The organism is Microbacterium esteraromaticum (assembly GCF_017303215.1).
Classification (GTDB): Bacteria; Actinomycetota; Actinomycetes; order Actinomycetales; family Microbacteriaceae; genus Microbacterium; species Microbacterium esteraromaticum_C.
Genome location: NZ_JAEMWU010000003.1, coordinates 114,578 through 170,923 on the forward strand (window position 1 = coordinate 114,578; position 56,346 = coordinate 170,923).

At 68.5% G+C, this 56,346-nt stretch carries 55 protein-coding genes (2 of these 55 only partly in view); 23 read left to right on the forward strand and 32 right to left on the reverse strand.

Annotated elements, in window-relative coordinates; translation table 11 throughout:
- Both gndA and JF543_RS14560 read right to left on the reverse strand, forming a co-directional pair.
- On the reverse strand, window positions 1–1,296 hold the 5' portion of the coding sequence (gene gndA, locus JF543_RS13335; RefSeq protein ID WP_179410332.1) for an NADP-dependent phosphogluconate dehydrogenase. 159 nt of this gene lie to the left of the window's left edge; 1,296 of the gene's 1,455 nt are visible here — the first part of the coding sequence; the start codon lies at window positions 1,294–1,296; the stop codon falls past the left edge of the window.
- 99 nt (window positions 1,297–1,395) lie between these two features.
- On the reverse strand, window positions 1,396–1,521 hold the full coding sequence (locus tag JF543_RS14560; protein WP_274367323.1) for a hypothetical protein: 126 nt from the start codon (window positions 1,519–1,521) through the stop codon (window positions 1,396–1,398).
- Between the two features lie 200 nt (window positions 1,522–1,721).
- On the opposite strand from JF543_RS14560, the gene JF543_RS13340 reads away from it, so the two are divergent.
- A complete protein-coding gene (locus JF543_RS13340) occupies window positions 1,722–2,321 on the forward strand; it encodes a 50S ribosomal protein L25/general stress protein Ctc (RefSeq protein WP_206824759.1) in 600 nt (199 codons plus the stop codon).
- A gap of 85 nt (window positions 2,322–2,406) precedes the next feature.
- Complete coding sequence (gene pth, locus JF543_RS13345) at window positions 2,407–2,988, forward strand: aminoacyl-tRNA hydrolase (RefSeq protein ID WP_179410334.1); 582 nt, start codon at window positions 2,407–2,409, stop codon at window positions 2,986–2,988.
- Between the two features lie 40 nt (window positions 2,989–3,028).
- On the opposite strand, the gene JF543_RS13350 is transcribed toward pth, so the two are convergent.
- Genes JF543_RS13350 through sdhC form a run of 8 tightly spaced genes read right to left on the reverse strand, consistent with a single transcriptional unit; the run spans window position 3,029 to window position 10,202 of the window.
- A complete protein-coding gene (locus JF543_RS13350) occupies window positions 3,029–3,526 on the reverse strand; it encodes a hypothetical protein (protein WP_206551715.1) in 498 nt (165 codons plus the stop codon).
- Between the two features lie 30 nt (window positions 3,527–3,556).
- Window positions 3,557–4,561 (reverse strand): tryptophan--tRNA ligase, encoded by a 1,005-nt coding sequence (gene trpS, locus JF543_RS13355; protein WP_179410336.1) that lies wholly within the window; start codon window positions 4,559–4,561, stop codon window positions 3,557–3,559.
- Window positions 4,562–4,571: 10 nt separating this feature from the next.
- Window positions 4,572–5,414, reverse strand: a complete 843-nt coding sequence (locus JF543_RS13360) for an exodeoxyribonuclease III (protein WP_206822163.1) — start codon at window positions 5,412–5,414, stop codon at window positions 4,572–4,574.
- Window positions 5,415–5,423: 9 nt separating this feature from the next.
- A complete protein-coding gene (locus JF543_RS13365; RefSeq protein WP_347401168.1) occupies window positions 5,424–6,689 on the reverse strand; it encodes a YihY/virulence factor BrkB family protein in 1,266 nt (421 codons plus the stop codon).
- A 22-nt stretch (window positions 6,690–6,711) separates the two neighbouring features.
- Window positions 6,712–7,500 (reverse strand): succinate dehydrogenase iron-sulfur subunit, encoded by a 789-nt coding sequence (locus tag JF543_RS13370; RefSeq protein WP_218847923.1) that lies wholly within the window; start codon window positions 7,498–7,500, stop codon window positions 6,712–6,714.
- On the reverse strand, window positions 7,500–9,305 hold the full coding sequence (sdhA, locus tag JF543_RS13375; protein ID WP_179410338.1) for a succinate dehydrogenase flavoprotein subunit: 1,806 nt from the start codon (window positions 9,303–9,305) through the stop codon (window positions 7,500–7,502). The genes JF543_RS13370 and sdhA overlap by 1 nt, the downstream gene beginning before the upstream one ends.
- 19 nt (window positions 9,306–9,324) lie before the next feature.
- Entirely contained in the window at window positions 9,325–9,768 is a 444-nt protein-coding gene (locus JF543_RS13380; protein ID WP_179410339.1) for a succinate dehydrogenase hydrophobic membrane anchor subunit, read from the reverse strand.
- The gene (sdhC, locus tag JF543_RS13385; RefSeq protein WP_222447121.1) at window positions 9,768–10,202 is read right to left on the reverse strand and encodes a succinate dehydrogenase, cytochrome b556 subunit; all 435 of its coding nucleotides are present in this window, start codon (window positions 10,200–10,202) and stop codon (window positions 9,768–9,770) included. The genes JF543_RS13380 and sdhC overlap by 1 nt, the downstream gene beginning before the upstream one ends.
- Before the next feature lie 163 nt (window positions 10,203–10,365).
- Between sdhC and JF543_RS13390 the strand changes: the two genes are divergently transcribed.
- From JF543_RS13390 to JF543_RS13425, 8 genes are all read left to right on the forward strand, one after another.
- Window positions 10,366–11,478, forward strand: a complete 1,113-nt coding sequence (locus JF543_RS13390) for a mannose-1-phosphate guanylyltransferase (protein WP_179410341.1) — start codon at window positions 10,366–10,368, stop codon at window positions 11,476–11,478.
- Between the two features lie 155 nt (window positions 11,479–11,633).
- Window positions 11,634–12,731: a BMP family lipoprotein gene (locus tag JF543_RS13395; protein WP_206551720.1), complete on the forward strand. Its 1,098-nt coding sequence runs from the start codon at window positions 11,634–11,636 to the stop codon at window positions 12,729–12,731.
- A gap of 96 nt (window positions 12,732–12,827) precedes the next feature.
- The gene (locus JF543_RS13400; RefSeq protein WP_179410343.1) at window positions 12,828–14,390 is read left to right on the forward strand and encodes an ABC transporter ATP-binding protein; all 1,563 of its coding nucleotides are present in this window, start codon (window positions 12,828–12,830) and stop codon (window positions 14,388–14,390) included.
- Window positions 14,387–15,694, forward strand: a complete 1,308-nt coding sequence (locus JF543_RS13405; RefSeq protein ID WP_179410344.1) for an ABC transporter permease — start codon at window positions 14,387–14,389, stop codon at window positions 15,692–15,694. The genes JF543_RS13400 and JF543_RS13405 overlap by 4 nt, the downstream gene beginning before the upstream one ends.
- A complete protein-coding gene (locus JF543_RS13410; protein ID WP_179410345.1) occupies window positions 15,691–16,971 on the forward strand; it encodes an ABC transporter permease in 1,281 nt (426 codons plus the stop codon). The genes JF543_RS13405 and JF543_RS13410 overlap by 4 nt, the downstream gene beginning before the upstream one ends.
- Before the next feature lie 18 nt (window positions 16,972–16,989).
- Window positions 16,990–17,388 (forward strand): cytidine deaminase, encoded by a 399-nt coding sequence (locus tag JF543_RS13415; protein ID WP_179410346.1) that lies wholly within the window; start codon window positions 16,990–16,992, stop codon window positions 17,386–17,388.
- Window positions 17,385–18,704, forward strand: a complete 1,320-nt coding sequence (locus JF543_RS13420) for a thymidine phosphorylase (protein WP_206551723.1) — start codon at window positions 17,385–17,387, stop codon at window positions 18,702–18,704. The genes JF543_RS13415 and JF543_RS13420 overlap by 4 nt, the downstream gene beginning before the upstream one ends.
- The gene (locus JF543_RS13425) at window positions 18,701–19,816 is read left to right on the forward strand and encodes an adenosine deaminase (protein ID WP_206822167.1); all 1,116 of its coding nucleotides are present in this window, start codon (window positions 18,701–18,703) and stop codon (window positions 19,814–19,816) included. The genes JF543_RS13420 and JF543_RS13425 overlap by 4 nt, the downstream gene beginning before the upstream one ends.
- Before the next feature lie 24 nt (window positions 19,817–19,840).
- Here the strand turns inward: JF543_RS13425 and JF543_RS13430 are convergent, their stop codons facing one another.
- From JF543_RS13430 to JF543_RS13475, 10 genes are all read right to left on the reverse strand, one after another.
- A complete protein-coding gene (locus tag JF543_RS13430; RefSeq protein ID WP_206824760.1) occupies window positions 19,841–20,605 on the reverse strand; it encodes an alpha/beta hydrolase in 765 nt (254 codons plus the stop codon).
- 9 nt (window positions 20,606–20,614) lie between these two features.
- Window positions 20,615–21,562 (reverse strand): SDR family oxidoreductase, encoded by a 948-nt coding sequence (locus JF543_RS13435; RefSeq protein WP_206824761.1) that lies wholly within the window; start codon window positions 21,560–21,562, stop codon window positions 20,615–20,617.
- Window positions 21,559–22,539: a bile acid:sodium symporter family protein gene (locus JF543_RS13440; RefSeq protein ID WP_206824763.1), complete on the reverse strand. Its 981-nt coding sequence runs from the start codon at window positions 22,537–22,539 to the stop codon at window positions 21,559–21,561. Before JF543_RS13440 ends, JF543_RS13435 begins: the two co-directional genes overlap by 4 nt.
- Complete coding sequence (locus JF543_RS13445) at window positions 22,539–23,843, reverse strand: flavin-containing monooxygenase (protein ID WP_206824765.1); 1,305 nt, start codon at window positions 23,841–23,843, stop codon at window positions 22,539–22,541. The genes JF543_RS13440 and JF543_RS13445 overlap by 1 nt, the downstream gene beginning before the upstream one ends.
- A gap of 90 nt (window positions 23,844–23,933) precedes the next feature.
- Window positions 23,934–25,106, reverse strand: coding sequence for a mannitol-1-phosphate 5-dehydrogenase (locus JF543_RS13450; protein ID WP_206824848.1), 1,173 nt, complete (start codon window positions 25,104–25,106; stop codon window positions 23,934–23,936).
- Between the two features lie 13 nt (window positions 25,107–25,119).
- Entirely contained in the window at window positions 25,120–25,554 is a 435-nt protein-coding gene (locus JF543_RS13455) for a PTS sugar transporter subunit IIA (RefSeq protein WP_206822177.1), read from the reverse strand.
- Entirely contained in the window at window positions 25,551–27,161 is a 1,611-nt protein-coding gene (locus JF543_RS13460) for a PTS mannitol transporter subunit IICB (RefSeq protein ID WP_206822179.1), read from the reverse strand. The genes JF543_RS13455 and JF543_RS13460 overlap by 4 nt, the downstream gene beginning before the upstream one ends.
- Before the next feature lie 38 nt (window positions 27,162–27,199).
- Window positions 27,200–28,855, reverse strand: a complete 1,656-nt coding sequence (gene ptsP / locus JF543_RS13465) for a phosphoenolpyruvate--protein phosphotransferase (RefSeq protein WP_206824766.1) — start codon at window positions 28,853–28,855, stop codon at window positions 27,200–27,202.
- Window positions 28,852–29,127: an HPr family phosphocarrier protein gene (locus JF543_RS13470; RefSeq protein ID WP_179410356.1), complete on the reverse strand. Its 276-nt coding sequence runs from the start codon at window positions 29,125–29,127 to the stop codon at window positions 28,852–28,854. The genes ptsP and JF543_RS13470 overlap by 4 nt, the downstream gene beginning before the upstream one ends.
- On the reverse strand, window positions 29,124–29,447 hold the full coding sequence (locus tag JF543_RS13475) for a hypothetical protein (RefSeq protein WP_206822184.1): 324 nt from the start codon (window positions 29,445–29,447) through the stop codon (window positions 29,124–29,126). The genes JF543_RS13470 and JF543_RS13475 overlap by 4 nt, the downstream gene beginning before the upstream one ends.
- A 179-nt stretch (window positions 29,448–29,626) precedes the next feature.
- On the opposite strand from JF543_RS13475, the gene JF543_RS13480 reads away from it, so the two are divergent.
- Entirely contained in the window at window positions 29,627–31,543 is a 1,917-nt protein-coding gene (locus tag JF543_RS13480) for a BglG family transcription antiterminator (RefSeq protein ID WP_206822185.1), read from the forward strand.
- On the opposite strand, the gene JF543_RS13485 is transcribed toward JF543_RS13480, so the two are convergent.
- From JF543_RS13485 to JF543_RS13495, 3 genes are read right to left on the reverse strand one after another with little or no spacing between them, the layout of a single operon-like run.
- The gene (locus JF543_RS13485) at window positions 31,530–31,802 is read right to left on the reverse strand and encodes an HPr family phosphocarrier protein (RefSeq protein ID WP_179410359.1); all 273 of its coding nucleotides are present in this window, start codon (window positions 31,800–31,802) and stop codon (window positions 31,530–31,532) included. The two genes, JF543_RS13480 and JF543_RS13485, sit on opposite strands and share 14 nt — an antisense overlap.
- Window positions 31,799–33,487 carry a phospho-sugar mutase gene (locus JF543_RS13490; protein ID WP_206824767.1) on the reverse strand — a complete coding sequence of 563 codons (1,689 nt, stop codon included), beginning with the start codon at window positions 33,485–33,487 and terminating at the stop codon, window positions 31,799–31,801. The genes JF543_RS13485 and JF543_RS13490 overlap by 4 nt, the downstream gene beginning before the upstream one ends.
- Window positions 33,484–34,317 (reverse strand): purine-nucleoside phosphorylase, encoded by an 834-nt coding sequence (locus JF543_RS13495; protein ID WP_179410361.1) that lies wholly within the window; start codon window positions 34,315–34,317, stop codon window positions 33,484–33,486. Before JF543_RS13495 ends, JF543_RS13490 begins: the two co-directional genes overlap by 4 nt.
- 48 nt (window positions 34,318–34,365) lie before the next feature.
- Here JF543_RS13495 and JF543_RS13500 point away from each other — a divergent pair, with 48 nt between their 5' ends.
- The gene (locus JF543_RS13500) at window positions 34,366–35,814 is read left to right on the forward strand and encodes an NAD(P)H-quinone dehydrogenase (protein ID WP_179410362.1); all 1,449 of its coding nucleotides are present in this window, start codon (window positions 34,366–34,368) and stop codon (window positions 35,812–35,814) included.
- Window positions 35,815–35,917: 103 nt separating this feature from the next.
- Here JF543_RS13500 and JF543_RS13505 read toward each other — a convergent pair whose 3' ends face one another.
- Both JF543_RS13505 and JF543_RS13510 read right to left on the reverse strand, forming a co-directional pair.
- Window positions 35,918–37,687 (reverse strand): acetyl/propionyl/methylcrotonyl-CoA carboxylase subunit alpha, encoded by a 1,770-nt coding sequence (locus tag JF543_RS13505; protein ID WP_179410363.1) that lies wholly within the window; start codon window positions 37,685–37,687, stop codon window positions 35,918–35,920.
- A gap of 66 nt (window positions 37,688–37,753) precedes the next feature.
- The gene (locus tag JF543_RS13510; RefSeq protein WP_206824768.1) at window positions 37,754–38,401 is read right to left on the reverse strand and encodes a Maf family protein; all 648 of its coding nucleotides are present in this window, start codon (window positions 38,399–38,401) and stop codon (window positions 37,754–37,756) included.
- 34 nt (window positions 38,402–38,435) lie between these two features.
- On the opposite strand from JF543_RS13510, the gene JF543_RS13515 reads away from it, so the two are divergent.
- The 4 genes from JF543_RS13515 to JF543_RS13530 are packed head-to-tail and all read left to right on the forward strand — an operon-like array spanning window position 38,436 to window position 42,578.
- On the forward strand, window positions 38,436–39,632 hold the full coding sequence (locus tag JF543_RS13515) for a class I SAM-dependent RNA methyltransferase (protein WP_206824769.1): 1,197 nt from the start codon (window positions 38,436–38,438) through the stop codon (window positions 39,630–39,632).
- Between the two features lie 60 nt (window positions 39,633–39,692).
- Entirely contained in the window at window positions 39,693–40,355 is a 663-nt protein-coding gene (locus tag JF543_RS13520; RefSeq protein ID WP_179410366.1) for a response regulator transcription factor, read from the forward strand.
- Window positions 40,345–41,580, forward strand: a complete 1,236-nt coding sequence (locus JF543_RS13525; protein WP_179410367.1) for a sensor histidine kinase — start codon at window positions 40,345–40,347, stop codon at window positions 41,578–41,580. Before JF543_RS13520 ends, JF543_RS13525 begins: the two co-directional genes overlap by 11 nt.
- Window positions 41,577–42,578, forward strand: coding sequence for a hypothetical protein (locus JF543_RS13530; protein WP_206824771.1), 1,002 nt, complete (start codon window positions 41,577–41,579; stop codon window positions 42,576–42,578). Before JF543_RS13525 ends, JF543_RS13530 begins: the two co-directional genes overlap by 4 nt.
- Window positions 42,579–42,898: 320 nt before the next feature.
- Here JF543_RS13530 and JF543_RS13535 read toward each other — a convergent pair whose 3' ends face one another.
- Both JF543_RS13535 and JF543_RS13540 read right to left on the reverse strand, forming a co-directional pair.
- Window positions 42,899–43,117, reverse strand: a complete 219-nt coding sequence (locus JF543_RS13535; protein ID WP_179410369.1) for an acyl-CoA carboxylase subunit epsilon — start codon at window positions 43,115–43,117, stop codon at window positions 42,899–42,901.
- Entirely contained in the window at window positions 43,114–44,703 is a 1,590-nt protein-coding gene (locus tag JF543_RS13540) for an acyl-CoA carboxylase subunit beta (RefSeq protein WP_410340774.1), read from the reverse strand. Before JF543_RS13540 ends, JF543_RS13535 begins: the two co-directional genes overlap by 4 nt.
- A 116-nt stretch (window positions 44,704–44,819) precedes the next feature.
- On the opposite strand from JF543_RS13540, the gene JF543_RS13545 reads away from it, so the two are divergent.
- Both JF543_RS13545 and JF543_RS13550 read left to right on the forward strand, forming a co-directional pair.
- Window positions 44,820–45,779 carry a nucleoside hydrolase gene (locus JF543_RS13545; RefSeq protein ID WP_242519759.1) on the forward strand — a complete coding sequence of 320 codons (960 nt, stop codon included), beginning with the start codon at window positions 44,820–44,822 and terminating at the stop codon, window positions 45,777–45,779.
- A 101-nt stretch (window positions 45,780–45,880) separates the two neighbouring features.
- The gene (locus JF543_RS13550) at window positions 45,881–46,747 is read left to right on the forward strand and encodes an HNH endonuclease signature motif containing protein (protein ID WP_206824772.1); all 867 of its coding nucleotides are present in this window, start codon (window positions 45,881–45,883) and stop codon (window positions 46,745–46,747) included.
- A 149-nt stretch (window positions 46,748–46,896) separates the two neighbouring features.
- On the opposite strand, the gene JF543_RS13555 is transcribed toward JF543_RS13550, so the two are convergent.
- The 4 genes from JF543_RS13555 to JF543_RS13570 form a co-directional block, all read right to left on the reverse strand.
- Window positions 46,897–47,202: a hypothetical protein gene (locus JF543_RS13555; RefSeq protein ID WP_206824774.1), complete on the reverse strand. Its 306-nt coding sequence runs from the start codon at window positions 47,200–47,202 to the stop codon at window positions 46,897–46,899.
- A gap of 78 nt (window positions 47,203–47,280) precedes the next feature.
- Window positions 47,281–48,288 (reverse strand): hypothetical protein, encoded by a 1,008-nt coding sequence (locus JF543_RS13560; protein ID WP_242519760.1) that lies wholly within the window; start codon window positions 48,286–48,288, stop codon window positions 47,281–47,283.
- Window positions 48,289–48,367: 79 nt separating this feature from the next.
- Window positions 48,368–49,060, reverse strand: coding sequence for an NTP transferase domain-containing protein (locus JF543_RS13565; protein WP_206822196.1), 693 nt, complete (start codon window positions 49,058–49,060; stop codon window positions 48,368–48,370).
- A gap of 145 nt (window positions 49,061–49,205) precedes the next feature.
- Window positions 49,206–50,021 carry a hypothetical protein gene (locus tag JF543_RS13570; RefSeq protein WP_206824776.1) on the reverse strand — a complete coding sequence of 272 codons (816 nt, stop codon included), beginning with the start codon at window positions 50,019–50,021 and terminating at the stop codon, window positions 49,206–49,208.
- A 16-nt stretch (window positions 50,022–50,037) separates the two neighbouring features.
- On the opposite strand from JF543_RS13570, the gene JF543_RS14655 reads away from it, so the two are divergent.
- From JF543_RS14655 to JF543_RS13585, 3 genes are read left to right on the forward strand one after another with little or no spacing between them, the layout of a single operon-like run.
- The gene (locus tag JF543_RS14655) at window positions 50,038–51,342 is read left to right on the forward strand and encodes an ABC transporter ATP-binding protein (RefSeq protein WP_347401169.1); all 1,305 of its coding nucleotides are present in this window, start codon (window positions 50,038–50,040) and stop codon (window positions 51,340–51,342) included.
- Window positions 51,318–52,883, forward strand: coding sequence for a hypothetical protein (locus JF543_RS13580; RefSeq protein WP_179410376.1), 1,566 nt, complete (start codon window positions 51,318–51,320; stop codon window positions 52,881–52,883). The genes JF543_RS14655 and JF543_RS13580 overlap by 25 nt, the downstream gene beginning before the upstream one ends.
- A 53-nt stretch (window positions 52,884–52,936) precedes the next feature.
- Window positions 52,937–53,203, forward strand: coding sequence for a DUF3039 domain-containing protein (locus JF543_RS13585; RefSeq protein WP_179410377.1), 267 nt, complete (start codon window positions 52,937–52,939; stop codon window positions 53,201–53,203).
- A gap of 9 nt (window positions 53,204–53,212) precedes the next feature.
- Here JF543_RS13585 and JF543_RS13590 read toward each other — a convergent pair whose 3' ends face one another.
- Window positions 53,213–54,532 carry a nicotinate phosphoribosyltransferase gene (locus tag JF543_RS13590; protein WP_179410378.1) on the reverse strand — a complete coding sequence of 440 codons (1,320 nt, stop codon included), beginning with the start codon at window positions 54,530–54,532 and terminating at the stop codon, window positions 53,213–53,215.
- A 102-nt stretch (window positions 54,533–54,634) separates the two neighbouring features.
- On the opposite strand from JF543_RS13590, the gene murQ reads away from it, so the two are divergent.
- Both murQ and murI read left to right on the forward strand, forming a co-directional pair.
- Window positions 54,635–55,570 (forward strand): N-acetylmuramic acid 6-phosphate etherase, encoded by a 936-nt coding sequence (gene murQ, locus JF543_RS13595; protein ID WP_179410379.1) that lies wholly within the window; start codon window positions 54,635–54,637, stop codon window positions 55,568–55,570.
- A gap of 11 nt (window positions 55,571–55,581) precedes the next feature.
- A protein-coding gene (murI, locus tag JF543_RS13600) for a glutamate racemase (RefSeq protein ID WP_179410380.1) crosses the window boundary here: on the forward strand, window positions 55,582–56,346 show its 5' portion. Its footprint extends 99 nt past the window's final position; only the first 765 of its 864 coding nucleotides appear in the window; it begins with the start codon at window positions 55,582–55,584; its stop codon lies off the right edge, out of view.

The following is a 56,346-nucleotide window of genomic DNA, read 5'->3' on the forward strand; positions in this document are numbered from 1 at the left end:
GTACGACAGCGACGACGAGAACGCGGGGGCGGGGATGCCGGCGGTCGCGGCGGCGATGACGACGCGCCGCCACGCGTCCTGCCCGCGGGTGAGGGCGTCGGCGAAGTACGGCGCGGCCATCAGGACGGGCAGGTCGGGGGTGTCGGTGTAGGCGTCGGCGATGCGGTTGAGGAACTGGGCGCGGATGATGCACCCGCCGCGCCAGATCTTCGCGATCGCACCGAGGTCGATGTTCCAGTCGTACTCGGCCGCCCCGGCGCGGATTTCATCGAACCCCTGGCTGTAGGCGACGATCTTGGACGCGTAGAGGGCCTGGCGGACGTCTTCGATGAACGCCTCGACCTGATCTGCCGGGACGGTGAATGCCTCGTCGGGGCCGGGCAGGTGGGCGGCGGCGGCACGCTGCTCGGGGTGGCTGGACAGTGAGCGGGCGAAGGTGGCCTCGGCGATGCCCGAGACCGGAACGCCCAGGGCAAGAGCGGTCTGCACGGTCCACGCGCCGGTGCCCTTCGCGCCGGCCTGGTCGACGATCACATCGACCAGCGGCTGCCCGGTCGCGGCATCGACCTGACGCAGCACCTCGGCGGTGATCTCGATCAGGTACGACTCCAGCTCGCCGCGGTTCCACTCGGCGAAGATGTCGGCGATCTGCGCGGGGGTCTTGCCCGTGCCGCGGCGGATCAGGTCATACGCCTCGGCGATCAGCTGCATGTCGGCGTACTCGATGCCGTTGTGCACCATCTTCACGAAGTGCCCGGCACCGTCATGACCCACATGCGTCACACACGGCTCGCCCTCGGCGACCGCCGCGATCGACCGCAGGATCGGCCCGAGGGTCACCCACGACTCATCCGAGCCGCCCGGCATGATCGACGGGCCCGTCAGCGCGCCCTCCTCGCCGCCCGAGATCCCGGCACCGACGAAGTTGATCCCGGTCTCACGCACCGCACGTTCGCGGCGGATCGTGTCGGGGAAGTAGGCGTTGCCGCCGTCGACGATGATGTCGCCGGGCTCGAAGACCCGCACCAGCTCATCGATGACCGCGTCGGTCGGCCCACCGGCCTTGACCATGATGATCGCCGTGCGCGGTCGCTGAAGCGACGCCGCGAACTCCTCATACGAGAACGCCGGAACGAAACCCGCCTCGGGGTGCGCGGCCACCAGCTCATCGGTCTTCGACCGCGAACGGTTCAGCACCGCCACCGTGTTGCCCTCGCGAGACGCCAGATTCCGGGCCAGGTTCGACCCCATCACGGCCAAGCCGACGACTCCGATGTTGGCAGATGCTTCGGGCACAGTGAACTCCTCGAGGGCAACGGGTGGATCGATCTCAGCGTACTCGTGCGCACGCGGCCTACGGCGAATGTGACGGTGCCGGCCGGCCCCGTCGGGGGATCAGTCCTTGCGGTAGGCGTCGCGGCCCATGGCGAACAGGGCGACAGAGACGGCCACGACCGCACCGAGGGACATGGCGCCGATCAGCCAGAGGATCGCGTGAGACAGGAATGCGGCATCAAACATGGCTTCAGCATATCGGCGTTTCGGGTACGATGAAGGAGTTCCTCGGCGAGGGATGTGTCGCGCGTGCGCGCACATCCGTAATCGACGCGGTGATGTGAGCCCTGTGGTCAGATGAGCACGCTGGTTCCTCGTCCGTGTTCGAGACGTCGATCCACGACCACCGTGCGGCGCCAGTCGCGCGTCTTGAAGGAGAACCACTCATGTCTGATGACAACAAGGTCCACGTCGACCTCCGCACTAACTTCGGCAAGGGCTTCGCCCGCCGTCTGCGCGCCGAGGGCAAGATCCCCGCGGTCATCTACGGCCACGGCACCGACCCCGTGCACGTCGCGCTTCCCGGCCACCAGGTCTCGCTGATCATCCGCCGCGCCAACGCGCTGCTCGACCTCGACATCGAGGGCACCTCGCAGCTCGTGCTGGTCAAGGACGTTCAGAAGGACCCCGTGCGCCAGATCATCGAGCACATCGACCTGCTGGTCGTCAACAAGGGCGAGAAGGTCACCGTCGAGGTTCCCGTCGTCGTGGCCGGTGAGTCGTTCTCGGGCACGATCGTGACTCAGGACGTCACGACCATCAAGCTCGAGGTCGAGGCCACGCACATCCCCGAGCACGTCGAGGTCAGCGTCGAGGGCCTGGAAGAGGGCGCTCACATCACCGCCGGCGACGTCACCCTGCCCAGGGGCGCCGCTCTGCTGGATGACGCCGACCTGCTGCTGGTCGCCGTGTCGGTGCCGGCCGCTGAGATTGCTGAAGAGAACGCGGCTGAGGCCGCTGAGGCTTCGGAGGCCGCCGCGGAGTGATCCGCCGCTGATGTCGACGAAGGGGGCGCGAGTCATCGCGTCCCCTTCGTCTATTCCCCTGACCTGACTTTCTGAGGAGCAGCACGTGGCATCCACCTGGCTGATCGTGGGACTGGGTAATCCCGGCCCGCGCTACGCGCCGACCCGTCACAACATCGGGCAGATGGTGCTCGACGAACTGGCCGATCGCCGGGGCGAGCGCTTCCGCGAGCACAAGGCGGGAGCGCGCGTCGTCGAGACCTGGCTGCGTCCAGGCGGCGACAAGCTCGTGCTGGCCAAGCCCAACTCCTACATGAACACGTCCGGTACTCCCGTGGCGGCGCTGGCCAGGTTCTACTCGGTCGACCCCGAGCGGGTGCTCGTGATCCACGACGAGCTGGACATCCCGTTCGACAGCATCCGCATGAAGATCGGAGGCGGTCACGGCGGGCACAACGGAGTGCGCGATGTCGCCCGTGCCCTGGGCACCGCCGATTTTCCCCGCGTGCGTGCCGGGATCGGCCGTCCGCCGGGGCGGCAGGACCCCGCAGACTGGGTGCTCGCACCGTTCGGCACCGTCGAGCAGAAGACGCTACCGATCTTCCTCTCCGACCTGGCGGATGCTGTCGAGCAGCTCGTGGACGAGGGACTGCTGGCCGCGCAGCAGAAGCACCACTCGCGCGGCTGACACCTTGCGGTGCGGCGGTACAGACCGCCGCACCGTTGCTTCAGAGGGTGCCGACAGCGGTGCCGATGCCGAACAGAATCGCGACGCCGACGAAGAAGAACACTGGGCCGACTGCCGCGATCACGATCGCCGCGATGCCCATCCCGCGCCCACGACGTGTGACGCCGGCGATGATGCCGAGCACGATGGCGGCGACGCCGACGACCGTGGCCGCCCAGAAGGTGATCTCGGCCCACAGCACGTGCATCCGCGCCGGCGAGAGCAACGCGAGATCGTCGGTGAACGTCGTGTCGACGTCCAGCGCGGTTGCGGGGACAACCGTGCCGATGACGAACGCGAGACTTGCCCCTATGATCGGTGCGACCACCGCGGCGAGGAACGCGGCGACCAGTGCGAGCGCCCCCAGTGTCTTGCTCGGTGCGGGCGGAGCGAACGGTGCCGGTGCAGAACCGGGGGGAGCGGTGTAGCCGCCCACCGGAACCGCATACGCACCGCTCGGCGGAGGCGGCGGGATCGACGGCAGATCAGGCGAAGTCAACGGAGATCCTCCAGACGGGTCTGCGGTGCGTCACACGCGACGCAGCAGCCCTACCTTGTCGTAGACGTCGGCGAGGGTGGCATCGGCGACAGCATCCGCCTTCGCCGCGTTCACGGCCAGGATGCGGTCGAGCTCAGCGGGATCGGCCAGCAGCTCGTTCGCACGTTCGCGCACCGGGCCGAACTCGTTCACGACCACCTCGGCGAGCCCCTTCTTGAAGTCGCCGTAGCCCCGGCCGGCATACTCGTCCTCGATGGACCCGACCTGGCGGCCGGTGAGAGCCGCGTAGATCGTGAGCAGGTTGGACACGCCGGGCTTGGCCTCGCGGTCGAATCGCACCGAGCCCTCGTTGTCGGTGACCGCGCGCATGATCTTCTTCGCCGACTTCGCCGGGTCATCCAGCAACCAGAGCACACCGGCATCGGTCTCGGCCGACTTCGACATCTTCGAGGTCGGGTTCTGCAGATCGTAGATACGCGCGGTGTCCTTCTGGATCACCGGAGTCGGTACCGTGAAGGTCGTGCCGAAGCGGCTGTTGAAGCGCTCGGCGAGATCGCGGGTCAGTTCCACATGCTGCTTCTGGTCGTCGCCGACCGGCACGAGCTCGCTCTGGTACAGCAGGATGTCGGCGGCCATCAGCACCGGATAGGTGAACAGACCCACCGACGTCGCGTCCGAGCCGTAGCGCTGCGACTTGTCTTTGAACTGTGTCATTCGGCCGGCTTCGCCGAAGCCGGTGATGGTGCTGAGGATCCAGGCCAGCTCGGCGTGCGCGCGCACGTGCGACTGCACGTACAGCGTCGACTTCGACGGCTCGATGCCCGCGGCGATGTACTGCGCCGCCGTGCGCCGAGTCTTCTCACGCAGCTCTTCGGGTTGCTGGGCCACCGTGATGGCATGCAGGTCGACCACTGAGAAGAACGCGTCGTACGAGGCCTGCATGTCACGCCACTGCAGGAGAGCCCCGATGTAGTTGCCGGCCTGGAGGGAGTCGGCGGAGGGCTGCATTCCGGAGTAAAGGCGTGGTTTGGTCACGAGGTCAATCCTATTCGTACGTGTAGTCGACGATGACCGGCGCGTGGTCGCTCCAGCGTTCGGCGTAGGTCGCGGCCCGGGCGATCGTGTAGCCGGTCGCGCGCTCGGCCAGCGCAGGTGTGGCGAGGTGATAGTCGATGCGCCAGCCACTGTCATTGTCGAAAGCCTTACCGCGCATCGACCACCAGGTGTAGGGCCCTTCGACCTCGCCGTGGTGCGCCCGGCCGATGTCGACCCAGCCGAGGCCGGGGCCGACGGTGCCGTCGACGCCGGTGATCTGCTCTCCGCCGGCGCCCAGGAAGCGATCGAAGTAGGCCCGCTCACGGGGCAGGAAGCCGGACTTCTTGCGGTTGCCCCGCCAGTTCTTGATGTCGAGCTCGCGGTGCCCGACGTTGAGGTCACCGGTGACGAGTGCCAGACGTCCCTCGCCCCCGAGCTCCGACATGCGTGTGGTCATCGCATCGAGGAAGCGCCACTTCTCGTCCTGCTTCGGGGTGTCAGCCTCACCGGTGTGCACATACGCGCTGACCACGGTCAGCGGTGTGTCTCCGAGCGTGAAGTCGGCCTCGATCCAGCGACCCGCCGAGTCGAAGTCGTCGTCGCCGAAGGCGGTGCGCACGGCCAGAGCGGGGTCACGGCTCACGATCGCGACCCCGGAGCGTCCCTTGGCGGTCGCCTTGTCGTGAACAATCGACCAATCGGGGAATGCAGCGGCGAGATGCTCGTCTTCACCGCGCACCTCTTGAACCGTCAGAACGTCGACGTCGGCGGCGTCCAACCACGCGTGGATGCCGTTGCGCACCGCCGCTCGAATGCCGTTGACGTTGACAGAGGCGATACGCAGATGGGGCATGCACCAAGCCTAACGATCGCCACCGACACGCTTCGCCCCGCGCCGGGCGGCGGGGGCCGGGGGAGTGGCATCCTCCACCTGCTCGAGCTCCTCCTGCGCGGCGCGCAGGGCGCGATCCGCCGCCCAACGGCGATACCAGGGCGCGGAGTCGCGCTCGTCGACCGCGGTGCGCAATCGCACCTGGGCGGCCAGCAGCAGCGCCTGGTGCTCGGCGGCCAGCCGCTCGGCCTCGGTTTGCGGGATGAGCGCGATGTGGTCGTCGGACGCGGCCACGGCGATCCAGGACGCCGACACCAGCAGCACGATGCCGATCAGCCGGAACCACAGCAGCAGCACGATGAACACCGTGAACGTTACCAACAGCGGGTTCGACGGCGAGTACGACAGAAACAGACCGAAGCCGAGCTGCAGCAGGGTCGTGGCGCTCGCACCGAGGAGTGCACCGGGCAGGATCCGCCGCCACGTCAGGCTCGTGCCGGTGAGAAAGCGGAACAGTGCCGCCATCAGCGCGGTATTGATCCCGTACAGCACGACCAGGGTGATGAGGCGCACCCCGGTATTGAACAGTGCCGAGGAATTACTGATGCCGATGAGATCGAACACGAGGTTCAGCGCCCAGGTGGCCATGGTGCTCAGCGCGGTGCCGAGCAGAAGCCCGAGCCCGAACGTGAGCGCGGCCATGAGGTCCAGCGACTTGAGTAGGAAGTAGTTGCGCCGGTCGGGCGCGATGCCGAACACGCCCCGCACCGCGCGGCGCGCGAAAGAGATCGCGCCGATGGCCGTCCAGATCAGGGCCCCGAGAGCGATGAAACCCGTGATGCTGAACGTGCCGGTCATCTCGCGGGTGATCGTGCGCACATCGTCGGGTGTCGCGATCCCGTTCTCGCTGATCATGTCGGGCACGAACGTGTTGATCACGTGAATCAGGCCGTCGATGGCGTCCTGATCATTGCCCAGCCACAATCCGACCACCGCGAAGGCGACGTAGATGGCGGCGAACGCGGCGAACAGGGTCTGATAGCTGACGCCCGCAGCCAGCAGGAACCCCTGGTTCTGCAGGAAGTTGCGCCACACGCGCACTGGGAACAGCGCGAGCGTGCGCCGGGTCAGTGTCGTCGCCCGGGCGATCGGAACATCGAAACGTTCCCGCAGGTTCTCTTGCGTGGCCTCCCAGCGCTCACGCAGAGCCTGTTCCTCATGCACGGCCTTGGCCGCCAGTCCACGTTTTTCACGCGGACTGGCGGCCAAGGTCACGTCGGGTTCGCTGGCGCTCACGTCCCCAGAGTAGCGATCCGCGTCAGCGGCCGCCGCTGAGGACAGCCTGCTTCACCTCGGCGATCGCCTTGGTGACCTCGATGCCACGCGGGCAGGCCTCGGTGCAGTTGAAGGTCGTGCGGCAGCGCCACACGCCCTCCTTGTCGTTGAGGATGTCCAGACGCACATCACCGGCGTCGTCACGCGAGTCGAAGATGAAGCGGTGCGCGTTCACGATCGCGGCGGGCCCGAAGTACTGACCGTCGGTCCAGAAGATCGGGCAGGACGAGGTGCAGGCGGCGCACAGGATGCACTTGGTCGTGTCGTCGAAGATCGCGCGGTCGGTGATCGACTGCACGCGCTCCTTGCCCTTCTCAGGCGTCGAGTTCGCGATCAGGAACGGCTGCACCTCGCGGTAGGAGGCGAAGAACGGCTCCATGTCGACGATCAGGTCCTTCTCGAGCGGCAGGCCCTTGATGGCCTCGACGTAGATCGGCTTCGAGATGTCGAGGTCCTTGATCAGCGTCTTGCACGCGAGACGGTTGCGGCCGTTGATCCGCATGGCGTCGGAGCCGCAGATACCGTGGGCGCACGACCGACGGAAGCTCAGCGAGCCGTCGACCTCCCATTTGATCTTGTGCAGCGCGTCGAGCACGCGGTCGGTGGCGTACAGCTCGACGTCGTAGTCCACCCAACGCGGCTCCTCGTCGACCTCGGGGTCGAAGCGGCGGATGTTGAACGTCACGAGGAAGGACTGCACGCCCGAGTCGGCCGCCGCGTCCGCGGCTTCGGCCTGGGCAGCGGTCTCGGGATCGACGACTGCGGTGGACATCAGTACTTCCTCTCCATCGGCTGGTAGTTCGTGACGACCACGGGCTTCCAGTCCAGCTTGATGTGATCGGCGGCATCCGACGAGTGCGGGTCGCCGACCAGGTACGCCATGGTGTGCTTCATGAAGTTCTCGTCATCGCGCTTGGGGAAGTCGTCGCGCATGTGGCCGCCGCGGCTCTCGTGGCGGTTGCGTGCGGCGTAGACGACGACCTCGGCGATGTCGAGCAGGAAGCCGAGCTCGACGGCCTCGAGCAGATCGGTGTTGAACCGGCGACCCTTGTCGTCGACGTGCACGTTCTTGTAACGCTCGCGGAGCTCTTCGATGACACCCAGCACGTGGGTGAGCGACTCTTCGGTGCGGAACACCTGGGCGCCCTTGTCCATCTCGTCCTGCAGCTTCTTGCGCAGCACGGCGATGCGCTCGGTGCCCTGGTTGTTGCGCAGGCCCTCGATCATGTCGCTGACGAACGCAGCGGGGTTCTCGGGCAGCGGCACGAATTCGGCGTTCTTCGCGTACTCGACGGCGTTGCGGCCGGCGCGCTTGCCGAAGACGTTGATGTCGAGCAGCGAGTTGGTGCCGAGGCGGTTCGAGCCGTGCACCGAGACGCACGCGCACTCACCCGCGGCGTACAGCCCCGGAACGACGGTGGAGTTGTCCGCGAGCACCTCGGCGTCGTTGTTGGTGGGGATGCCACCCATCGCGTAGTGCGCGGTCGGCATCACCGGCACGGGCTCGACCACCGGGTCGACGCCCAGGTAGGTGCGGGCGAACTCGGTGATGTCCGGCAGCTTGGTCTCGAGCACCTCGGCGCCCAGGTGCGTGCAGTCCAGCAGCACATAGTCGCGGTGCGGGCCGGCGCCGCGGCCCTCAGCCACTTCTTGCACCATGCTGCGGGCGACGATGTCGCGCGGTGCGAGGTCCTTGATGGTGGGCGCGTAGCGCTCCATGAAGCGCTCACCCGAGGCGTTGCGCAGGATCGCGCCCTCACCGCGCGCACCCTCGGTGAGGAGGATGCCGAGGCCGGCCAGACCGGTCGGGTGGAACTGGAAGAACTCCAGGTCCTCCAGAGGCAGGCCCTTGCGCCAGATGATCCCGACGCCATCACCCGTGAGGGTGTGCGCGTTGGAGGTCGTCTTGAAGATCTTGCCGAATCCACCGGTCGCGAACACGACGGCCTTGGACTGGAACACGTGCAGTTCACCCGTGGCGAGGTCGTAGGCGACCACACCAGCGACCTGGGTGGCGCCGGCGTCGTCCTTGACCGTGATCAGGTCGAGCACGTAGAACTCGTTGAAGAAGTTGATGCCCAGCTTGACGCAGTTCTGGAACAGCGTCTGCAGGATCATGTGGCCGGTGCGGTCGGCGGCGTAGCACGCGCGGCGCACCGGGCTCTTGCCGTGCTCGGCGGTGTGGCCGCCGAAACGGCGCTGGTCGATCTTGCCGTCCGGCGTGCGGTTGAACGGCAGACCCATGTTCTCGAGGTCGATGACCGCGTCGATGGCCTCCTTGGCCAGGATCTCAGCGGCATCCTGGTCGACCAGGTAGTCGCCGCCCTTGACGGTGTCGTAGGTGTGCCACTCCCAGTTGTCGTCCTCGACGTTCGCGAGCGCCGCGGCCATACCGCCCTGCGCCGCACCGGTGTGCGAGCGTGTGGGGTACAGCTTCGAGATCACGGCCGTCTTCGCGCCGGGACCCGCCTCGATCGCGGCACGCATTCCGGCGCCGCCGGCGCCGACGATGACGACGTCGAACTGGTGGTAGTGCACGCCGTCGCGGACGACGGAATCTTGGGTCTGAGTAGTCACTCTGTGTCTGCCTTCTTCGTTACTCGCCAAGTGCCTGGCAGGTCTCCCACAGCGTGCCGTCCTCGAAGACGCCAGCGCAGGGGTCGAACGTGAACACCACGAGGGTGCCCAGGATGATCAGCAGGCCGGCGGCCAGGCCGAGGGCCCACACCAGCGCCTTGCGCGCCTTCGGGTGGGTGACGTAGTCGTTGACGATGGTGCGCATGCCGTTGGACCCGTGGATCAGCGCCAGCCACAGCATCAGCACGTCCCACCACTGCCAGAAGGGAGACGCGAGCTTGCCGGCGACGAAGCCGAAGTCCAGCGCGTGGATGCCCTCGCCGAGCATCAGGTTGACGAACAGGTGGCCGAAGATCAGCACGACGAGCAGTACGCCCGAGCCGCGCATGAACAGCCAGCCCCACTTCTCGAGGTTGATGCCGCGCTGACGGCGGGCGACGGGAACAGCAGTCTGGGTGGACATCAGTGGTCCCCTCCGAATCCGGCGAACGCGAGGCCGAGGTGACGCGGGATGAATCCGGCCATCACGACCGCCCACACGCCGATGACGATCCAGAACATCTGGCGCTGGTACTGGGCGCCCTTGGCCCAGAAGTCCACCAGGATGATCCGCAGACCGTTCATGGCGTGGAAGACGATGCCGGCGACCAGCACGACCTCACCGAACGCCATGATGGGGTTCTTGTAGGTGCCGATGACCGCGTCGTACGCCTCGGGCGAGACCCTGATGAGCGCCGTGTCGAGCACGTGCACCAGCAAGAAGAAGAAGATCGCCACGCCGGTGATGCGATGCAGCACCCAGGACCACATGCCTTCCCGGCCGCGATAGAGCGTTCCGCGCGGAGACTTCGAGGTCGTCTCCGAAATCGACGGTGTCAAGCGTGTGCTCGTGGACACGTCGTCCTCCCTGATCGATGAGATGTCGGGTGCTTGCGTGAGGGCATGCCCCGCCGCACCCATCCTATTCCTGTCAGAACGCTGGGTGCGACGAAGGGGAACCTTAGCGCGTCGTCGGCGGGTGGCACAGGGGCAGGGTGAGGTGCCGGATAGGTTGGATGCCATGGCCAGAATCGACGACTTCTACGCGGTGATCCCCGCCGGCGGCATCGGGAGCCGGCTGTGGCCGCTCTCGCGGGCGGACGCACCGAAGTTCCTGCACGACCTCACCGGATCGGGGCACTCCCTGCTGCGCGACACGTGGGACCGCCTGGTGCCGCTGGCGGGTGAGGACCGCATCGCCGTGGTCACCGGCCGTGCGCACCGCGCCGCCGTGGAGGGCCAGTTGCCGGGCATCCCGGATGCGAACGTGTTCCTCGAATCCGAGCCCCGCGAGTCGGCCGCCGCGATCGGCCTGGCGGCGGCGATCCTGCACCGCCGCGATCCTGACGTGATCATCGGGTCGTTCAGCGCCGATCACGTCATCCGAGGCACACAGGTGTTCGAATGGGCCGTGCAACAGGCGGTGCAGGTCGCGCGGCAGGGCTACATCGTCACGATCGGCATTCCCCCCACCGAGCCCTCGGTCGGCTTCGGGTACATCAAGCGCGCTGGCGAGATCGTGGTGGACGGCGCGCCCGAGGCGACGCTGGTTGAACGCTTCGTCGAGAAGCCCGACCTCGAGACCGCCAAGCAGTACCTTGCCGACAGGGACTACCTGTGGAACGCGGGGATGTTCATCGCCAAGGCGAGTGTGCTGCTCGAGGAACTCGCCGCGAACGAGCCGGATCTGCACGCTGGTCTGCTCGAGCTCGCCGAGGCGTGGGACGACCGCGAACGTCGCGGACCCGCGGTGGATCGCATCTGGCCGACTCTGAAGAAGGTCGCCATCGACTATGCGGTGGCGGAGCCCGCCGCCGAGCGCGGTCACCTCGCGGTGATCCCCGGACACTTCGACTGGGATGACGTCGGCGACTTCGCCTCGCTCACCAAGTTGATCACGCACGGGCGCAAGAACGATCTCGCCGTGCTCGGCCCCAAGGCCCGCGTGCTCTCGGATGCCGCCAGCGGGATCCTGGTGAGTCAGACCTCGCGGGTGATCAGCCTCGTCGGTGTGAAGGACATTGTGGTCGTCGACACGGACGACGCCCTGCTGGTGACCACGGTGGAGCACGCGCAGCGGGTCAAGGGCGTCGTGGAATCGCTGAAGATCACGGGGCGGGATGACGTCCTCTGAGCGGTGCCCGAGGTGGCTCTCGTGCGCGCCGCGCGTGATCATTGCAGATCTGTAACCTTTCGCGAGCGCACTGCGATCCGTAATGCGAGCGGCGCGTAACACTCGGTAATCTCGATCGATCCGCGATGTCCGCGGAACCGTTCAGGGAGGCATGAGTGTCCATCTCCATCACCAAGAAGCTGCTCGGCGCGACGGTCGCTGCCGGCGTCGTCCTCAGCTTGGCCGCGTGCGGTCAGGCGCCCACCGACACGCCCGCGGGCGATGGCGGTTCTGAAGCCCTCGACTTCCTGCCCTGCATCGTCTCCGACGAGGGCGGGTTCGACGACAAGTCGTTCAACCAGCTCTCGTTCGAGGGTGCCAAGAAGGCCGCTGACGAGCTCGGCGTCGAGCTGAAGGACGTGCAGTCCAACGCCGAGACCGAGTACGGCCCCAACATGACCAACCTGGTCGGCGAGGGCTGCGACGCCATCGTCGCCGTCGGCTTCGCGCTGTCGGCCGCAACGGTCGAGGCAGCCTCGGCAAACCCCGAGATCGACTTCATCCTTGTCGACGACGCCGCCGACAACGACTTCGATGGCACCAAGGACGCCGACAACGTCAAGCCGCTGCTGTACGACACGGCTCAGGCCGCGTTCCTCGCCGGCTACCTGTCGGCCGGATACTCGACCACCGGCAAGGTCGGCACCTTCGGTGGACGCGAGTTCCCGACCGTGACGATCTTCATGGACGGCTTCAAGCAGGGCGTCGACCACTACAACGAGGTCAAGGGCGCCGACGTGGAGGTCGTCGGCTGGGACGGCTCGACCGGCTCGTTCACGGGTGGCTTCGAAGCCAACCAGGACGCCAAGCAGGTCGCCGTGAACATCCTCGACCAGGGTGTGGACGTCATCCTTCCCGTGGGTGGACCGATCTACCAGTCGGCTCAGCAGGCCATCAAGGAGTCCGGCAAGGACATCGCCCTGATCGGTGCTGACGCCGACCTGTTCGTCACCGACCCGAGCACCGCAGACGTCGTGCTGACCTCGGTGCTCAAGGCCATGGACCTGTCGACCTACCAGGCCGTGCTGTCCAGCGGCAACGGTGAGTTCGACCCCGAGGCGTACGTTGGCACTCTCGAGAACGAGGGCGTCGGTATCGCTGACCTGCACAACTTCGCCGACAAGGTGGACCAGGAACTGCAGGACGAGGTCGACCAGCTCCGCCAGGACATCATCGACGGAAAGGTCGAGGTCACCTCGTACCTCGCAGGCTGATGCCATCGGATCGGGGAGGTCGGCAGCTGCCGACCTCCCCGATTCTGCCTGTCGGGCCCTCCCGATCAGGACGGCTGCCCGAATAGGATCAACAACATGAAGCTTGAACTGCGCGGTATCACGAAGAGATTCGGCGCGCTGACGGCCAACGACCACATCGACCTCACCGTCGAGGCAGGGGAGATCCACTGCCTGCTCGGCGAGAACGGTGCCGGCAAGTCGACGCTGATGAACGTCCTCTACGGTCTGTACCAGGCCGATGAGGGCGAGATCCTGCTCAACGATGTGGAGCAGGAGTTCGACGGCCCGGGTGACGCGATGGCAGCCGGCATCGGCATGGTGCATCAGCACTTCATGCTGATCCCCGTTTTCACCGTCGCCGAGAATGTCATGCTCGGGCACGAGCAGACGACGTTCGGTGGACGTCTCGACCTGGCGGCCGCCCGCGCGAAGGTGCGCGAGATCTCGGACCGTTTCGGGTTCCAGGTCGATCCCGATGCGCTCGTCGAAGACCTCCCCGTCGGTGTGCAGCAACGGGTCGAGATCATCAAGGCGCTCTCACGCGACGCGCGGGTGCTCGTGTTCGACGAGCCGACCGCCGTACTCACGCCGCAGGAGACCGACGAGCTGATGGCGACGATGCGTCAGCTCAAGTCGCAGGGCACCTCGATCGTTTTCATCACGCACAAGCTGCGCGAGGTGCGCGAGGTCGCCGACCGAATCACCGTCATCCGACTCGGCAAGGTCGTCGGCGAGGCAGAGCCGACGGCATCCAACGCCGAACTCGCCTCCCTCATGGTCGGACGCGCGGTCGAGCTCACCGTCACCAAAGACGCCCCCACGCTGCGCGAGAACGGTCTCGTCGTCAGCGACCTGACCGTCGCCGACGAGGTGGGCACCGTCACCGTCGACGGAGCCAGCTTCGAGGTGCGTGGCGGCGAGGTGCTCGCCATCGCCGGTGTGCAGGGCAACGGCCAGACCGAGCTCACCGAAGCCATCATCGGTCTGCAGGACGACGTGCGCGGCAGCATCCGCCTCGACGGCAAGGAACTCGTCGGGCGTTCGGTGCGCCACATCCTCGAATCCGGGGTCGGCTTCGTGCCCGAGGACCGCAGCGTCGACGGCCTGGTCAAGGAGTTCTCCATCTCGGAGAACCTCATGCTCGACCGCTCCTTCGGCGCGCCGTTCGTCGTCGCCGGCAGCGTGCAGCGCGGTCTGCTCGAGAGCTTCGCGCACGAGAAGATCGCCGAGTTCGACATTCGCACACAGGGCCCGACACAGTCGGCGGGCCGTCTCTCGGGCGGAAACCAGCAGAAGGTCGTGCTCGCGCGCGAGCTCAGCCGTGACCTGTCGCTCTTCGTCGCGGCGCAGCCCACCCGCGGTGTGGATGTCGGCTCGATCGAGTTCATCCACAAACGCATCGTCGAGACGCGTGACGCCGGTGTACCGGTGATCCTCATCTCGACCGAGCTCGACGAGGTGTCGGCACTCGCGGATCGCATCCTGGTGATGTACCGCGGCCGCATCGTCGGCATCGTTCCCGGCGACACATCCCGCGAGACGCTCGGCCTGATGATGGCCGGCATGAGCGAGACGGCCGCCCTCGCCGAGGCAACCGAGGCGCCGGCCCGCGGCGACCAGAACGGGGAGATCGCATGAACACCATGCAGACGTCGAATCCGCTGGCCGATCCCGAGACGAAGGTCGCTCCCTCGCGCTGGCAGGTGACCCTGCAGGCGATCGTGCACGGCAACGGCATCATCTCGTTGCTCGCCGTGCTGCTGGCCGTACTCGTCGGCTCGATCATGATCGCCGCGACCGATGAAGACGTCCAGGCCGCAGCCGGATACTTCTTCGCCCAGCCCGCCGACACGTTCGTCGCGATCTGGGATGCCGTCGCCGGCGCATACGCGGCGCTGTTCCGCGGCGCGATCTACAACTACAACGCCGACACGTTCGCGGCCGGCATTCGACCGCTGACCGAGACGCTGAAGTTCGCCACGCCGCTGATCGCCGCTGGCCTCGGTGTCGGACTGGCGTTCCGCGCGGGTCTGTTCAACATCGGTGGTCAGGGTCAGATGCTGATGGCTGCCGCCGCGGCGGGCTACGTCGCCACCGCGATGGACCTGCCGATTGGGCTGCACCTGGTCGCCGCAATCGTCGCCGGTATGGCCGCTGCGGCGATCTGGGGTGGCATCGCCGGATTCCTGAAGGCACGCACCGGTGCGCACGAGGTGATCACGACGATCATGCTCAACAACATCGCGGTGTATCTGCTGGCCTGGATGCTCGCCACGCAGGGAATCCTGCAGGCGCCGGGATCGAGCAACCCGAAGACCGCTCCCATGGCCGAGACGGCCCAGCTGCCGCAGCTGCTCGGCCCGCAGTACAAGCTGCACGCCGGCTTCCTGCTCGCCCTGCTCGCCGTCGCGTTCACCTGGTGGCTGCTGGAGCGTTCGGCGCTCGGCTTCCGTTTCCGTGCGGTCGGCGAGAACCCGGCCGCGGCACGTGTCGCCGGTATCGACGTGGGCCGGATGTACTTCGTGGTCATGCTGATCGCCGGAGCGTTGGTCGGTATCGCCGGCGTCAGCCAGGTGCTCGGCACCGAGGTCAGCGGCTTCAGCGGCGGCATCGACGCGGGCATCGGCTTCGACGCGATCACTGTCGCGCTGCTCGGCAGATCGGCGCCGCTGGGCATCCTCGGGGCCGGCCTGCTGTTCGGCGCCTTCAAGACCGGTGGCTTCACGATGCAGTCGGCTGAGGGCATCCCGGTCGAGATCATCCTCGTCGTCCAGTCGCTGATCGTGCTGTTCATCGCCGCGCCGCCGCTGGTGCGCGCCATGTTCGGTCTGCCCCAGCCCGGGCGACCGTCACGCCGCAGCAAGCGCATCGCGGCCAAGCGCCGTGCCGCGTCGAAGCCGCAGGCATCGGGTTCTGACGAAGAGAAGGAGGTGTCGGCATGAGCACTACCGCTCAGGTCGACGCGCAGCTGGAAGAGCCGCGTCGTATCGCCGTCGTCTCGTGGAAGACGCCGATCATCTTCGGTATCTTCACCGTGCTGTTCGCGCTATTGCCGCTGTTCGCTCCGCGCGAGGGAGTGACGACCTTCCGTCTCGGCAAGGAGAACGCCGCGATCCCCGTGCCCGACGTGGTGCTTCCGGCCACGCCGACGGCCTGGGTCGCCGTGCTGCTCATGGCCCTGTGCGCCGCAGCTGCCGCTGCACTGGTGCAGCGCCACCGCAAGATCCCGCTGTGGCTCATCGTGGTCTACGTTGTCGTGCTGCTGATCGGTTTCCTCGCGTGGGCCGCTGCCGGCGCGACGCTGCCGATGATCGGTCTGCTCGCCGGAGCGCTCGCGCTGGCGACGCCGCTGATCTACGGGGCCCTCGGTGGAGTCATCGGCGAACGTGCCGGTGTCGTCAACATCGCCATCGAGGCGCAGCTGCTCGCCGGCGCATTCACCGCGGCCGTTGCGGCGTCGCTGGCGGGCTCGCCGTGGGCGGGCCTGATCGCGGCCATGGTGGCCGGCATGCTGGTCGCGTTGGTTCTCGGTCTGTTCACGATCACGTACTACGTCAACCAGGTGATCGTCGGTGTCGTGCTCAACGTGCTGGTGATCGGCATCACGACGTTCCTGTTCCGGCAGGTGCTCGCACCCAACACCGAGACGCTGAACAATCCCGAGACGTTCACCGTGCTGCCGATCCCGGTGCTGAGCGAGATCCCGATCATCGGCCCGATCCTGTTCCAGCAGTCGTTCATCGTCTACCTGATGTACGCGGTCGTCGCACTGGTCGCGTACTCGCTGTATCGCACGCGCTGGGGTCTGCGCCTGCGCGCCGTCGGTGAACACCCTCAGGCGGCCGACACCGTGGGAATCAAGGTCGCGGCGACGCGCTACCGCGCCGTTCTGCTGGCCGGTGCCGTGGCCGGCATGGGCGGTGCGTTCTACACGCTCGTCTCGGTGCCGCGTTTCAACCAGGAGATGACGGCGGGTGCCGGCTTCATCGCTCTGGCCGCCGTGATCTTCGGTAAGTGGGACCCGATCCGTGCGACTCTCGCCGCACTGCTGTTCGGCTTCGCGACCAACCTGCAGGGCGTGCTGAGCGTCATCGGTTCTCCGGTGCCGAGCCAGTTCATGCTGATGCTGCCGTACGTGGTGACGATCTTCGCCGTCGCCGGTCTCGTCGGGCGCTCGCGCCCGCCGGCCGCCGATGGCGAGCCGTACATCAAGTCGTAGCTGCGACAGAGGAGAGAGATGACCGACATCGACTGGGACGAGCTGCGTCAGATCGCCACCGATGCCATGCACAAGGCCTACGCACCGTACTCGCGGTACCGCGTAGGGGCGGCCGCCCTCGTGGGGGATGGCCGGATCGTCGCCGGATGCAACGTCGAGAACGCGTCGTACGGTGTGACGCTGTGCGCTGAGTGTGCCCTGGTGGGCGACCTGCACATGTCGGGCGGTGGCCAGCTGGTCGCGTTCGTGTGCGTGAACAACGACGGCGAGACGATCATGCCGTGCGGGCGCTGCCGCCAGCTGCTGTTCGAGCACGCGATGCCGGGCATGCTGCTCGAGACCGTTTCGGGCATCCGCACCATCGATGAAGTCCTTCCCGACGCGTTCGGGCCCCGAGACCTGGAGGATGCCCGATGAGCGCCACCACCGCGATCGAGCCGTTCGACGCGATCGACGTCATCCGCGCCAAGCGCGACGGAGGTGTCGTCCCCGAGGCGGCCCTGCGCTGGATGGTCGATGCCTACACGCGCGGCTACGTTTCGGATGCGCAGATGGCCTCTTTCGCGATGGCGATCTTCCAGCGCGGCATGCAGCGCGACGAGATCCGGGTGCTGACCGACGCGATGATCGCCTCAGGCGAGCGGATGAGCTTCGCTGCGCTCGGCAAGCGCACGGTCGACAAGCACTCGACGGGTGGTGTCGGCGACAAGATCACGCTGCCACTGGCGCCCCTGGTCGCCGTGTTCGGCGTGGCGGTGCCGCAGTTGAGCGGTCGTGGACTCGGTCACACCGGTGGCACGCTCGACAAGCTCGAGGCGATTCCCGGATGGCGCGCCGCGCTCTCGAACGACGAGATGTTCGCCCAGCTTCAGGGCGAGGTCGGCGCGGTGATCTGCGCGGCTGGCTCGGGCCTGGCGCCGGCCGACAAGAAGCTCTACGCGCTGCGCGACATCACCGGTACGGTCGAGGCGATCCCGCTGATCGCGTCGAGCATCATGTCGAAGAAGATCGCCGAAGGCACGGACGCGCTGGTGCTGGACGTGAAGTTCGGTGACGGTGCGTTCATGCAAGACATCGATCGCGCCCGGGAACTCGCACGCACCATGGTCGCGTTGGGCACCGACTCGGGGGTGGCGACCACCGCGTTGCTGACCGACATGAACACGCCGCTGGGCCGCGCGATCGGCAACGCCAACGAGGTGCGCGAGTCGGTCGAGGTGCTGGGCGGAGGCGGCCCCGCCGACGTGCGCGAACTGACGGTCGCGCTGGCCCGTGAGATGCTGAGTCTGGCCGGGCAACCGGACGCGGATGTCGAGGCCGCGCTCGACGACGGGCGTGCCATGGACCGCTGGAATGCGATGATCCGCGCGCAAGACGGCGATCCGACCGCACCGCTGCCGCAGCCCCGTGAGACCCACGTCGTCACGGCGGAGCGCGATGGCTTCGTCACCCGCATGGACGCCCTGGCGTTCGGCATCTCGGCCTGGCGCCTGGGTGCGGGGCGCGCGCGTGCCGAGGACGCCGTCGTGCACGCTGCCGGAATCGACCTCGCGGTCAAGCCGGGGGAGCGCGTCACGGCGGGGCAGCCGTTGTTCACCCTGTCGGCCGACGATGAGAGCCGCTTCGCCCGAGCCCTGGAGGCGCTCGACGGTTCCTATGCGATCGGTGACGCGGCGCCCGATACGACCCCGATCGTCCGAGAGCGGATCACAGCCGAGGAGATGACGCGATGACCAACGCGCAGAACGAAGACCGCAAGATCCAGGGACTGTCCCTGCGCGAACTCCCCAAGGTGTCGTTGCATGACCACCTGGACGGTGGCGTGCGGCCCGCGACGATTCTGGAACTGGCTGATGAGGCCGGTATCCCGACCCCGGCGGCGGATGCCCGCGGCTTGCGCCGTTGGTTCGCCGAGCAGTCGAATGCCGGATCGCTGACCGAGTACTTGAAGACGTTCGACCTGGTCACCTCGGTGATGCAGTCCGAGCGCGCGCTCACGCGCATCGCGCGTGAGTTCGTCGTAGACCTCGCGCAGGACGGTGTGATCTACGGCGAGGTGCGCTGGGCGCCCGAGCAGCACGTCGGCGGCGGCCTCAGCCTCGCGCAGGCCGTGGATGCCGTGCAGCGCGGCATCGAAGAGGGCGAGGACGAGGTGGATGCTGCGGGTAGTGGCATTCGCGTCGGACAGATCCTCTCGGCGATGCGCCACGACAACCGGGCCCGTGAAGTCGCCGAGGTCGCGGTCGCGTTCCGCGAGCGCGGCGTCGTCGGATTCGACATCGCCGGTGCCGAGGACGGATTCCCCGCCTCGCAGCATCGGGACGCCTTCGACTTCCTGGCGTCGGAGTTCTTCCCCGTGACCGTACACGCCGGAGAGGCGGCCGGACTGGCATCCATCCGCTCGGCCCTGATCGACGGGCGCGCGTTGCGCCTCGGACACGGTGTGCGTCTGGCCGAGGATCTGCAGATCATCGAACAGGAGGGCGACGAGGTGCACGTGCAGTTCGGCGACCTCGCGCGCTGGGTGCGTGACCGCGAGATCCCGTTGGAGATGTCGCCGTCGTCGAACGTGCAGACCGGTGCGATCGCCCGCTGGGGCGACGAGATCGCCGATCACCCGTTCGATCTGCTGTACCAGCTCGGCTTCTCGGTGACGGTCAACACCGACAACCGCACCATGAGCGGTACGACGCTCACGCGTGAGCTGGGTCTGCTGGTCGACGCGTTCGGCTATGACCTGGACGACCTCGAGACATTCCAGTTCAACGCGGCGGCGGCGGCGTTCCTGCCGGTCGAGGAGCGCGAGGAACTTGTCGAGATGATCGCCGAGGGCTTCGAACGCTGAGCCGAGCCGAGCGCTGATCGGCGATCAGCCGAGCTCGTCCGCGAGACCGCTGACGAGCTCGGTGATCTGTGTTCGCATGTCGTCGTCCGAGATGCTCGGCGTGCCGTCGCCAGCTTGCGGGCCGTAGTTGCCGAACGACGCGTGCGCGGCGCCGTCGATCTGCACCATCTCGGCATCCGCGGGCAGCAGGTCCCGGGCATCGGCGATCTTCTGCGGCGTCGACAGGCCGTCCTCGCTACCCGAGATGCTCAGCACCGGCAGCCCGGAACCCGACAGGTCCGCCGCGCAGTACGAGGCGAACAGCACGAGCGCGTCGGCGTCACCGGCGAGTTGGCAACCGCGCACTCCGCCGAGCGAGTGCCCGCCGACCATCCACGTGTCCACGTTCGGCGCCGCCGACGTGAAGGCGTCCATACCGCGCGGGTCGAAGAACGCCAGATTCAACCAGGGGCGGGTGATCACGACCGAGACACCGTGCTCGACCGCCACATCCTGCAGGATCGCGATGTATGCCTCGGGTTGCACCTTCGCCCCGGGGATGAACACCAGCCCGCGGGTTGATCCGCCGGCGGCCGGCGTCAGCACGACGCCCTGCGGGGCATCGTCGATCACCAGCCCGGGGTTCGCCTCGGCCCGGGCGAGAGGCTCCGGCTCGGCCGACATCACCCCGACCTGACTCCACACCAGCATCCCGGCGATCGCCAGCGCCACGGCCGCGAGCAGGCCCCACAGCGTCCATCGCAGCCAGCGGCCGCCGCGTCTGCCTCGACCCGCGCGTGTCTTCGCCATCCCGCAAGGCTACCCGCGCGCGACGCCCGGATGCGTGCGCAGGTACTGCTCGAACGCCTCGTGGCTGGTGCGGTGGGGCGTGTAGCCGAACTGGTCTTTGAGGCGAGTGTTGTCGAGCACGGGGCGGTACCGCAGGAAGCGCACCTGCTGCGGGCCGTGCGGCGTCAGCCGCAGTGCACGGCCGACCCACAGGGCGCCACTCAGTGCCCAGGCCGGCACCACGAGCATCCGCTTGTCGAGACGCGTGGCGATCTCGGGGACGGTCATGCGCCCGTCGCCCGCGACGTTGAAGATGCCCGCCGGGCCATCGGTCGCGGCGCGCACCATCGCCGCGGCGACGTCGTCGACCCAGACGAACACGAACGGCGATTCGGAGCCCGCCACGCGCAGCAGGCGGCGGCCGTCCCACAGCGCGGTGATCTGGTTGCGCACGGTCGGGCCGAGGATCGTGCCGATGCGGAAGACGACCTGCTCAAGGTGCGGATGCTCGTCGCGCGCCCGCGCCAGCAGCTCCTCGACGAGGCGCTTGTGCCGCGAGTACGGGAACTCGTCGTTGCCGCGCACCGGATCGTCCTCGGTGAGCCAGTCGGGATTGTCGGGATGGTAGCCGTATGCGGCCCCCGAGCTGGAGACGACGAGGCGTCGCACGCCCGTGGCCACGCAGGCGGTGAGCAGGTTCTCAGTGCCGGTGACGTCGACGCGGTACTCCAGGTCGGTGTCGCGCCCCGGATTGACGATCGCCGCCAAGTGCACAACCGTGTCGATGCGGTGCTGGGCCAGCACGGGCGCCAGCGCCGTACCGTCGGTGACGTCGAACGGCGCCGAGACGACACCGGGAACCGAAGAGTCGCGCAGGTCACCGCTGACGACGAGATCGACGGCGGGATGTGCCGCCAGCAGAGCGGTGACATGCGAACCGAGGAACCCGGCACCGCCGGTGACCAGAACGCGCGTCATCGGGCATCCTCGTTGCTCGGGCCCGACGCGGCGCCGGGGGCGGCCGCGTGACGGCTCGCGTCACCCGACGCCGATCCGGTGCGCCGGCGCGTGTGCCGCGCCCACAGGCCCGCCACGAGGAGCCCGGCGATGATGTCCCAGATTCCCCACCAACCGGCGACGACGGCCATGCCACCCAGTCCGCCGAAGAACGCGAAGATGAGCCCCAGCCCGAGTCCGGCATTGCGGATGCCGACCTCGAACGTCATCGCCTTGCGTTCGCGACTGCCGAGACCGCCGACGACGGCGGTGCCGTAGCCGATCGCCAGGGCCACGGCGTCGTGCACCGCCACGACGATCAGCACCGTGCCGATGACGCTGACGAAGATCACCCAGTTGCCGGCCAGCGCGCCGATGATGAACCCGAGCAGCGCGATCAGGCTGAACCAGCGCACGAACGGCTGCACGCGCCGCGCGAAGCCGGGCAGCGCCGCCCGCAAGAGCAGGCCGAGCGCAAACGGCACACCGATGATCAGCACGATCTCCAGCAGCATCCGCGACGGATCCAACGCGACCGTGCGCAGCAGATCGCGTCCGGTGGGGTGCAGCGAGCCCCAGAACGCGATGCTGATCGGCATCGCGATGATGTAGAGCAGGTTGCCGACGGCGGTCATCGAGACTGACAGGGCGACGTTGCCGCCCGAGCGATGAGTGAGCACCTGCGAGATGTTGCCTGGTGGGCAGCAGGCGACGACGATCATGCCGAGCGCCATCGATGCGCTGACCGGCAGGATCAGGGTGAGTCCGAACGTGACGGCCGGCAGCACCAGCAGTTGCGCCAGGATTGCGATGACGAACGGCTTCGGGTGCCGCGCCACGACCCGAAAGTCCTTCGGTGCGGTGTCGAGAGCGATGCCGAACATGATCAGGCCGAGTACGACGTTGAGGATCAGCAGGGTGCCCGGGGTGAAGTTCAGCACCAGGTCGTCGAAGTCCATCAGTCCTCCAGCGCCCGGGCGGCGGTGCGCACCGCCGAGCGGTAGGCGTCCTTGTTGACGTAGTACGACATGCGGTCGAGCCCGAGGTACCGGTAGCCGCCGCTGGTGTCGGGCCAGGGTTCGCCGGTCACCCGTTCGCGGAACGCCGTCGCCGCGGCGGGCCGCGTGTCGACGGCATCGAGGTACGCCGCGAGCAGCTCGGCCTGCTCATACCGCCCCTGCCAGCCGATGCCCGACGCCTCGATCATGCCCATCACGTACAGGCCGTTGAACGAGGGCGGGAACACATTGAGGAACAGGCGCGGCGCCGCTGCCTCCCAGTGCAGATGCTCCCGATCGACGAAGGGATAGTCGAGCGTGTAGCCCGTCGCGAGCAGGATCAGGTCGTACTCGGCGGCGGAGCCCTGGGGGAAGTGCGTCGATGCGCCGAAGTGCACGCGGGTACCGTCGAAGCGCTCGACGTCACCGCGGATGCGCAGGTCGCCCTGCCCGAGGTGATTCAGGATGAGCGTGTTGACGATCGGGTGCGACTCGTAGATGCGGTAGTCGGGCTTCGGGAATCCGAAGCGCACCGGATCGCCGGTGAACGCACGCAGCACTCGCGCGTCGACGGTCTGCTTGATGCGTGCGGGAAGCGGGCGGCGCTGATTGAGGGTGTCGGAGGGACGACCGAACAGATACCGCGGCACGAAGTAGTAACCGCGTCGCACGCTCATGTCGACCGACGCGGCATGGTGCACGGCATCGACGGCGATGTCGCAGCCGGAGTTGCCCGCACCGATGACCAGAACGCGGCGTCCTGCGAGCTGCTCGGGGCGCTTGTACCGGCTGGTGTGCATGATCTCGCCGGTGAACGCCCCGGTGAAGGTCGGCACGTTGGGCTCGGCGAGGGTGCCGTTGGCAAGGATGACGCCGTCGTAGTGCTGGGGATCGTCGCCCTCGGCGAGCAGCGTCCAGCCGTCGCCGGCGCCGCCGGCCGGTTCGAGTCTGATGACCCGGGTGTTGAACCGGAACAGCTCACGCAGACTGAACCGGTCGGCGTACGCGTCGAAGTACTCCTTCAGCAGCCGGTGACCCGGATAGTCGACGTCCGAGTCCATCGGGAACTCGGTGAACTCCGTGGTGGTGCGCGATGAGATCACGTGCGCCGACTCATACATCGTGCTGCGGGGATTATCGATGTCCCACAGCCCGCCGACCCCGGACGAGGCCTCGTAGCCGGTGACGTGGATGCCGCGCCGCTGGAGGGCGCGCGCGGCGGCGAGACCTGACGGGCCGGCACCGATGACGGCATATCTGTTCATTTCACTCCCGCACGACGTCGTGCATCGCAGACGATCCCCCCGGGTAACCCTGATCGTAGCGGTTACCCGGGGAGATCTCGCAAGCCCGCCCTACGGGGCGTGTGGTCCGCGCGCGCTGAGTGTGTCGGCGCGCGCGACGAACGCGTCCCTCACGGCGGGGAACAGCGGATGCCCGTCCTGGAGGCCCGTCACTGAAGTGGCCAGCGAGATGGCATCCTCGGTGCGCAGCCGCCGCTGCAGTTCGACGGACTGCTCGTCGGCGGGATCATCGAACGCGAGGGCGGCCGCGATGGCGCGCACGAGCGCCGTGGTCGGCAGTCCCAACTCGGCGCCCCGCGCGGCAGGACCCACGAACCGCTCGTGCCGTGAGAGCTTGCGCACGGGCTGGCGGCCGACGCGCCAGACGGTGTCCGGCAGCGCGGGGTTCGCGAACCGGTGAAGGATGGTCGCACGATACGCCGCGAGATCGTCCGGATCGAATCCGTGCACGGCTGCGAGCAAGGCCGATGTCTCTGCCAGGGCCGCTGACACTCCCGAGCGGATGCCGTCATCGGCCAGCGCGTCCGAGATGCGCTCGATTCCGGCCTGCGCGCCAAGGTAGGCCGTCGTCGCGTGGCCGGTGTTCACGGTGAACAACTTGCGCTCGATGTAGGGTGCCAGATCGTCGACGAAGTGCGCGCCGGGAATCCGCGGGGGGCTGTCACCGAACGGCGCGCGTTCGATCGCCCATTCGAAGAACGGCTCGACCGTCACATCGATGCCTCCCCCTGCAGGTTGACCCGGCACGATACGGTCGACCGCGGTGTTGGCGAACACTGCACGGCGGGACAGCGCGTCCCACTCTGCCCCCGCCTGGTCGGCGACCGCCGCACGCAGCGTGTCGGTGGCGCCGATCGCGTTCTCGCACGCCATCACCTGCAACGGTGCTGACGCGGCGGACCGACGTCGCAGCGCATCGACGATCGGTGCGGCGACGAAGGGCAGCACGTTCGGACCCACCGCGGTGGTCACCAGGTCAGCATCCGCGATCTCAGCGACCAGCGCCTCAGGGGCGGTGGCACTGTTGATCGCCCGGAACCCGGTCACCCGGGTGTTCCGACCGCCTTCGCCGACCTCGTGCACCGTGTAATCCTCGGCCGCGTTGATCGCGTCGACCAAAGCGGAGGCGACGTCGGCGAACACCAGCTCGTAGCCGCCCTCGTGCAGCAGCAGCCCGACGAACCCGCGTCCGATGTTCCCGGCGCCGAAGTGGACGGCCTTCATCATGAGCCCCCGCTCACGCTTCATTGACCGATGACAGCAGCGCGAACAGCTCCTCCCTGCTGCCGACGGTGTTTAGCCGGTTCACTTCGTCCTCATCCGAGAACAGCAGGGCGATCTGCGAGAGGATCTCGAGGTGCTCGCCGTCCTTGCCGGCGATGCCGATCACGAACGTCGCGCGCTCGCCGTCCCAGTCGACACCACCGTCGTAGCGCACGACGCTCAGAGCCGAGCCGAGCACGGTCTCCTTGGCGTCGTTGGTGCCGTGGGGGATGGCCAACCCGTTGCCCATGTACGTCGATACCGTGCTCTCGCGCTGGTGCATCGCGGCGAGGTAGTCGCCGGTGACGGCACCGGCGGCGACCAGCACGTCGGCGGCCTCCTGCAGCGCCTCGTCCCGCGTGACTCCGCCGGGGCGGATGCGGACGCGGTCGAGTGTCAGAACGCTCATTTCTTCTCCTGTTCCGGGGTGGATTCGCGGATCATCTCGACGACCTCGTCGTAGCGCGGCGAGCTCATGAAGTTGTCGACCGAGACGTGCACCGCGTCGGGGGACTTGGCCGTGGCGCGGTCGGTCAGCTGCTGCTGCGTGATGATCACGTCTGCGGTGCCGTCGAGGTTCGCGATCGCGGCGTTAGTCACGGTCACTCCCTCGATTCCCGCCTTCTTGATCTTGTTGCGCAGCACGCTGGCGCCCATCGCCGACGACCCCATACCGGCATCGCAGGCGAACACGACGCTGGTGATCTGCTTGGTTGCGACGGTTCCAGTCGTGGTCGCTCCGCCCTGGGCGCGCAGCGCGTCCATCGCGGCGGACGAACGCCCCTTGTTCGCCTCGGTCTGCGCGATGGCTGCGTCGAAGGAGTCGGTCTCGGCGAGCAGGTCGCGACGACGTGAGGCGCGCAGGATCACCGCCGTGATCAGGAACGTGACCGTCGCCGCGATCACCACCGACAGATACACGACCAGCAGGTTGCCCACGCCAGGACCGATGGCCGCTGCCGTGACGGCGATGATGCTGCCGGGCGCCGCCGGGAAGCCCAGCCCGCCGCCCAGGACCATGTTCGTCGTCACGCCCGCCATGCCGCCGGCGATCAGCGCCAGGATCGTGGCCGGCTTGCTCAGCGCGTACGGGAAGTAGATCTCGTGGATGCCGCCGAAGAACTGGATGATCGCCGCGCCGGGGGCCGACGCCTTGGCCGCGCCGACACCGAAGAAGCTGAAGGCGAGCAGCAAACCCACGCCGGGACCGGGGTTGGCCTCGATCAGGAACAGGATCGACTTTCCGGTCTCGGCAGCCTGCTCGATTCCCAAGGGCGTGAACACGCCGTGGTTGATGGCGTTGTTCAGGAACAGCACCTTCGCCGGTTCCACGATGATCGACACCAGCGGCAGCAGGTTGTAGGTCACCAGCCAGTCGACGGCGGTGCCCAGTACGGCGCTGATGCCGAGGAAGAACGGACCGAACGCGAAGAAGCCGGCGATGGCGAGCACCATGCCCAGGATTCCGGCCGAGAAGTTGTTGATCAACATCTCGAAGCCGGGCTTGATCTTGCCGTCCCACAGGCGATCCATCCGCTTGGTGATCCACGCGGCGATCGGGCCCATGATCATGGCGCCAAGGAACATCGGGATGTTCGTGCCGAGGATGACACCCATCGTCGCGATGGTGGCGACCACGCCACCGCGCTCGCCGTAGACCATGCGGCCGGCGGTGTTGGCGATCAGCAGGGGCAGCAGATAGGTGATCATCGGGCCGACCAGCCCGACGTAGGCGAAGAAGTTACCGCCGTCGCCTTCCGCCAGAGCGGTCATGGCACCCGGCCAGTTGATCACGGCCGCATCGCCGCCGCCGCCGATGATCTCGGCGACCGGATACCAGTGCCAGCCGAATGGGCTCTTCTCGCCGAAGAAGCCGGCGGGAATGAAGAGCATGGTGATGAAGCCCCAGGCGATGAACGCCGCTATGTTCGGCATGATCATGCCGGACAGGAACGTGCCGAAGCGTTGCACCGCGACGCGGGCTCCTCCGACTCTGGTGGGTGACGTCGTCGTCATGATGTGTCTCTCTCTTCTCGGGTGAGGCGGGTACAGCGTCAGAACGGGTGGGAGGCGGCGCGCGCGGCTTCGCGCGCGCCGATGGCGTCATCGGCGCCCAGAGCGGCGTCGGCGAGCGTGCGGGCGGCGTCGCGAGTGTGCATGGCGAGTGCCCGGCGCACATCGGCGAGAGCGGCGGGCGCCATCGACAGGCTCGTCGCGCCGAGGCCGACGAGCACGACCGCTAGTAGGGGGTCGGCGGCGGCCTCACCGCAGATGCCGACGGGCTTGCCGTGCCGCTCGCCGGCGGAGCCGACCTCGCGCACCAGCCGCAGGACGGCGGGATGCCAGGGGTCCTGGAACCCGGCGACCGACCCGAGCAGCCGGTCTGCGGCCATCGTGTACTGGGTGAGATCGTTGGTGCCGATTGAAGCGAAGTCGGCATGAGCGAGCACGCGGTCGGCCAGCAGTGCGCTCGCGGGGACCTCGACCATGACCCCCGCTGTCTTCAGCCCGAATTCCCGGGCGAGCCCCGTGAAGTAGGCGGTCTCTTCGACCGTGGTCACCATCGGCGCCATGACCCACAGATCCGCCGAGGTGGCGGCATCCGCCTCTGCCAGGGCCGTGAGCTGCTCGCGCAGGATGTCTTCGCTGGCGCGCAGCGCCCGCAGCCCACGCAGACCGAGGGCGGGGTTGCCTTCGTGTGCGTCGTTGAGGAACGCCAGTGGCTTGTCGGCGCCGGCATCGAGTAGCCGCACGACGACCTTGCGCCCTGCAAACGCCTGCAGCAGTTCGATGTAGGACTCCCGTTGCTGGGCGATCGTCGGCGCTTGCGACGCGGACAGGAAGAGGAACTCGGTGCGGAACAGCCCGACTCCCTCGGCGCCGCGCGCCACCGCATCGGCGGCGTCACCGGGCTTGCCGAGGTTGGCCAGCAGGGCGACAGGCGTGCCGTCCGCGAGCGCGCCGGCGGTCGGTTCGGCCTCGGTCGCGTCGCGTACTGCTTGCCGCTCCTGCACCGAGGCGACCTCGTCCTCCGTCGGCGCGTCATTGACGATGCCCGTAGCGGCATCGACGATCACCGTCTGACCGTCAGTGAGATGTGCGGCGCCGGCGGCGCCGACGACTGCGACGATGCCCTTCTCACGCGCGAGGATCGCGGTGTGCGAGGTCGGGCCACCGTCCGTGGTGACCAGGGCGAGTACGCGGTCGAGGTTCAGCAGAGCGGTGTCGGCGGGTGCCAGATCGCGGGCGACGAGCACAAACGGATGCCCCGGATCGGGCACACCCGGTGCGGCGACGCCGCGCAGACGCGCCAGCACGCGCTGCGCGATGTCGTCGAGGTCGGCTGCACGCTCGCCGAGGTATCCACCGACCGCCTCGAGCGTGGCGCGGAAGCCGGCGAAGGCGTCGTGCACGGCCCACTCCGCCGTCGTGCCCTCGTCGAGCCGTGCGTCGATCTCCTCCTGCAGCGTGGGATCCTCGGCGATCATGGCCTGTGCTTCGAGCACTTCTCGTGCCGTTCCGGTGACGGCATCCGCGCGCTGTTGCAGATCCGCGGCGACGGTATTGACGGCGTCGCGGGCGCGCGAGCGTTCGGCGTCAGTGCCGATGCTGCTGGACTGCTTCGTGGGGGCGGGGAGCGCCTCGGCCATGCGAGCGACCGGGCCTGATGCCGCGCCCAGCCCGATTCCGACACCGCGGAGCGTGCTCATGCGTCCTCGTCGTGGTCGGTGGTCAGCAGTTCGGTGAGCATGTCGAGCACGTGCTCGGCGTCGTCTCCGTCTGCAGTGAGTACGACGTGGTCGCCGAAGTCGATACCGAGCGAGATGACGCTGAGGATGCTGGCGGCGTTGACGGCCTTGCCGGCGTCCTTGGCGATGGTCACCGGGATGCCCGCTTCCTTCGCCGCTTGCGCGAACAGCTTGGCGGGGCGGGCGTGCAGGCCGTGCGAGGAGCCGACCCGTACGGTGCGGGAGGAGGTCATGGTGTTCCCTTCCGGTTATGCGGCGCGCCCATCGCGTCGCGGACGAGACGCAGCGTGCGGCTGCCGTCGAGATCGGTGAAGACGTCATCGGGAAGATCGACGACGTGCGTACGGCCGGAGAGCGCCGTGCGGATGCGGTCGGACCGGTCGCTCAGATGCGGACCAATGAGCACCAGATCGATGCCCACGGCTGTCAGGGCGGTGTGCTCGGTGCCTGCCTCGGTGGACAGCGCCAGGCCGGTGGCATCGGCCGCTCGCGCCAGCCGCCGTGCGACGAATGTGCTGGACGCACCGGCGCCGCACACCACGAGGATCCTCATCGATGTCTCTCTTCGAGCCTGTCGGACCCGCGGATCGGGCCCAGGATCTCAGTGTGCCCAGGGGCGTGCATGCCATTCCAATGGGCTTTCTTCCGCCCCCGCGGAACTTCGGCCACGGCCCGCCGCGCCGTGGCTGCTGGCATCATGGAGGCCCAGACACCACGGGGAGGTGCGCACGAATGTCACGGCAGCGTCAGGACCGGCTACTCGCCGTCCTGCTCCGGGAAGACGGATGGGCGACCGCCGCGAGCCTCGCCGATCAGCTCGGGGTGACACCGCGCAGTATCCGCTCGTACGTTGCGGCGCTGAATGCGCGCGTCCCTCACGCGGACGCCGTCGAATCCGGCCCGGCCGGCTACCGGGCTGGAGCCGCAGCCGCCGAAGCGAGAAGCACGGTCGACCGCGCGGGAACGCCACGCGCCAGGCTGCACCAGCTCGTGCGCACCCTGGTCGATGACCCCGACGGCATCGACATTTTCGACACCGCGCTGGTGCTGCACATCAGCGAGACCACGTTGGAGAGCGACCTCGCCCGTGTGCGCGCCCTGCTCGAGGGGTCCGCCGTGCGCCTGGAGCGGGATCACGACCGCGTACGCCTGCGCGGTGACGAGCAGGCTCTGCGCCGCCTGCTGAGCAGGCTCGCGCAGGACGAGATGGATGCTGGCCCGCTCAGGGCCGATGCGCTGCAGCGTGCGCTGGCGCCCGCAGCCGTGCCCGCCGAGGCTGTGGCGCCCTTCAAAGCGGCGCTGGTGGCCGAGCTCGGCGCCCTCGGGTACTACGTCAACGAACTCGCCATCAGTGACGTGCTGCTGCACATCACGATCGCCGCCGAGCGGGTCGCTGCGGGGAGGGCGCTGGAAGCCCGTGCGGTCTCGACGGATACCGCCGTGGATGCCGTCGGCGCGGCGATCGTCGACCTCGCCGCCGAGCATTTCGGCATCGCTTTGGGGGACGGCGATCGCGAGCACCTCGCTGATCTCGTATTGACCAGGGTGGTCGCACCGGATGACCATCGGCGTCGGGAGGCCTCGCACCTCGTGGACGCCGCTGTCGCCGACGCCGTGCGGACCGAGATCGAACAAGCGGCGCATGATTACCAGGTCGACCTCGTCGACGACGCGTTCCTGCTGCGCCTGACACTGCACGTGCAGAACCTGCTGCGGCGCTCACAGGAGCAGGCGTGGACGCGCAACCCGCTCACCCGTTCGCTGAAATCCTCCTACCCGATGATCTTCGAGGTGGCCGTCTCGATCGCGAGCGGCTTGCACGAACGCCTCGGCGTCCCATTGCATGAGGACGAGATCGCCTACATCGCCATGCACGTCGGTGGCAGGCTTGAGCGAAGCCGGGCAGACGACGTGATCCTCACCGCCACCATCGTGTGCCCCGGCTATCGCGAGTTGCAGGAGCTGTTGCGCTCCAGCGTCGACCGATCACTGGGGCAGCTCATCGAGGTCGTGCGGGTGGAGACCAGTGTCGACCCGGATCGGGCGGTGCTCGACACCGACCTGGTGCTCAGCACGGTTCCGCTCAGCGGTGTCGACGACCGCATCGTGCGCATCCAGCCGTTCCTCTCCGAAGCCGACGTCGACCGGGTGCAGCAGGCGGCCGGCCGTATCCGGCGCACGCGGCGGTTGCGTCGGTTGCGCGACGAGCTGCAACGCTACTTCTCAGCCGATGCGTTCATCGTCCCGCTGCCCGATGAGGGCGATGAGGCGATCATCCGGCGGTTGGGTGGCACGCTCGTGCGGGCGAGCCTGATCGATGAGGAGTACGTCGAGAACACCATCGCGCGCGAACGGATGTCGTCGACGGCGTTCACCGATGCGCTCGCGGTGCCGCACGCCCTGCAGATGAGCGCACGGCGCACCGCGATCGCGATCGGCATCGCCGACGGATCCGTCGCCTGGGGCAGCGGGCGTGTTCAGGTCGTCGCGCTGGCGGCCTTCAGCAGCACGGACCGCGATGCGTTCCAGACCATCTTCGAACAGCTCGTAGAGGTGTTCAGCGAACGCGACAGCGTGCAGCGCATCGTGCGCCGGTCGGTCGACGTCGAATCGTTCCTCGACGAGCTGGTCGCCGTCATCGACGGGTAGCGGCGAGCACTTCTGACAGGGCATCCAGCAGTGCGTCGGCCCCCGGTGACGGGGCGACCTCGAGCACGACCTCGTCGCCGGCGGCGATGGCCAGATCCATCACCGCCAGCACGCTGGAGAGATCGACGCGTTGACCGCTGTCGGTCGACAGCATCACCGGCGCGCCGTGCTGTTCGGCCAGTCGCACCAGCTCCGCGACCGGCCGTGCGTGCACGCCGTGCTCGACGGCGACCGTGACGCGCCGACGCAGCGGGCTCATCCCCGCTCCGCGAGCAGCTCCCGCACGGCCGACTCGATCTCCGAGACCGCGGTCGTCGCCTCGTCCGGTGTCGCACCGCGCGCATCGACGTAGACCTTGAGCTTGGGCTCGGTGCCGCTGGGGCGAACGATGACCCGCGACCCGTCGTCGAGACGGTACCGCAGCACATCGCCGGCGGGCACGCCGTCGCCGCCCTCGGCCAGGTCTTCGGCGCCGGCGACGCTACGCGCACCGAATGCCGTCGGATGCTGCCCGCGCAGCGATGCCATCAGCGCCGGGATCACGGCCACATCGTCGACGCGGATCGAGACCTGACCGCTGGCGAAGTGACCCACCTCGGCGCCCAGCTCGTTGAGCAGCCCGGCAATCGTGGTGCCCCGCACGCGGGCATCCGCGGCCATTCCGAGCATCGCGACCGCGGCCGAGATGCCGTCCTTGTCGCGCACTGTGTCGGGGTTGACCAGGTACCCGAGGGCTTCCTCGAAGCCGAACACCATGCCCGGGGCACGCGAGATCCACTTGAACCCGGTCAGGGTCTCGTGAAAGTCGAGTCCGTAGCGCTCGGCGATCACGCCGAGGCCGGGGGAGGACACCAGCGAGCACGCCAGCGAGGCACCAGCCGTTCCGGCCTCCTGCGCGGCCTTCGCGGCGCGCCAGCCCAGCAGCAGGCCGACCTCGTTGCCGGTCAGGCGGCGCCACCCGCCGTCGCCGTCGGGGATCGCCACGGCGAGACGGTCGGCGTCGGGGTCGTTGGCCAAGATGAACTCCGCGTCCGCGGTGCGTGCCCGCGCGAACGACAGGTCCAGCGCGCCCGGCTCCTCGGGGTTGGGGAACGCGACGGTCGGGAAACCGGCATCCGGGTCACGCTGCTCGTCCACGACGCGGGGCGCGGGGTAGCCTGCCGCCTTCAACACGCGTGAGAACGTCTCCCAGCCCACTCCGTGCATCGCGGTGTAGACCCAGCGCATCTCCTGCACGCCGAACGGGGCGGGCGCCAGCGCGGCGGTGGCAGCGATGTACGCATCGACCACCTCCTCACCCGCGGTCTCGTACGCCGTGGAACGCGGCAGGGAGCCCACGTCACCGGCATCCGCGACCCGCTGGATGCAGTCCGCGATCTCGGCATCCACCGGCGCGACGATCTGCGACCCGCCATCGGCGCCGCCGAGGTAGACCTTGTAGCCGTTGTCGTCGGGCGGGTTGTGGCTGGCGGTGACCATCACACCGGCATCGGCGTCGAAGTGGCGCACGGCGAAGGCGAGCACCGGCGTCGGCAACAGACGCGGCAACAGGATGGCCCGCAGACCCGCCCCAGCGAACAGCTCGGCAGAGTCCTGCGCGAAACGACGCGAGTTGCGGCGTCCGTCGTAGCCGACCACGACCGTCGGTCGCCCGTCGGTCGCACTCCCACGGCTGCGCAGGAAGTCGGCGAAGCCGGCGGCGGCCTGCGCCACCAGCACCCGGTTCATGCGGTTGCTGCCCGCACCGAGCGCACCGCGCAGGCCCGCCGTGCCGAAGGCCAGGCGGGTGCGGAAGCGGTCGTCGAGGTCGGCCGCGGCGGCCGCGTCGCCTCCCGCGGCGCGCGTGATCACACCGGCCAGTTCATCGCGGGTCTCGGGGTCGGGGTCCTGCCGGAGCCACGCGCGGGCCTGGGCGAGCCGCTCAGCGGCATGCGTGTCGTTCACAGTGCCTCGATCACTCGGGCCAGCAGTGCCGAGATCACCGGCTCGGCCTCGCGTCCGGCTTCGATGACCTCTTCGTGGCTCAGCGGGGTCTGCTGGATGCCGGCGGCGAGGTTCGTGATGAGCGAGAAGCCCAGCACCTCCATACCGGCTTCACGCGCGGCGATCGCCTCGAGTGCGGTCGACATGCCGACGATGTCGCCGCCCATGCGCCCGACCATCCGCACCTCGGCGGGGGTCTCGTAGTGCGGGCCGCGCAGCTGCGTGTACACGCCCTCGTCGAGCGTCGGGTCGACGCCGCGCGCGACCTCGCGCAGACGGGTCGAGTACAGGTCGGTCAGGTCGACGAACGTCGCGCCCTCGAGCGGCGAGTCGGCGGTGAGGTTGATGTGATCGCTGATCAGCACGGGCTGGCCGGGCTTCCAGCTCTCGCGGATGCCGCCGGCACCGTTCGTGAGCACCATGATCTTCGCGCCCGTCGCGGCCGCCGTGCGCACGCTGTGCACGACGCGTCGCACGCCGTGGCCCTCGTAGTAGTGCGTGCGGGCGCCGATGACGAGCACGTTCTTGCCGTCGGGCGTGCGGATGCTGCGCAGCGTGCCGACGTGGCCCTCCAGAGCGGGGCGCGAGAAGCCGGTGACCTCAGTGGCGGGAACCGTGGCGATGGTCTCACCGATGATCTCGGCGGCCTTGCCCCAGCCCGAACCGAGCGTCAGGGCGATGTCGTGATGGTCGACCCCGGTCAGACGCGCGATGTCGGCAGCGGCCTGGGCGGCGATGGCGGACGGATCGGCGTTCGCGTCGTCGAGGGGGTGAGAAGCAGTGTCAAGCATGACTCCACTCTAGGAAGGTGTCGGCTGTGGTGCCAGGATTGGGGAAGAATGGAGATCATGTCTCAGACTTCCTTCGCGAACCGTCAGAGTGTGGCTGTGCTCGGCGGTGGCCCCGGTGGCTACGAGGCAGCGCTCGCCGCAGCCCAGCTCGGTGCCGAGGTGACACTCGTCGAACGCGTGGGCGTCGGCGGATCCGCTGTGCTCACCGACGTGGTTCCGTCCAAGAGCCTCATCGCGACCGCGGATGCTGCCGTCGCGATCTCTGAGGCGACCGACCTCGGCGTGCAGTTCTATGCCAAGGGTGCGCACGGCAAGCCGCTCAAGCCCGAGATCGCGATCAACCTCGCCGCCGTGAACAAGAGACTGCTCGCACTGGCCGGCCAGCAGTCCGAAGACATGCGTGCCACGCTGCTCGAAGCAGGCGTGCGCATCCTGTCGGGTCACGGGCGCCTCGAAGGCCCCAATGCGATCATCGTCGCCACCGGCCCGGGCGGCACGGACTTCGATCGGATCGAGGCCGACACGGTCGTCGTCTCGGTCGGTGCGTCGCCACGCGAACTGGACTCGGCCAAGCCCGATGGGGAGCGCATCCTCACGTGGACCCAGCTGTACGACATGAAGGCGCTCCCCGAGCACCTGATCGTGGTGGGTTCGGGCGTGACCGGCGCCGAGTTCGCCTCGGCGTACATGAACCTCGGTGCCAAGGTGACGTTGGTCTCCAGCCGTGACCAGGTGCTGCCCGGCGAGGACGTCGATGCGGCTCATGTGCTTGAGAAGGTCTTCAAGCGCGGCGGCATGCAGGTGCTGTCGAAGTCGCGCGCCGAGAAGGTCGAACGCACCGAGGGCGGCGTGCTGGTGACGCTCTCGGACGGACGCACCGTCGAGGGCAGCCACTGCTTGATGGCCGTCGGCTCGATCCCCAACACCGCGGGAATCGGCCTCGAAGAGGCCGGCATCGAGCTCGACGCGTCCGGGCACGTGAGCGTCAACCGCGTGGCACGCACCTCGGTGCCGAACGTCTACGCGGTCGGCGACTGCACGAACTTCTTCCCCCTGGCATCCGTCGCCTCGATGCAGGGGCGCACGGCGGTGTTCCACGCGCTCGGCGACATCGTGATCCCGCTGGAGCACCGCAAGATCACCGCAAACATCTTCACCGCCCCCGAGATCGCCACGGTCGGTTACTCGGAGCGCGACATCGAGAACGGTGCGGCCGAGGGCATCTCGTACAAGCTGCCGCTCGCGGCCAACCCCCGGGCCAAGATGATGGGCATCAAGGACGGTTTCGTGAAGATCATCGCCCGCCGCGGATCGGGCACGGTGATCGGCGGCGTGATCGTGGCGCCGAAGGCGTCCGAGTTGATCTACCCGCTGGCGATGGCCGTCGAGCGCCGGATGAACGTCGACCAGGTCTCGCGCGTGTTCGCGGCATACCCGTCGCTCACATCGAGCATCACCGACGCGAGCCGGGCGATGCACGAGGTCAACAACGCCTGATCCGTCGCGCAGACGAGACACGCGAAGAGGCCCGGTCGAGATCGACCGGGCCTCTTCGCGTGTGCGCTGGCGGACGGGGCGCGAGGCCGGGTCCGCCGCGGGGTCAACTGATGGTCAGCAGCTGGTGGCCGGCCGAGACCGTCGTACCGGCGTCGGCGTTGATGTTGCCGATCACGCCATCCTTGTGCGCCTGCAGAGGCTGCTCCATCTTCATCGCCTCGAGCACGACGACCAGGTCGCCCTTGACGACCTGCTGGCCCTCTTCGACAGCCACCTTGACGATCGTGGCCTGCATCGGCGACTTCACGGCATCACCCGAGGCGCCGGCGTTGGCGGTGGTCGTGTGGCTGCGGCGCGACGGCGGAACAGTGGCGGGACGACCGGCGGTGCCCGAGACCGTTGCAGCGACGCGGTCGGGCAGGCTCACCTCGAGGCGCTTGCCGCCGACCTCGACGACGACGGTGTGCCGCCCGGGGGCGGGGGACGGGTCGTCGAGCTCGCCGTCCCACGGCGCGATGTCACCGGCGAACTCGGTCTCGATCCAGCGTGTGAACACACCGAACTCGCCGTCCTCGGCGACGAAGGCGGGGTCGCGGACGACCAGGCGGTGGAAGGGGAGCACGGTCGGCAGACCGGCGACCTCGAACTCGTCCAGGGCACGGCGCGAGCGCTCCAGCGCTTCTGCGCGGTCGCGGCCGGTGACGATGATCTTCGCCAGCAGCGAGTCGAACGCACCCGACACGGCGTCACCGGCGGTCACACCCGAGTCGAGGCGCACACCGGGGCCGCCGAAGGTCTTGAAGACGTTGATCGGGCCGGGCTGCGGCAGGAAGCCGCGCCCCGGGTCCTCACCGTTGATGCGGAACTCGATCGAGTGCCCCTGCGGCGTCGGGTCGTCATAGTCGAGCGTGCCACCCGCAGCGATGCGGAACTGCTCGCGCACGAGGTCGATGCCGGTGACCTCCTCCGAGACCGGGTGCTCGACCTGCAGGCGCGTGTTGACCTCGAGGAACGACACGGTGCCGTCGGCGCCGATCAGGAACTCGCAGGTGCCGGCGCCGACGTAGCCGACCTCCTTCAGGATGGCCTTGGATGCGGCGTACAGCTGCTCGTTCTGCGCGTCGGTCAGGAACGGCGCGGGCGCCTCTTCGACGAGCTTCTGGTGGCGACGCTGCAGCGAGCAGTCGCGGGTCGAGATGACCACGACGTTGCCGGCGGCGTCTGCCAGGCACTGCGTCTCGACGTGGCGCGGCTTGTCGAGGTACTTCTCGACGAAGCACTCGCCGCGGCCGAAAGCGGTGACGGCCTCGCGGGTGGCCGATTCGAACAGCTCGGCGACCTCGTCGAGCTCGCGGGCGACCTTCAAGCCGCGACCGCCGCCACCGTAGGCGGCCTTGATGGCGATGGGCAGGCCGTGCTCCTGCGCGAAGGCGATGACCTCGTCGGCTCCCGAGACGGGGCCCGGGGTGCCGGGGGCGAGGGGAGCGCCGACCTTCTCAGCGACGTGGCGTGCGGTGACCTTGTCGCCGAGTGCCTCGATGGCGTCGGGGGAGGGGCCGATCCAGATCAGCCCGGCCGAGATCACGGCGCGCGCGAAGTCGGCGTTCTCGGCGAGGAACCCGTAGCCGGGGTGCACGGCATCGGCGCCCGAGCGCCGCGCGACCGAGAGGATCTTATCGATCTGCAGGTAGGTCTCTGCGCTGGTGGATCCGTCGAGGGCGTAGGCCTCGTCGGCGAGCCGCGCGTGCATCGCGTCACGGTCCTGGTCGGCGTACACGGCGACGGACGAGATCCCCGAGTCACGGGCGGCACGAATAATGCGTACGGCGATCTCGCCGCGGTTGGCGATGAGCACCTTGGCGATAGCAGGCATGGGTTTCAGCCTAGCGAGTGCGGGGGCGTTCCTTTTGACGACCACCCACAAGAAACCGTCGATTCGTTATGACTGTGTCCACAGATCGGTCCAGGTGACGCCGAGCTCGCCGGCCAAACGGCGCAGCGTCGACAGCGACATGCCGACCACGGTCGACGGGTCGCCGTCCACGCGCGTGATGAACGGCCCGCCCAGGCTGTCGACGGTGAACGAGCCCGCCACGTACAGCGGTTCGCCGCTGGCGATGTAGGCGTCGAGCTCAGCATCCGAGACATCGTCCGCGAAGGTGACCGCCGCCTCGGCGACCGCGGTCGCCTCGACCGGGGTGCGGTCGGGGTGCACACGGAACACCGAGTGACCGGAGTGCAGGATGCCCGTGGCGCCGCGCATCTGCTGCCAGCGCTCGCGGGCGACCTCGGCGGTGTACGGCTTGCCGTGCACCTGCCCGTCGATGGCGAACATCGAGTCGCCGCCGATGACGATGCCGTCGAAGCGCGGGTGTTCGTCCGGCATCCGCGCGGCCACTTCGGCCGCTTTCGCCCTGGCGAGCAGCAGCACCAGCTCGTCCGGCGACAGCGGGGCGCCGCGCGCCGCCTCGGCGGACGCGGCGACGGCGTCCTCATCGACGTCCGGAGCGACGATGAGGGGTTCGATGCCCGCCTGCCGCAGCAGCATCAGTCGGGCCGGGGAGGTGGATGCCAGGCACACGCGCATGGTTACACGGTAGTCGGTGTGGGATCCTGGAACGATGACCTCGCAGGCTCCCGTTCTCGACCTCGACATCACCGGCATCGCTCACGGTGGGACGTTCATCGCCCGTCACGAGGGGCGTGTCGTCTTCGTGCCGGACGCCATTCCCGGCGAGCGGGTGCGTGCGCGCATCACGGATGCCACGAAGTCGAGCTTCTGGCGTGCCGAGACGCTCGAGGTGCTCGACGCGTCGCCGCACCGCCGCCCGCACGTGTGGGCCGAGGCGGACGTCTCGCGCGCTCCCCACGACCGCGCCGGGGGTGCCGATCTCGGCCACATCGCCCTCGACGAGCAGCGCGTCCTCAAGCGCCAGGTATTGCAGGAGGCGCTCGACAAGTTCGCCGGAGCGGGCCTGGACGCCCCTGAAGTCGAGGCGGCGGATGCCGGCGACGGCACCGGCTGGCGCACGCGCGTTTCGCTGCACGTCGACGACGCCGGACGCATCGGCCCGTACGCCGCGCGCAGCCATCGGGTGATCGAGGTCGCCTCCCTGCCTCTGGCGCGCCCGGCGGTCGAGGCGGCCGCCTTCGCACTGCGTGACCACAAGCCGGGACGCGTCGATCTCGTCGAGCCCGAGGACGGCCGGGTCCGTGTGCTCCCGCGGCCGGAGGGCGCGCGCCGGGGCAAGAGCGAGACGATCGTCGAGCGCGTCGCGGGTCGCCGCTTCCGCGTCGACGCCGGCGGGTTCTGGCAGGTGCACCCCCGCGCCGGCGACACCCTGCATGACGCGGTCGGCGCGGCGCTCGCGGGCCGGGTGGACGCGGATGCCACCCACTTCGACCTGTACGGCGGCGTCGGTCTGTTCGCTGCGACGCTGGGGGAGCAGGGAGCGACCGACATCGTCACGGTCGAGTCCGACCGTCGTGCCACCGAGTACGCGGCTGAGAACCTCGCGGTGTTCGACGCTCAGGCTGTCACGGCTCGGGTCGACCGATTCCTGGGCGGGCTGCCCGCCGGTACGCGCGCGGGCGCGGTGGTGCTCGATCCGCCGCGTGCGGGTGCCGGTCGTGCCGTCGTCGAGTCGATCCATGGGCTCGACCCCGAGGCGATCGTGTACGTCGCGTGCGACCCGGTCGCGCTCGCCCGCGACCTGGGCACCTTCCGTGAGCTCGGTTGGAACGTGCCGTCGCTGCGGGCATTCGATCTGTTCCCGCACTCGCACCACTTCGAGGCCGTCGCACTGCTGACCCGCTGAGGGCATGTGCGCGCCTGCGTCGGCACGTACGACCCGGCACGCACTGAGTAGGCTGGCGGGATGAGTACCGTCGCCCTCATCGACGACCACGAGTCGGTTCGTCTCGGCCTGGAAGCCGCGTGTCTGCGCGATGGCGAGCAGCAGGTGGTCTTCTCGGGCGGAACGGTCAAGGAATACCTCGCCTGGCGCGGGGCATCCGAGTCCGGTCCCGTCGACGTCGTCGTGCTCGATCTGACGCTCGGTGATGGCACCACCGTCACCGAGAACGTCACGGCGCTCGTCGCCGACGGCGCGAGCGTCGTCATCCACAGCGTCGCCGACCGACCCGCTTCGGTGCGCGAAGCGCTGGTGGCCGGTGCCGTCGGCGTCGTGAGCAAATCCTCGGCGCTCGACGACGTGCTCGACGCGATTCGCACCGTGGCACGGGGTGAGGCGCTGAACAATGTCGAGTGGGCGAGTGCGGTCGACGGCGACCGCGAGTTCGCCGATGCGCAGCTGTCGACGCGCGAGCGCGAGGTGTTGCGGCTCTACGCGGCCGGTCTGCCGCTGAAGGCGGTTGCCGAGCGTCTGGGCGTGGCCTATTCCACCGCCAAGGAGAACATCACCCGCATCCGGGTCAAGTACGTCGAGGTCGGGCGTCCCGCACCCACCAAGGTCGACCTGCTGCGTCGCGCGATGGAGGACGGCATCGTCGCACCCGACGGGGTCCCGAGTGGGAGCTGATACCCGAAGCATCCGCGACGCCTGGCTCAGCGTCCCCTCGCCGGGCGAGGCCGGCGCCGGACTCGAGCGCTTCACCGGTCACCGGATGGAGCGCATCCTCGCGATCGTCGCAGCGATCGGTTCGTCTGCTCTCGGGCTGCAGGCGTTGCTGGCCGCGACGACCACCATCAGCCGTGTCGACGCGCCGCGCGTCGCGCTGATGCTGCTGGTGTTCGGTCCGCTGCTGTGGATGATCGTGGCGTGCATCAGCGCCAAGACCGTCCGCGCCGCGTGCGGTACGTTCGCGGTCGCCTATGTCATCGGGTTGCTGCTGTGGCCCGTGATCGTCGATCGGGCGACCCGTGAGCCGTCCAGTCAGCCGTGGATCTTCTTCCTCGTGAACATCGCGGTCATCGCGGCGATGCTCGCCTTCCCGCCCCGGTTGCAGGTGTTGTGGGCGGCCGGCATGCCCTTCGTCTACGGATACGTCCGGCTGGTCGAGGGGGATTTCTCGCAGCAGTACTGGATCACCACCGCGTTCGATGTGTCGTTCACGTTGATCCTCGGGCTGGTCATCGTGTCGCTGGGATGGATGTTCCGCCAGGTGGCCGCCGGCGTCGACGAGGCGCGCGACAACGCCGTGGCGACGTATGCGCGCGCGGCGGCGGCCACAGCCGCCGAAGAGGAACGCGGGGCGATGTCGGCGCTGATGCACGACAGCGTGCTCGCTGCCCTGATCGCGGCTGAGCGGGCCAGCTCAGAGCGCGAGCGCGACCTGGCGGTCGTGATGGCGCGCGAGGCGCTGACACGCCTGGCCAACACTGAGGCGCTGCTTGCCCAGGAGGGCAACGATGAGCCTGTGCACCGCGCGCAGGTGGTCGCGGAGCTGCGACGGACGCTGTCGGAGCAGGGCGTCGATGCGGTCGTGGAGGAACGCGGACCGTCTGTTCAGGTGCCGGGGCGGGTTGCGCGCGCCCTGGTGCTCGCTGCGCGCCAGGCGATCAGCAATGCGCTGATGCACGCCGGCGGGCGTGGCCTGCACGTCGTGGCTGAGACGACGACCGGGCACGGTCTGGTGCTCTCGGTCATCGATACGGGGCCGGGGTTCGACCCGGATGCGATCGGCGAGGATCGCCTGGGCATCCGCGCGTCGATCGTGGCGCGGATGGCCGCGGTCGCAGGCACATCCGAGATCCGGACGGATGCCCGCGGCACGATGGTCGTTCTGGGATGGGAGCCGGCATGAGGCGCACCGTCCGCAGCATCGTCACCGCGCTGGCGCTTGGCTTCGCGATCTACTTCGCGGCACGCGCGATCTGGTGGACCGAGCAGCCGACTGCCCCGCTGTTCATGGTGGCGGCGATCGGACTGTACCTCGCGGCCACGCTGACGGCCGTGCTGGCGGGCGCCGGGCACAGCATTCGCCTGCCCGCAGGGCCCGGGTTCCTGGCACTGGGCACCAGCCTGGCCGTGCCCACCCTGGTGAGTCTGTCATTGCCGCCGGACGCACGAGAGGCACCGTTCGCGACCTGGTACATCGGCGCGATCGGCCTGCTCGCGGTGATCTGCATCGTGCGACGCCGCATGGTGTGCGGCTGGGTGATGCTCGCGGCTCTCATCGTCTCGTCGTCGCTGTATCTCGGCATCGATCGGGCGTTCACGCTGGGGCTGGTGGGCTCGATCACGTGGGTGGTCGTGGCGCAGCTGCTGGTGCTGTTCTGGGGCCGGGCGGTGCGCGACACCGAGCGGCTCGCCGACATCCAACGCGCGGTGTCGGCGTGGAACGCGACCCAGGAGGTACGTCAGCGCGAGCGTCGCGTGCGGGCGCAGTTGGCGCTGGCCGTCGCCGGCCCGGTGCTCTCGCGCACGGTCGCCGCACACGGTCACCTCAGCGAGCAGGAGCGGCTCGACGCACGGTTGGCAGAGGGCACACTGCGGGACGAACTGCGCGGTGCGGTGCTGCTGAACGACGCGGTGCGCGCCTCGATCGCGGATGCCCGACGCCGGGGCGCCATGGTGACCGTGTTCGACGAGGGGGGCATGGAGGGTGTGCCGGCCGACCGCGTCGGGCAGATCCGTGCCGAGCTCGCCGAGGTCGTCGCCGGGTCGCGATCGAATCGGGTGATCATCCGCGCGGGGCGTGACGATCGGGTGGCGGTGACCGTCGTGGGGCGCGCCGCCGGCGGTGCACACGACGACGACGCGGTCGATCTGTGGCACGAGATTCCCCGCCGCGCGGACTGATCTCGCGTCGATGACGGACCTGATCTCGCGTCGATGACAGACCGGCGCGTGCAGGTGGCACGGGCGTCGGGCTGAGAAGTTCGGGCTGAGAAGGGCGAGGGGCGGCGAAGCCGCCCGCCCCTCGCCAGCGCGGACCAGCTACCCGAAAACTGTCCGCAAGGGGGCGTACTGCGTCTGTCTACCCTGGGACAGAGCAGCCGCCTAACGCGAAGCGTTGATACTAGTTTCGCGCGTAGATCGGCGTCTGTCTGTAGGTATTTTGGGGGACAAATGCTGGCCATTTGTCCAGAAATCGACGTTGTCGGGCCGATTCGTCTCGCTCAGCCGCTGAAACGGCCCCACGGGATGTCTCGTCGCAGTGGTCGCCGCAGTGCACGCTGCGTACGCTGCCACGCCGAGACGTGCGGTACATCGGCCACGGCCTCTTCCGATTCGCGTACGTAGGCGTCGCTGACGACCGCGATCAGCGCGGCGAGCTCTTCCTCGGTCGGCTGGCCGCGCGTGATCTCGATACGCGGGGTCTGCTCGGGCTCGGTCACAGCGGGATGTTCCCGTGCTTCTTGGGCGGCAGCTCCGCGCGCTTGCCGCGCAGTGAGCGCAGCGCCTTGGCGATCGCCACGCGCGTCGCGGCCGGCTCGATGATGCCGTCGATCTCGCCGCGCTCGGCGGCGAGGAAGGGGGACGTCACGCTGTACGTGTACTCGTTCGCGAGCCGGGTGCGCACCGCCGCGACGTCCTCACCGTTCTCTTCGGCCTTCTTGATCTCGTTGCGGTACAGGATGTTGACGGCGCCCTGTCCGCCCATGACCGCGATCTCGGCGGTCGGCCAGGCGAGGTTGACGTCGGCGCCGAGCTGCTTCGAACCCATCACGATGTAGGCGCCACCGTAGGCCTTGCGCAGAATCACGGTGACCAGCGGAACGGTCGCCTCGGCGTAGGCGTAGATCAGCTTCGCGCCGCGGCGGATGACACCGGTCCACTCCTGGTCGGTGCCGGGCAGGTAGCCGGGAACATCCACGAGCGTGACGATCGGGATCGAGAACGAGTCGCAGAAGCGCACGAAGCGGCTGGCCTTCTCGCCGGCCTCGATGTTCAGGGTGCCCGCCATCTGCGAGGGCTGGTTGGCGATGATGCCGACCGAGCGTCCCTCGACCCGGCCGAAGCCGATCACGATGTTCGGCGCGAACAGCGGCTGCACTTCGAGGAACTCGCCGCCGTCGACCACGTGCTCGATGACGGTGTGGATGTCGTACGGCTGGTTGGGCGAGTCGGGGATGATCGTGTTCAGGACGTGATCGGCGTCGGTGGTCTCGAACTCGAACGCCGAGTCGTACGCCGGCACCTCGGCCATGTTGTTGTCGGGCAGATAGCTGAGCAGCGTGCGCGCGTAGTCGAGCGCGTCGTCCTCATCCTCGGCCAGGTAGTGAGCGACACCCGAACGGGTGTTGTGCGTGTGCGCACCGCCGAGCTCTTCCATGCCGACGTCCTCGCCGGTGACGGTCTTGATTACGTCGGGGCCGGTGACGAACATCTGGCTGGTCTTGTCGACCATGATGACGAAGTCGGTGAGGGCCGGGCCGTACACGGCGCCGCCGGCGGCCGGTCCCATGACGATCGAGATCTGCGGGATGACGCCCGACGAGCGGGTGTTGCAGCGGAAGATCTCGCCGTACTTGCTGAGGGCGAGCACGCCCTCCTGGATGCGGGCGCCGCCCGAGTCGAGGATGCCGATGATCGGCATGCCGCCCTGCAGCGCGAACTCCATGATCTTGATGATCTTGTCGCCGGCGACCTCGCCGAGCGAGCCGCCGAAGGTCGTGAAGTCCTGGGAGTAGACGGCGACGGTGCGGCCGTGGATGGTCGCGACGCCGGTGACGACGGAGTCACCGTAGGGGCGATTGCGGTCCATGCCGAACGAGGTGGTGCGGTGGCGCACGTACTCGTCGAACTCGACGAAGCTTCCGGTGTCGACGAGCAGCTCGATGCGCTCGCGTGCGGTCATCTTGCCCTTGGCGTGCTGCTTCTGCTGGGCGAGCTTCTCGGGCTCGACGACCGCCTCGGTGAAGCGGGAGCGAAGGTCCGCGATCTTCGCGGCCGTGGTCGAGAGGTCAGGCTTTTCCGTCACGGATTCCACACTAGCGCCGGGGCGCCGAGCGGCGTTGGATGCTCGGCACAACGCACACGCGATTCCTTTGGTTGATCTGCTCGGTGCGTGGGGGGCGGAGATCTAGGCTGGACATCATGCCCACACCTGTGATTCTCGATGTCGACACCGGCGTCGATGACGCTCTCGCCCTGCTGTTCGCTGTTGCGCACCCCGAGATCGAGGTGCTCGGTGTCACCTGCGTCGCCGGGAATGCCGGGTTGGATGACGTCGTCGCGAACACCCTGCGCATCCTCGATCTCGCCGGTGCGGCGGACGTGCCGGTCGCGGCCGGTGCCGCTCGCCCGCTGATCGCCCCGGCGCGCGCGGCGGCCCACGTGCACGGCGAAGACGGTCTGGGCGGCATCGCGCTGCCTCCCGCGACGCGCGGCGCGGCTGACGAGTCGGCCGTCGCCATGATGCGACGGCTGATCATGCAGCATCCGGAGCCGGTGACGCTCGTCGCCCTCGCGCCGCAGACCAACCTCGCCCTGCTGCTGCGCACCCACCCCGAAGTCGCGGCACGCATCGAGCGGATCGTGTTCATGGGCGGCTCGGCGAGTGTCGGCAACGCGACGGCCGTGGCGGAGTTCAACGTATGGCACGACCCCGAGGCGGCCGCGATCGTGCTCGATGCCGGGGTGCCGACCACGATGTACGGCCTCGACGTCTTCGAGCGCGTCTCGGTGCCGCTGGAACGCGCGAAGGCGTTGACGGCCGGCGCGCACCGTGCGGGACGGGCGGTCGGTGAGCTGTTGGGCAACCGGGTGGCCATGAGCGAGGACGAGTCGCTGCAGTACACCGGGCTGATCGGCGACGCCGGTGCGGTGTGCGCGATCGTCGCGCCCGAACTGGTGAGCTTCGAATCGCTCCCGGTGCGGGTCGAGTTGAGCGGCTACAGCCGGGGCCAGACGGTCGTCGACCGCCGTGCGTACACGGGGGAGGACAGCCTGCACGGCCTCGACGAGGTGTGGTCGCGTTCCGAGGTGGCGCTGGGTATCGATGCGGATGCTGTCGCCGACCTGTTCCTGAAGACGGTGCTGACGCTGCCGGAGTGAGGGGGCGGATGTCCTGCGGTCTTCGAGGATCGGTTAAAAACTTTCTCTGATCAGCCAGAATCCCCGCAGTCACTGTCGGTGGCCCCCTGTTGAATGGAGGTATGACCAACCCCGCCGCAGTTCTCGATCGAGTCGTCACCGACCTCGATCAGCTGCTCGGTGCGGATGCGCTCATGAGCCTCACCGATGCCGAGAGGCGCGTCCTCTTGAGCACTGCCGGCGAGGTGATGCGGCGCGTTGAGGCGACCATCATCGAGACGGTCGCAACGGGCGATCCGGTTGACCTGCCGAACGGCGCGGGGTGCCGCAACGTGAACGAACTGCTGCAGCGCACACTGCGGGTCGACTCGCGGGGCGCGGCGCGGTTCGTGAAAGCGGGCAAGGTCGTGCGCCGCGACGTCGACCTCACGTCGGGGGAGTCGCTGCCGGCGCGGTGGCCCGCTCTTCGACGGGTGATGCTCGACGGTGCCGTCGGAACCGATGGGCTGCTGGCCGCCACGGGGCCGATCGAGTCGGCCGGCGACCGGATCGGTGTCACCGACCGATGGAAGGCCGATGACGGCCCGGTGAGCGCCGCAGTCGCCCGGCACACCGGTTGCACCGGTGCGATTCAGCGCGTGTTCACGGAGCAGGGGCGGATCGTCGGGATGACGGTGACCGACCGCATCTTCAACGTTCACCAGCGCCGGGCGATCACGCTTCGCGACAAGGAGTGTTTGATTCCCGGATGCCACGTGCCGGCCTCCTGGTGTGAGATCCACCACGTCACCGAACACTCCCGCGGTGGGCCGACCAGCACCGACAACGGTGTGCCGTTGTGCTGGTGGCACCACAGATCACTCGAGTTCTCCGGCTGGGAGATCCGCATGCACGACGGCCTACCCGAGATCCGCGGACCCGCCTGGTGGGATCCTTTGCATCACTGGCGCACCCCGCGCCTGTCGTTGCCCGACTTCGCGTTCACGTAGTCGCTCGTTCGCGTGCGCCCTGCAATGTCGTGCATATCGTCCGCGCCGGCCTCCATCCGATCGAGCAGGCGATCGCTGAGAACGACCGGGCTGCTGAGCAAGCGCTGAAGTCCGGGGAAGCGCAGCAGCGTCTCGTCGCGCACCGGCCATCACACGACGAACCGCCACACGTACTCCAACCCGTCGGATTGGCGGAACCAGGCGATCGTCACAACCGCCTCGTCGGGGTCCGAAGCGCACAGGCACAGTTCGACGGTTTCGGTGGGAAGGACCTGACCCCACAGATCCACGACGCAACGGGCATCGACATCGTCGCGAAAGACGCGGACGAAATCGACGGGCTCCTGGCTGGCATTCATCACCACCGGGTGGGCGCGGTCGTCGCGGGTGACCACCCAGGGCACACAGTACGCGGTCGGCGGCGGGGGCTGGCGGGGATCGATGGGATGCAGCATCCCGCCAAGCTAGGAACGCCCTCCGACGGTCAGAGCGCGTCAGAGCGCGTCATGACGTCCGCTGTGCAGAAGTCGTGCTCAAGCCGGTTCTGGGGACGCCGAATCAACAGCATCCGAATCGGCAGCATCCGACCCGGGGGCGAGTCCTTCCCTCCGTCGGCGCAGCTTCGCTCCGACCTCGCGGCTCGCCGCGCCGAGCCCGCGCCCCGCCGCACCCACTCCGCGACCGGCGGCACCGAAGCCCCGGCCCACGCTGCCCGCGACCCCGACAACGCCACCGCCGAGGGAACGCGCGCCCGACAGCATCCGTCGCTCCAGTCGCTCGCTGCCGGGCGTCGGCTCCAACTCGGGCGGCAAGAAGACGGGCGCCGCGCCGAAGGCGCGACGCGACGTCACCAGCACCCGTCGTCCGAGGATGTTGTTACCGGCACCGCCGATGACCGCGCCGATGCCGAACGGAAGCGCCTTGCCGATGAACGACGCCCCGCCGCGGCCCGCGAACTGCCGGATGAACGCCGACTTCAAACGATCCACAAGCGGACCGACGGCGGCGCGTGGCAGTGACTTCGTCACCAGCTCGCCCCAGTACGACGACCGCGTGCCGCCCCGGCCCGTCGCCTGCTGCGCCAGCTGCGAGACGAGGTCGACGCCCTCCTTGCCGAGCATCAGGGTCATCACCAGCGCCCGAGCACGGTCGGGGTTCTCGATCGCGATGCCGTGCACCTCTGCGACCGACTGCGCGAAGAGTGCCGTCGACTCCATGAACCCGATGGTCTCCACACCCGACAGCGCCAGAGTCACCCCGGTGCCGATGCCCGGAACGACAGCGGTCGCACCGACGGCCGCGCCACCGGTGGTCACCGCGGCGAGGTAGCGGATCTCGAGCATGCGCACGATCTCGTCCGGCGTTGCGCGCGGATTGCGCAGGCGGATGCTACGGATGTGCGCCACGACCAACGGGCGCTGCACCGACATCACCCGATCGATCCCGCGCACGGAGAGCGGGTGCTCGTCGGACCCGACCGGAGGCACGTGGGCATCCCACGGTGCGTCATCCGGCAGCGAATGGATCTTGTGAACCTGCATGGTCCGAGCCTATGCATCGCATCCGCGAGAACGCCGAAAGCCGCCTCCCGAGGGGAGACGGCTTTCGAGAGGGAGGCGCTCAGACGAAGAGGTTGGCGCGCTCCAGGTCTTCAGCGAAGTCGACCTCGACGGCGTACAGGTCCGAGACGTCCATCGGCTCGAGCAGCAGGCCATCCTCGGCGATCGCCAGCTCGAGACCACGCTCGAAGTAGTCCTGATCCTCGACGCGCTGCAGCTGGCGCATGAACGCCTTCTTGTCGCGCGACGAGATGTAGTTGATGCCCACAGCCTCGCCGAGGCCGCCCTTGACGGTCTTGGACAGCTCGTTGATGAAGCCCTCGGCGGTGACGGTGTACTTGACCTCTTCGTCGCTGACCTTCGAGGTGTTCACGGTAACGAACGACTGGTCGCGCTCGATGAACTCGATCGCCCGGCCCAGGATGCGCGGGTCGAAGACGACGTCGCCGTTCATCCACAGCACGCCGCTCTTGCCGGTCACGCTCAGCGCGCGCAGCAGGCTCTTGGACGTGTTGGTCACGTCGTAGCGCTCGTTGTGCACGTACTTCGCCGAGGGAAACGCCTCGATGATCGTCTCGGCGCGGTAGCCGACGACGGTGGTGATGCGGGCGTCGCTGCCGAAGGCCGCGCGGATGTTGTCGTGCTGCTGGCGCATGATGGTGCGGCCGTCGCTGAGCTCGGTCAGCGGCTTGGGCAGCGCGCGGCCGAGCCGCGAGCCCATGCCCGCAGCCAGGATGACGGTCTGAAGAGTCACGTTTTCTCCTAATAGGAACTGTGTTCACTGTCGATTCATCGACGCGACACCTCTTCGTGCCTCCGCAATGCTACTGATCACACCTGGGAGGCCGAAGGCTTCAGGGGCGCTGTTGCTGTTTCGTGACCTGTTCCACACGAGTCTGTCAGGAACCGTGAGCCGCGTCGAGGGGTTCTGCGGCACCGAAACACGTCGTCACCGGGTCGGCGGCTCTGTCAGGGCGGATTGGTACCTTAGTAGGCGTGACAGCATCCGGGGAGACGCACGAAGACCGCACCGAGGGGGTGCCGACCGCGAGCGCGGGCGCTGACACCGCCGCCACGCCGAAGCCGAAGCGGGGTGCCGCGGCGGCGAAGAAGACATCGGATGCCACCGACTCGGCTTCCGACACGAACGTGTCGTCGACGGCCGAGGACAAGCCTGCCGTCAAGAAGGCAGCGCCGAGGAGGACGGCCGCGAAGAAGACCGCAACAGGTTCGTCGACGTCGAAGACGACCGTCTCGCGCAGCACGGCGACCAAGACGGCTGCAGCGTCGAAGACGGCCGCGACCGCCAAGACGGGTACGGCGTCGAAGGCCGGTACGACGTCGAAGAGCGGTGCGACCTCGAAGGCCGGCGCGACCTCAAAGACCGGCGCGACCTCGAAGGCCGCCACGGCGTCCAAGAGCAGCACGGCGTCCAAGACCGCGGCGGCGAAGAAGGCCGCAGCGACCAGTGCGGCGGCGAAGTCCGCCGCGGCGAAGAAGACTGCCGCCGAGACGGCGGAGAAGACGACGGCGGTCAAGGCGGCCGCTGCTCGGACCGCGTCGACGAAGGCCGCGACCAAGGCGACCGCAGCCAAGACCACAGCTGCCAAGACGACCGCAGCCAAGACGGCCGCCGCGAAGTCTTCCGCGTCGACGACGGGTGCCAAGGCGAAGACATCCACGGCGAAGAAACCCGCGACGAAGACCGTGAGCACAGCGTCGAAGACGAGCGTGGCGTCTCAGCGACCTTCGGCCAAGGCGTCGACAGCCAAGAAGACCGCGACGCCCACAACCGAAGACGCCACGCCGGTTCTCATCACCGATCTGACGGTGCCACCGGCAGCGGAGGTCACGACCGACACGCGGATCGACCTGGAGGCGTCGCCGTCGGCGCGTCGCCTTGTCGCTGCTGAGCACAGCGCACCCGAGCGGTCCGAGGCCCGGCCGCCGCGGGGCGCCGTCGCGGCCGCAGCCGCGCCCATCGTCGCCGAAGTGCCGGCCCCGGTGCCGACTGAACAGCACGAGACCCCGGCGTCCGACGAGTCCCCGGCGTCCGAAGACGCACCGGTGGTCGAAGAAGCCGCGGCAGTGGAAGAAGCCCCGGTCGCCGATGAGGCCGCGGTCAAGGACGCGCCGTCGAGTGACGACGACGCACCTCTCTCGGAGGAAGCCGCGGACGACGCGCATCCGATGTCGGACGATCAGGTGGCGCACGACGCGAGCGCTACGGCGGTCGTCGACTCCGGCGCCGTGGATGCCTCCGATGATGCCGATCGCCCCGAGGCGGTACACATCCGCGGACTCGTGAAGCGCTTCGGCGATACAACGGCTGTCGACGGTATCGACCTCACCGTTCCCGCCGGATCGTTCTACGGTCTCGTCGGCCCCAACGGCGCCGGCAAGACGACCACGCTCTCGATCATCTCCGGGCTGCTGCGGCCCGACGCCGGCACGGTGCACATCAGCGGTATCGATCAGCGCGCCGAGCCGTTGGCCGCGAAGCGGGTGATGGGCGTGCTGCCGGATCGGCTGCGCGCGTTCGACCGGCTCACCGGTCGCCAGCTGCTGTTCTACTACGGTCAGCTCCGGGGCCTCAAGCGCGCGGTGATCGAGAGCCGCACAGCCGACCTCGCGCGTGCGTTCGACCTCACCGAGGCGCTCAGCCGCGTCGTGTCCGACTACTCGGCCGGAATGACCAAGAAGCTCATGTTGGCAGGGGCGCTGATCCACTCGCCGCGGGTGCTGGTGCTCGATGAGCCGTTCGAGGCCGTCGACCCGGTCTCATCCGGCGTCATCCTCGACATCCTGCGCGCCTACGTGTCGCATGGCGGAACGGTCATCCTCTCCAGTCACGGCATGGATCTGGTCGAGCGCGTCTGCTCGCGCGTCGCCGTGATCGTCGGTGGCGAGGTGCTTGCCGAGGGCACCATCGACGAGGTGCGCGCCGGGCGCACGCTCACTGAGCGGTTCGTCGAGCTCTCCGGTTCCAGCGGCGAAGTGGAGGGACTGGAGTGGTTGCACACGTTCTCCGGCTGAGGCTCGCCCTGCTGGTCGGCGCGGCGCACGGAGAGCACGGAGTGCGCCGTGTGCTCGCACTGCTGGCATCCGCCGCGATCACGGTCGCGGTGTGCATCGCGATCCTCAGCATGGGCAGCGCACCGCTGCCCACCGCGCAAGCGGTACTCGTGCTGGGTGCCGCAGCGACATTCATCTCGTTCGTGCTCGCACCGATGCTCACCGGCACCCCCGATCAGCTCGATCCGCGACGCTTCGCCCCGTTCGCCGTCGACCAACGGGAACTGCCCTGGATCCTCGCGCTGAGTGCACTCGTCAGCGTCCCCAGCTTCGCGTTGATCGCCGCGACGACGTGCGTCGTGATCGTCGCCGTCTCGGCCGGCGCCCCCGCGCTGCTGGCGATCCTCGCCGGGATCGTCGGTGTCATCTCGATCGCCCTCGCCGCACGCATCGGCATGGCGATCAGTGCGATCCTGCTGCCCGAGCGACGCTCGCGCGAACTCACCGTGCTGATCACGATCCCGGTGCTGGTGGTCGCGTTCCCCGTCGCCGCGTACTTCGCCTCGATCCGCTGGGACGGCGAGGTTCCCGCCGCCGTCGATACCGCCACGACGATCGTCGGCTTCTCACCTCTCGCCGCGCCCTATGCGCTGCCGTTCCACGCGGCCGCCGGCGACAGCGCCGCGGCCTGGGGGAGCGGACTGGTCGCGTTGGCATCCATCGCCGGTCTGCTCGGCCTGTGGGCCTTCCTCGTGCGCCGCCTGCTGACCGTCACCGAGCGTCCTTATGCCACACGAGAGCGGTCGGGCCTGGGCTGGTTCGGTCTGCTGCCGGCGAACGCGTTCGGCGCGGTCGCCGCGCGCAGCCTGGTCTACTGGCTGCGTGACCGGCGTTACATCGTCAACGTGCTCGTCGTGCCGATCGCCGGCGTGCTCACGGTCTTCCCCCTGATCGTCGCCGGCGTGCCGGTGTGGATCGCCGCACTGGTGCCGGTGCCGCTGATGGCGCTGTTCTTCGGCTGGCTCCCGCACAATGACGTCGCGTACGACTCGACAGCTCTGTGGGTGCACGTCGCCAGCGGCGTACGCGGACTGCCCGACCGTCTCGGGCGGCTGGTGCCGGTGCTGATGGTGTCGATCCCGGTGCTGGCGATCGCGATCTCGGTGACACTCGCGTTCATCGCCCAGTGGAGCCTGCTGCTGCCCTTCATCGGTGTGACGGCCGCCCTGCTGTTGAGCGCGTTGGGCATGTCGAGCATCGCCTCGGTCGTGTTCCCCTACGCCGTCTCGCGCCCCGGCGACAGCCCGTTCCAGCAGCCGCAGCGCTCGTCGTCGCACGGGTCGTTCGGCGCGGCCGGAACCTTCCTCGGCGCACTGGCCTTCAGCGCACCGACGATCTGGCTGTTCGCGCTCACGATCGCCGAGGGCGACCAGCACGCCCCGGCGGCGTTCTGGGTGGGCATCCTGACCGGCGTGCTGGTGCTGTTCGGTGGAGCAGCCATCGGCGGTGCCATCTTCGAACGCAGCGGCGAGCGGCTGATGGAGTTCGTCGAGACGACCTGATCGGTTGTGCAACCGCCGCGCCGTGAGCAGCCCGCGGCGGCTAGAATCGCGGCATGAGTACTCCGCTGGACAGCCCCGATCAGGGTGGCGTGGCAACACTTGATCGCGAACTCGAAGAACTCCTCCGCGAGGAGAACGTCGAGCCCGGCGACCATGAGCGCTTCTCGCACTACGTGAAGAAGGACAAGATCCTCGAATCGGCCATCACCGGCAAGCCGGTGCGCGCCCTGTGCGGTAAGAAGTGGACTCCGGGGCGCGACCCCGAGAAGTTCCCGATCTGCCCGACCTGCAAAGAGATCTACGAGTCGATGGTCCGCTGAGCCGAGCGCTCAGTCCGCGTCGACGAACACGGTCGGGATCGCCGGGTCGGACTTGCTGAGCGCGAGCGCTCGCACCGGCAGCTCCTCGCGCACCCGCAGGTGATGTTCGCGAGCCGCTGCCGTACCCGCGGCACCCTCGTGCGCCGAGTCGATCTCGCCGCCGTCCACGAGCACGACCTGCAGGGCACGGGCATCCGGGTGCTCAGCGGCGCTGTCGACCTGCTCGAACCCGTCGGCCACCGAGATCGTCTCGGCGACGGCCACGCCGTTCTGCAGCGCACGGAACGCCGACTTGCGCCCGCCCTTGGACCCCTTGTCGGCCGAAGCCTTCGCGACCGAGACCCATGCCCCGCTCGGGTCCTGACGCGCGACGAGCTTGTAGACCATCCCCGCGGTCGGGTACCCGGACCCGGTCACCACCGAGGTGCCGACGCCGTAGAAGTCCACCGGTGACGCCGCGAGAGCGGCGATGGCGTATTCGTCGAGATCGCTGGTGACGGTGATCGCCGTCTCGGTCGCGCCCAGTTCGTCCAATTGAGTGCGTACCGCGGCGGCCACCAGCGGCAGGTCGCCCGAGTCGAGGCGTACGCCGCCCAGTCCGGTTCCGGCGACGCGGATCGCCGTCTCGACGCCGGTGCGGATGTCGTAGGTGTCGATGAGCAGCGTGGTCTCCACGCCCAGGCTCTCGACCTGCGAGCGGAACGCCGCCTCTTCGGAGTCGTGTAGCAGCGTCCACGAATGAGCGGCGGTGCCCATCGTCGGGATGCCCCAGCGGCGGCCCGCCTCGAGGTTGCTCGTGGCCGCGAAGCCGGCGATGTAGGCGGCCCGTGCTGCGGCGACGGCCGACTGCTCGGCGGCCCGACGGGAACCCATCTCGGCCAGTGGGCGCTCGCCCGCGGCGATGCTCATGCGTGAGGCGGCCGTCGCGACCGCCGAGTCGTGGTTCAGCACGCTCAGCGCGAGCGTTTCAAGCACCACGGCGTCGGCGAAACTGCCCTCGACGGTGAGGATCGGCGAACCGGGGAAGTACAGCTCACCGTCGCGGTATCCGCGGATCGTGCCGGTGAAGCGGTAATCCTCCAGGTAGCGCAGGGCGGCAGCATCCACCACATCGTTGTCACGCAGGTACCGCAGCTCGTCCTCACCGAAGTGGAAATCGCGCAGCAGCGTGAGCAGCCGGCCCACACCGGCGACGACGCCGAAACGGCGTCCGCCCGATAGACGGCGCGAGAACAGCTCGAAGACGCTGGGGCGTTGCGCCGTTCCGTCGCGCAGCGACGCGGCGAGCATGGTCAGTTCGTACCGGTCGGTGAGGAACGCGGAGCTCATCGGCCCAGTGTATCGAGGGCGCGCATCGGCAATACTGATCAGCGGGCTCCGACCCTCCGACGGCGACCGCCGCCGGGCACCCGCCGACCGGAGAACACTCACATGTCAGATCGTGAACAGCTGCGCGCCACCCTGGGAACACTCGCCACCGAGGGCGTCGACCCCGCCTTCGCCGAGCTTGATGTGCTCGCGACCGGCGACCAGGTCGCCCTGATGGCCGAGCAGGGCATCGTCGCGGCGCAGGCCGTCGCCGCCGAGCGTGAGAGCATCGCCCATGCCGTGGATGGCATCGTCGAGCGACTGCGACGCGGCGGGCGCCTCGTCTACATCGGCGCCGGCACGGCCGGACGCATGGGGGTGCTGGATGCCAGTGAGATCCCGCCCACGTTCGGCACCGATCCGTCGCTGGTGACGGGACTGATCGCCGGTGGCGAGCATGCGCTGCGCAACGCCGTCGAGAACGCCGAGGACGACCGCGACGCCGGCGCGCTCGCGGTGGCCGAGCTCGGCCCCGACGACGCGCTCGTCGGGATCTCGGCCTCGGGGCGCACCCCCTATGTCGCTGCCGCCCTGCACACCGCGCGCGAGCGGGGTGCCTTCACCGTGAGCCTGGCGTGCAACCGTGACGCCGAGATCTCGCAGGGCGTCGATGTCGCCATCGAGGTCGTCGTGGGCCCCGAGGTCGTCGCAGGCTCCACCCGGCTCAAGGCCGGTACGGCGCAGAAGCTCGTGCTGAACACGCTCTCGACGTTGGCGATGGTGCAGTCGGGCAAGGTCTACGGAAACCTGATGGTCGATGTGCAGTCGACCAACGAGAAGCTGCGCGTACGCGCCGAACGCACCGTCATGCACGCCACGGCGTGCTCGCCCGAGCAGGCGGCATCGGCACTCAGCGACGCGGGGGGATCGGTGAAGCTCGCCATCGCGATCGTCGAGACCGGAGCGGACTCTGCCACGGCCCGCGCCGCGCTCGACGCGGCCGGGGGCAATCTGCGCCAGGCGCTGGCAGCGACGCGGGCGGGTGGACGGCCCGACTAGGCTGGATGATCATGAACGACGCGCCCATCGGCATCTTCGACTCCGGAGTCGGCGGGCTCACGGTCGCCAGGGCCATCCGCGCTCAGCTGCCGCGCGAATCGATCGTCTACATCGGTGACACCGCGCATTCACCGTACGGCCCCAAGCCGATCGCCGATGTGCGCCGGTACAGCCTCGAGGTGCTCGACACGCTCGTCGATCAGGGCGTCAAGATGCTCGTGATCGCGTGCAACACCGCATCGGCGGCCGTGCTGCGCGACGCCCGTGAGCGCTATGACGTGCCCGTCGTCGAAGTCATCGGTCCTGCCGTGCGCCGTGCCGTCTCGACCACGCGCAACGGACGTGTCGGCGTGATCGGCACGATCGGCACGATCGGCTCGCGCGCCTACCAGGACATGCTCGAGGTCAATGAGCGGCTCGAGGTCTTCACCGCCGCCTGCCCGCGATTCGTCGAGTTCGTCGAGGCCGGCATCACCGGGTCGCCCGAGGTGCTCGCCACAGCCGAGGACTACCTGGCACCGCTGCGGCAGGCCGACGTCGACACGCTCGTGCTCGGGTGCACGCACTACCCGTTTCTGCGTGGTGCCATCAGCTACGTGATGGGCGACGGCGTCTCGCTCGTCTCCAGCGATGATGAGACCGCCGCCGACGTGTACCGGCAGCTCGTGCGCGGCGACCTGCTGGCGTCGCCTGACGCCGTGCCCACCTACACCTACGAGGCGACCGGTCAATCGGCCGATGACTTCGCCACGCTCGCCAACCGGCTGATGGGCCGT

What these genes read in the sequence shown, in the direction of transcription:
- JF543_RS14560 (WP_274367323.1), bottom strand. Translation starts at nt 1,521, where the DNA reads ATGTTTGATGCCGCATTCCTGTCTCACGCGATCCTCTGGCTGATCGGC.
- JF543_RS13340 (WP_206824759.1), top strand. Translation starts at nt 1,722, where the DNA reads ATGTCTGATGACAACAAGGTCCACGTCGACCTCCGCACTAACTTCGGC.
- JF543_RS13360 (WP_206822163.1), bottom strand. Translation starts at nt 5,414, where the DNA reads ATGCCCCATCTGCGTATCGCCTCTGTCAACGTCAACGGCATTCGAGCG.
- JF543_RS13370 (WP_218847923.1), bottom strand. Translation starts at nt 7,500, where the DNA reads ATGTCCACCGCAGTCGTCGATCCCGAGACCGCTGCCCAGGCCGAAGCC.
- JF543_RS13380 (WP_179410339.1), bottom strand. Translation starts at nt 9,768, where the DNA reads ATGTCCACCCAGACTGCTGTTCCCGTCGCCCGCCGTCAGCGCGGCATC.
- JF543_RS13390 (WP_179410341.1), top strand. Translation starts at nt 10,366, where the DNA reads ATGGCCAGAATCGACGACTTCTACGCGGTGATCCCCGCCGGCGGCATC.
- JF543_RS13400 (WP_179410343.1), top strand. Translation starts at nt 12,828, where the DNA reads ATGAAGCTTGAACTGCGCGGTATCACGAAGAGATTCGGCGCGCTGACG.
- JF543_RS13405 (WP_179410344.1), top strand. Translation starts at nt 14,387, where the DNA reads ATGAACACCATGCAGACGTCGAATCCGCTGGCCGATCCCGAGACGAAG.
- JF543_RS13410 (WP_179410345.1), top strand. Translation starts at nt 15,691, where the DNA reads ATGAGCACTACCGCTCAGGTCGACGCGCAGCTGGAAGAGCCGCGTCGT.
- JF543_RS13415 (WP_179410346.1), top strand. Translation starts at nt 16,990, where the DNA reads ATGACCGACATCGACTGGGACGAGCTGCGTCAGATCGCCACCGATGCC.
- JF543_RS13420 (WP_206551723.1), top strand. Translation starts at nt 17,385, where the DNA reads ATGAGCGCCACCACCGCGATCGAGCCGTTCGACGCGATCGACGTCATC.
- JF543_RS13425 (WP_206822167.1), top strand. Translation starts at nt 18,701, where the DNA reads ATGACCAACGCGCAGAACGAAGACCGCAAGATCCAGGGACTGTCCCTG.
- JF543_RS13430 (WP_206824760.1), bottom strand. Translation starts at nt 20,605, where the DNA reads ATGGCGAAGACACGCGCGGGTCGAGGCAGACGCGGCGGCCGCTGGCTG.
- JF543_RS13435 (WP_206824761.1), bottom strand. Translation starts at nt 21,562, where the DNA reads ATGACGCGCGTTCTGGTCACCGGCGGTGCCGGGTTCCTCGGTTCGCAT.
- JF543_RS13440 (WP_206824763.1), bottom strand. Translation starts at nt 22,539, where the DNA reads ATGGACTTCGACGACCTGGTGCTGAACTTCACCCCGGGCACCCTGCTG.
- JF543_RS13445 (WP_206824765.1), bottom strand. Translation starts at nt 23,843, where the DNA reads ATGAACAGATATGCCGTCATCGGTGCCGGCCCGTCAGGTCTCGCCGCC.
- JF543_RS13450 (WP_206824848.1), bottom strand. Translation starts at nt 25,106, where the DNA reads ATGAAGGCCGTCCACTTCGGCGCCGGGAACATCGGACGCGGGTTCGTC.
- JF543_RS13455 (WP_206822177.1), bottom strand. Translation starts at nt 25,554, where the DNA reads ATGAGCGTTCTGACACTCGACCGCGTCCGCATCCGCCCCGGCGGAGTC.
- JF543_RS13460 (WP_206822179.1), bottom strand. Translation starts at nt 27,161, where the DNA reads ATGACGACGACGTCACCCACCAGAGTCGGAGGAGCCCGCGTCGCGGTG.
- ptsP (WP_206824766.1), bottom strand. Translation starts at nt 28,855, where the DNA reads ATGAGCACGCTCCGCGGTGTCGGAATCGGGCTGGGCGCGGCATCAGGC.
- JF543_RS13470 (WP_179410356.1), bottom strand. Translation starts at nt 29,127, where the DNA reads ATGACCTCCTCCCGCACCGTACGGGTCGGCTCCTCGCACGGCCTGCAC.
- JF543_RS13475 (WP_206822184.1), bottom strand. Translation starts at nt 29,447, where the DNA reads ATGAGGATCCTCGTGGTGTGCGGCGCCGGTGCGTCCAGCACATTCGTC.
- JF543_RS13480 (WP_206822185.1), top strand. Translation starts at nt 29,627, where the DNA reads ATGTCACGGCAGCGTCAGGACCGGCTACTCGCCGTCCTGCTCCGGGAA.
- JF543_RS13485 (WP_179410359.1), bottom strand. Translation starts at nt 31,802, where the DNA reads ATGAGCCCGCTGCGTCGGCGCGTCACGGTCGCCGTCGAGCACGGCGTG.
- JF543_RS13495 (WP_179410361.1), bottom strand. Translation starts at nt 34,317, where the DNA reads ATGCTTGACACTGCTTCTCACCCCCTCGACGACGCGAACGCCGATCCG.
- JF543_RS13500 (WP_179410362.1), top strand. Translation starts at nt 34,366, where the DNA reads ATGGAGATCATGTCTCAGACTTCCTTCGCGAACCGTCAGAGTGTGGCT.
- JF543_RS13505 (WP_179410363.1), bottom strand. Translation starts at nt 37,687, where the DNA reads ATGCCTGCTATCGCCAAGGTGCTCATCGCCAACCGCGGCGAGATCGCC.
- JF543_RS13510 (WP_206824768.1), bottom strand. Translation starts at nt 38,401, where the DNA reads ATGCGCGTGTGCCTGGCATCCACCTCCCCGGCCCGACTGATGCTGCTG.
- JF543_RS13515 (WP_206824769.1), top strand. Translation starts at nt 38,436, where the DNA reads ATGACCTCGCAGGCTCCCGTTCTCGACCTCGACATCACCGGCATCGCT.
- JF543_RS13520 (WP_179410366.1), top strand. Translation starts at nt 39,693, where the DNA reads ATGAGTACCGTCGCCCTCATCGACGACCACGAGTCGGTTCGTCTCGGC.
- JF543_RS13530 (WP_206824771.1), top strand. Translation starts at nt 41,577, where the DNA reads ATGAGGCGCACCGTCCGCAGCATCGTCACCGCGCTGGCGCTTGGCTTC.
- JF543_RS13545 (WP_242519759.1), top strand. Translation starts at nt 44,820, where the DNA reads ATGCCCACACCTGTGATTCTCGATGTCGACACCGGCGTCGATGACGCT.
- JF543_RS13550 (WP_206824772.1), top strand. Translation starts at nt 45,881, where the DNA reads ATGACCAACCCCGCCGCAGTTCTCGATCGAGTCGTCACCGACCTCGAT.
- JF543_RS13555 (WP_206824774.1), bottom strand. Translation starts at nt 47,202, where the DNA reads ATGCTGCATCCCATCGATCCCCGCCAGCCCCCGCCGCCGACCGCGTAC.
- JF543_RS13560 (WP_242519760.1), bottom strand. Translation starts at nt 48,288, where the DNA reads ATGCAGGTTCACAAGATCCATTCGCTGCCGGATGACGCACCGTGGGAT.
- JF543_RS13585 (WP_179410377.1), top strand. Translation starts at nt 52,937, where the DNA reads ATGAGTACTCCGCTGGACAGCCCCGATCAGGGTGGCGTGGCAACACTT.
- JF543_RS13590 (WP_179410378.1), bottom strand. Translation starts at nt 54,532, where the DNA reads ATGAGCTCCGCGTTCCTCACCGACCGGTACGAACTGACCATGCTCGCC.
- murQ (WP_179410379.1), top strand. Translation starts at nt 54,635, where the DNA reads ATGTCAGATCGTGAACAGCTGCGCGCCACCCTGGGAACACTCGCCACC.